Below are 55,803 nucleotides of genomic sequence, written 5' to 3'. Positions count from 1 at the left end.
CAGGACGTGGAGCGCACCCTGGAGTTCTACTGCGGACTGCTCGGTCTCGAGCCCGTACGTGTGGACGAGTGGCGGGCCGGCAAGGCGCCGTTCCCCTCCGTGCGGATCACCCCGACCACGATCATCGACTTCGTCAGCCGGCCCCGCGGCGAGTCCAACGTCGACCACATCTGCCTGGTCGTCGACCCACTGGACTGGCAGGAGGTCATCGACTCGGGGACCTTCACCGTCCTGGAGGGGCCGGTCGACCGTTACGGCGCCCGCGGAAACGCCCAGTCGATCTACGTGCAGGACCCCGACGGCAACACCGTCGAGCTGCGCTGGTACCCGCAGGACGTCGACAAGTAGTCCCTGCAGCGGCCGGGACCACTCGCACCCGCCCGAGTCCCGAGCCGCCCCTCCCCGAGCGCCGCGCTCATCCCGCCCGACAGCGCAGGCGGGCCGCCGCCCAGTCGGCGTGGTCGTGCGCGGTGCCGTCGCCGCCGCCCGTCACCCGCAGACGCAGCCGCTGCGCACCGGCGACGGACGCCTGCACGTGCACGGCCGCACTTCCGCCCCTGAGCACGTCGGTCACATGGACGCGCCTCGTGTCGGCGTACACCTCGAACACGACACTGCCGCGCCCGCCCGTCTCGTCGTCCACACCGACATCGGCGGTGAACGTCGAACAGTTGCCGCCCAGATGGACCTCCACCGTCGACAACGCGTGCACCCCCAGGCCGCGCTCGTACGTTGTGCCGCCGACGGAGAGCCGGCCGCCGTCACCGGGGAGCGACTCGCCGTTGGCGGTGTCCCGTTCGACCGGACCCCAGCCGTTGTCCTCCGCGACGAAGTCCAGCGCCGACACCGGCACGTCGTCGGTCGGGCGGGGCGGGGTGCCCTCGAGTTCGGCCACGCCCTCGCCGCCGACCCTCGCACCGTCCACGGAGGTGGCGGACACCTGTGCAACGACCGGCCGTCTGCCGTCGGAGCTGCCCGCACGCCGCGTGATCACAGTGCCCGCCGACACGGCCCCGCCCGGCTCGACATCGCCGAGCCTCAACGACCGGTCCGCCGCGGACCATCCGCCGGGCAGATCGAGCGCCGCGGCGACGGCCCGCAGAGGGGTGTCACACCTGTTGGTGACCGTCAGTGTCGCCCGGGTCGATTCGCCCGTCGCCAGCCCGGATCGCGCCGCCGCCAGTGCCACGTCCGGCGTGCACACCACCGGCCCGCGCGGGATGCCCCTCCGCGCCTCCGCGCCGGTCAGGGGGCGCAGCCGAAGCGTGTAGGCGTACTCCCGGTCGGGCTCCACCTGGTACTCGGGCAGCACCGTGTGGAACGTCTCGCTCACGCCGCTCACCGCGTGATCCAGGTGCAGGGTGTTGCCCTCCGGATCCTTCTGCAGAGCGAACGGATACGCGGCACGGTCGATATCGGTGTAGGGCGTCACGCTCGCCGAGAAGTCCCCGGCCACCAGCAGACCGCTCCGGCCGTCCGACAGCGACGCCCAGCGGACGTCTTCGTGGTTCCCGTAGTCCTGCGGCTGGTGGTAGGCGGTGAACTGCTCGTCCACGTCGGTCGCGTACACGCCGACGGGAGCGCCGTCCACGCGGTCGTTGTAGTTCTCCTGCGGCCCGCGCCCGTACCAGGTGAAGGTGTCGAAGCCGTCCGGCATCCGGAGGGACAGCCCGATCCGCGGCAGGTAGGGCACCTTGCGGGCCCGGCCCCGCGCCTCCACCCGGTGGTCGATCCGCAACTCCCCACTGCCGGTGACGGTGTACCGCAGGCCCTGCCGGAACGACGAGTCCTTGACACCGGGGGCAGCGACCGCGCCGGGGGCCGTGACGGTGACCGCTCCCTCCTCCACCGCGATGTGTGCCTTCCCCGGCACCGTCCTCAGCCGGTCCAGGCCGGCCGCGCGCCACGGCCGGTCCTCCGAAGCCACCTCGTTGCTGACCGGCGGCCGCCACACATCCAACCGCGGCCCGGCGCTGAGCAGTTCACGTCCACCGGACTTCATGGAGACCAGCTCGCCGCTGTCCCGCCGGAAGGCGTAGGAGAAACCGTCGCCCGATACCGTGAGCAGGTCGCCGTCCCCGCCCGTGCGCAGAGGGCCGGGCGCGCCGGCCCGCACGACCCCCGCGAGCCGGCGGCCGCCGATGCCGAACTGCTCGACGGCGACCACGTGCCCGGCCTCCGCCCAGGGGGTGTCGACCGCCTGCACCGCCTCGACGGTCAGCCTCCGGTCGGCGCCCTTCGGATTGGCCGGCGGCGTCGGCAGCCGGACCTGCGCCGTCTCCCCGGGGGCGACCTGGAAGCTCCTGGTGCCTCTGGCGAGCGTCCTCGCCCCCTCGATGATCCTCCACCGCAGCCGCAGGTCCTCGGTACCGGTGAAGGCACGCTCGTTGAGGACGCCGATCCTGCCCTGCTCGGCGCCGGCGTCCGAGAAGCGGACGGGCGCGTGGACTGCCGCCATCGCCCGTGCTTCCGGCTGCACGGTCCGGTCCGCGGAGACGACACCGTCGACGCCGCTGGTGCCCGCGCCGTAGGAGTAGTACTCGCCCTTGCTGGTGAGCTCGTCGAAGTCCAGGGCGAGGACCGCCTCCGCCGCCGGGTCGTCGGCCAGGCGGCGCGGTGTGAGGGCCTGGTGGTAGACACGGACCTGGTCGATCGTGCCGTGAGCCATGCGGCCCCGGGTGTGCTCCTGGTCGCTCTCCGGGTCACGGCCGATGTTCACCGGCTGGGCGGAGTAGGTGACCATCCCCTTCCACCTGGTCTCCGCCGCGTGCTCGCTGTCGATGAACAGCCGGACCGCGGAGCCGTCGAACGTGCCGGAGACGCGGTGCCAGTTGCCGTACCAGTCGCGGGGGACGTCCGCCGCCGCGATGTGCCGTGAGCCGCCGCCGTGGACGACGAACTCCAGCGTGTCCCGGTCCCTCATCTGCAACGCGTAGCTGTGGCTGCCCTTGGCGACGATCGTGAAGTCGCCGGTCCAGTCGGCCGGTTCGACCCAGGCGTCCACCGTGAGGGCGTCCGCGACCCGGTCGAGCTCGGGAGCCCGGTGAACCTCCACGAAGTCGTCGAGTCCGGAGAGTGCGAGGGCCTTGCCGCGGTACCCGGCGACATGGTCCGGCATTCCGGTCAGGAAGGTCAGGATGCCGTTGCCGGAGGAGTCGGGCGTGGTGATCAGCGGCTGCTCGATGTTCTGCTCCGCCCAGTCCCAGATGTAGCCGCCCTGGACCTGTGGATAAGCGCGCACGACGTTCCAGAACTCGCGGAAGTTCCCGAGCGAGTTGCCCATGGCGTGCGCGTACTCGCCCATGATGACGGGCTTCTCGGTGACCTTCGCCTTCGCCTCCAGGCTCGCCGGCGAGGGATAGCGCGGACCCCACACATCAGCGAACGGGGCGTCCCCGTCAGGGGTGTTGGGCTGGTGATAGACCGGACGCGACGGGTCGTTCCGCTCGAGGAACGCGGCCATCGCGTCATGCGCCCTGCCCAGCCCGGCTTCGTTGCCGGTGTCCCACATGAAGACGCTCGGATGGTTCTTGTCCCGCTCGTACATGCCGGTGAGCCGGTCCATGAAGGCGGCCTGCCACTCGGGGAGATCGGCAAGGCAGTCGTGGGGGCAGCGGTCGTGGTGATGGGTCTCGACCTCCACCTCGTCGTCGATCCACAGCCCCTGCTCGTCGGCGAGCTCGTACAGGTAGGGGTCGGACGGGTAGTGGGCGGTGCGCACGGAGTTGATGTTGAGCCGCTTCATCAGGGCCACGTCGGACTCGGTGCGTCGGCGCGTCGAATGGCGCCCGGTCCGCGGGTCGGTCTCGGCGCGGTTGACGCCCTTGACGAGGATGCGTTCGCCGTTGACGAGGAGCTGCCTGTCCCTGATCTCGATCTCGCGGAATCCGACCGGCTGGACGGTGGTGTGCGTCACCCTGCCGTCCGGGCCGTGGAGTTGCACCACGAGCCGGTGCAGGTTCGGCGTCTCGTCGGTCCACTTCGCGGGATCGTCCACGTCGGCCGTGAGGGTGACCGAAGCGGAGCCCTTGCCCGGGCCCACCGAGCCCGACAACGTGGTCACCCGGCGGCCGCTGTGGTCGTGGAGTGTCGCGGTGACCCGACGCGTGCCCGTGGCCACCGCCTCACCCTTCTCTCCCTTGGCGGCGACTTCGATCTCGGCGGTCAGCCGCGCGTCACGGTGGGCGGAGTCCAGATCCGTCCTCAGCGTGATGTCGCGCAGATAGGTCGCAGGGGTGGAGTACAGACCGACCGAGCGGAAGACACCGGCGAATCGCCACTGGTCGTAGTCCTCGAGATGGGATCCCGCGCTCCAGCGGTGCACCTGCAGTGCGACGGTGTTCCTGCCCGGCCGCAGATGCTCGCTGATGTCGAATTCCGCGGGGGTGTAGCCGCCTTGGTCGTAGCCGGCGTACGCGCCGTTCACCCACACCAGAAAGCCGCTGGTGACGCCGTCGAAGCGCAGAAACGTACGCCGCCGCTCCCAGCTCGTGGGGAGATCGAAGGTGCGGACGTAGGCGCCCGTGGGGTTGACGTCATGCGGCACCTTCGGAGGGGCGTCGGGATACATCTCGGTGGGGATGTTGCGGAACACCGGATGATCGAGGCCGTCCGTCTGCCAGGTGTGCGGCACCTTCACACTGCGCCAGCCGCTACCGCCGGTGTCATATCCCCCCGTGGCGAAGCCCTCGGGGACGTCCTCCGGGCGCTCTGACATGTGCAGCTTCCATGTGCCGTCGAGTGACGCCGTCCACACGGTGCCATTCTCGCCGCCGTCCTCGCCGTCCCCGCCGTCCAGTGCGTCGCGGGCATCGGCGTACGGAATCAGCGGGGCGTGCGGCGGCTCCTGGCCGACGCCGGTCACTCGCGGATCTTCCAGCAGCCGGTACACGTCCGCAGGCGGTTCCTGGCCGGACCCGGCGGCGAGAGGCGCGGGCGCGGCCGCCGCGATCGCGACGGCTAGGACGGAAAGTCCACGCAGAACGCGGCTGAATCGGGGAACGCGGCTGAATCGGGGCACCTGCTGCTCCACCTCTTCCAAAGGCGCGAACCGCTCCGGAGATCAACAGGTCGGGACAGTAGCGAACGCCGACGGCGTGGCCCGGGCGGGTGGGTGGCAGGCGCGCGAGATTGGCTCGTACGGCCCTGCCTGCCCCGTTCCCGGCCCCGGCCGGGAACGGGGCAGGCAGGGCCACCCCGAGCCGCCCGGCCGGGCCCGCGTGCACACGACCCCGGCCGCGGGAATCCGCGACCGGGGTCGTGTGGGGGACCGGGCCTTCCCGGCCCGGAAATGACCGAGCGGGGCGCGACTCGGGCCGGGGGAAGGATCAGTAGGCGGAGTCGACGTTGTCGATCGAGCCGTACTTGTCGGCCGCGTAGTTGGCGGCCGCGGTGATGTTGGCGACCGGGTCGGTCAGGTCATGCGGGGTGCCGGGCACGTGGTAGGCGTCGAACGTCGGCTGGATGACCTGGAGCAGGCCCTTCGACGGCGTGCCGTTCTGCGCGTTCACATCCCAGTTGTTCTGGGCGTTCGGGTTGCCGGACGACTCACGCATGATGTTGCGGTGCAGGCCCTCGTAGCTGCCGGGGATGTCCTTGGACTTCATGATGTCCAGGGATTCCTTGATCCAGCCGTCGAGGTTGTCGGCGTACTGCTTCTTCGCCTTCTTCGCCGGAGCGTCCGCCGCCGACACCTGGGCCGCCGCGACGTTCGCCGACACCGGTGCAGCCTGGGCGGCCGACGGCGCCAGGGTGAGGGCCGCTGCTGCGGCACCCGCCGTGGCTATGCCCGCGACGGAGAGCTTGCGGAATCGGGCGATGCGGCTGCTGGTGTTCTTGGTGGTGGCGGTCATACGGGGGTAACTCCATCTGAAGACAACGTGGGGATGCCGACCGAATGCGGTGATGCGGTGCGGCACAGGCGGAGGAGATCTCCACCTGGCGGCCGGAGCGGTCGAGCGGACACGTTCTGCTGTCCGGCCCTGCGCCGGGCTCCCCGGAACGACAGCCATGGTTAGGGGCGCTTCGAACGGAGCGCAAGGATGTGACGTACTACCCGACTACAGAGCAAATGTCCGAAATGGTTTGGCCCGCGCGCCCTGGTGCCGGATCCAGGGCCGGTTGGTCCACTACCTCCCTTAGGACGTGACGTGGGCCCTATGCGGGGCATCACAGCCGCGGCGTCCTTCCGGGGCGTCCGCATGACTCACGGTCGACGAATCTCACGCTCCGTGCCCATGTGCGCGAAAGTGCGGCGTCCGTCGGCAGCCCAGTGGCATGATCCGGCCGTGGACACACGCACGAAGGCAGACGCGATACAGACGGAGCGGCCCCTGGAATGGGTCACGAGGCCCGCTGGGACGGCAGACGTCGAGGCGATTGCGGAGCTGCGGGCCGTGGTGATGCGCCCGGACCTGGAACGGCTGTGTCGGTTCGACGAGCATCGGGTCCGGCAGCGGCTGCGCGACTCCTTCTCCCCGCAGCACACGTCGGTCGTCCTGGTCGCCGGCGCCTTCGCGGGCTGCGTCACACTGCGTCCGGCCGATGGCGGGCAGTGGCTGGAGCACTTCTATCTCGCCCCGGAAGTCCAGGGTCGGGGGCTCGGTTCGGCTGTCCTGCGAACACTGCTGGACCGGACCGATGCCGACGGCTCGTTCGCCCGCCTGAACGTTCTGCAGGGCAGCGCCGCCCGACGGCTGTACGAGCGCCACGGATTCACTGTGGAGATTCAGGACCCGATTGACGTCTACATGGTGCGACGGCCGGGCGCGGTACCCCTCGGAACGTGACCCTTTGCCGAAAGCGGAAGGCGGGGCGGCGGAACCTCCAAGAGGTCCCGCCGCCCCGCCGCCCCGCCGAGCGCTTGCTCTCGCCGCGTCAGGGGCGCTTCTGGGGCATGTCGCTCCGAGAGCCCTGCTGGGCGGGCAGGCCGTCGAGGGTGGCGAGCGTCCCGACGTCGGGGACCGCCCGCTGCGCGGGGCCCCACGTCTCGCGCGTCACGAGCACGCCCACGAGGCCGATGACGGCCACGCCGACGTAGAAGCCGGCGGGACCCCACCACCCGAAGGAGTCGGCGAGCAGCACGGCGATGAACGGTGCGAAGCCTGCCACCGATGCTGCGGTCTGGTATCCCAGGGAGGCTCCCGAGGTGCGGGTGCCGGTGCGGAACAGCTCGGCGAACCAAGCCGCCTGAGTACCCGTCAGCGCAGCGTGGATGACACCGATGGCGATGAGGAAGACGAGCACGATCAGAGCCGGGGCGCCGGTGTTGGCCATCATGTACATCGGGATGCCGAAGGCCACCGCGAGCAGGCAACCGACGAGATAGACCGGCCGACGCCCGACACGGTCGGTCAGGGCGCCGGACAGGACCGTTGTGGCGACGGCCAGCAGGCTCGCGATGACAACGCCGGCGAGTGCGACGCTGCGGTCGTCGGGGTCGCGGTCCGTGATGTACGACAGCAGGTACGTAGCGGTGAGGTAGTAGGCGCAGGACTCGACCACACGCAGGGCGATGATGCGGAGGATGTTGCGCCAGTCGTCGCGGAGCACGGCGGCGAGCGGGTTGCGCACCGTGCCGCCCTCGGCCTTGGCCGTCTCGAACTCCGGTGACTCGCTGAGCTTCATCCGGACGACGAGCCCGACGACGATCAGCAGGGAGCTGGCCAGGAACGGCAGGCGCCACGCCCAGTCGCCGTCGAGGGAGGCGGACAGCAGAAAGGCGATGTTGGCCAGCGCGATGCCGAGCGGGTTGCCGGCCTGGGGTATCGCCGCGTACAGACCGCGCCGCCTGCGGGGCGCGTGCTCGTACGTCATCATCACGGCTCCGCCCCACTCGGCGCCGAACGCGAGGCCCTGCACACAGCGGATCGCGACGAGCAGGACCGGGGCGACCACGCCGACCTGCTGGTAGGTGGGGAGCAGCCCGATCAGGACGGTGGCGACGCCCATGGTGAGCAGCGCGCCGACGAGTACGGGCTTACGTCCGTACCGGTCGCCGAGATAGCCGCCGAGGGCTCCGCCGATGGGTCGCATGAGGAAGCCGACGCCGAGGGTGACGAAGGCCAGGAGGGTGCCGACCACGGGATCGGAGTCGGGGAAGAACGCGTCGCCGAAGTAGAGGGCGGCCGCGGTTCCGTACGCGACGAAGTCGTAGTTCTCCACACAGGTGCCTGCTGCCGAGGCGAGTGCGGTCTTGATGCGGCCGGGTCGGGCGTCCGGCGCGGGGGATGTGCTGAGCGCGCTCATGCCGGGATCTCCTTTGATGGCGGTATGCGCGGGGGACGGTTCAGCTCGCCGGCCATGGGAGGGGCCGGTTGTCGTGGAGGGGAGGGGAGGGGAGGGGAGGGGAGGGGAGGGGACGGGAGGGGAGGGGACGGGGGCGCTTTCGCGGGAGGGAACGGGGACTGCGTTGCGGGCCGGCTCGGGAACGGCGGACCGCCGGCAGGGATGCGTGCGGTGGGAGGAACGGGCCGCCCAGAGGATGGGGCGCGGGCGGTCAGAGCCGGTCGGCGAGCTCGCGCGCGGACCGCAGTTCCAGCTCGTGCAGCTTGGCGACGCGCCGCACGGTGTCGTCGTCGTTGTCGAACGTCGCCCCGAGGAACGCCTCCAGCACTTCGGTCGCCGTCCCGGGGCCGATCAGCCAGGCGCCCATGGCGAGGGCGTTGGCGTCGTCGTGTTCGACAGCCTGGTGGGCGGAGTAGACGTCGTGGCCCAGGCCGCACCGGATACCGGCGATCTTGTTGGCCGCCATCAGGGCGCCTGCGCCGGTGCCGCACACCAGCACTGCCCGGTCCGCCTCGCCCTTGCGTACGGCGTCGCAGGTGGCGAACGTGACGTCCGGGAAGTCGACGGGCGTATCGGTGCCCACGCCCCGGTCGAGCACCTCGTGCCCGAGGCGGAGCAGCTCTTGGTGCACATGATCCTTGAGCCCGAGGCCCGCGTGGTCGTTGCCGAGTGCGATACGCATGGCAGGTCCTTTCTGACGAGGTGTGAGGCGGTGGGGATCCCCGGGCCTCCGGGGACGGGAAGGTCAGTCGGCGGGCCGCCCGGTCGAGGACTCCCGCACCACGAGCCGCATCGGGAGCACCACGGACTCACCCGTGCCGCCCTCGATGACCTCCAGCAGGAGCCGCATCGCCCGTTCTCCGAGGGCGCGTGCGTCGTGGGCCACCACGGTCAGGGGCGGATCGATCTCCCCGAACCACTCGATGTCGTCGAAAGCGACCAGAGCCAGATCCGTTCCGATGCGCAGGCCCCTGCGCCGTACCTCGCCCAGGGCGCCGACCGCCATCAGACTGTCGGCGGCCAGCAGGGCTGTCGGGGGACGGTCCGCCGCGAGCAGCGCCGCGGCCGACGCGCTGCCGCTCGCGCTGCGGAAGTCGCCGACGGCGATGAGCTCCGGATCCTGGTCGAGCCCGTGCCGTGCCACGGCGGCGAGGAACGCGTCGTGCCGCGCGCGTCCGGTCGACACCGACGGAGGCCCTCCGATGTATCCGACTCGGGTGTGCCCCTGGGCGGCCAGGTGGGCGACCGCAAGGTCGACCCCCTCCGCGTTGTCCGCCGTCACGCTGGGCACCTCGAACCCCTCGACGGTCCGGTCGACGAACACGAGCGGGGTACGGCCCCGTTCGAGCGCCCGCAGGTTCCCGCTGCCTTCACCTTGCGGGGCGATGATGATGCCGTCGACCCGCTGGGTGAGGAACGCCTCCAGGTAGGTGTCCTGCTGTGCCGTGTCCTCGTTGGCGTTGGCGAGCAGGGTCACGTACGAGGAGGCGAGCGCCGCTTGTTCGGCTCCGTGGGCGACGTCGGCGAAGAAGGGATTGCGCACGTCGGAGACGAGCAGCCCGACGGCATGGCTGCGGGCCGACCGCAGGCCGCGCGCACGGGCGTCGGGACGGTAACCGAGCTCCGTGGCGGCCTGGTTGACCCGCTCGCGAGCCGAGGCGGAGGTTGCCGGATTGCCGGAGAGCACACGCGACGCGGTACCCACGGACACACCCGCTCGCGCTGCCACGTCCTTGATGGTCACACTCGTGTCCATGGGTGCCTTTCGGGCACGGCGCCGCTCAGAGGCCGGCCGGGCGGGGTGTTGGGAGAGTGGGCGGAAACGATTCCATGGAATCGTTTCCAGCGGGATCATGGATGACGTCCGTCCCATGCGTCAAGGGTTGTGACGGACGCACGTGAGCGCACGCGATCCCAGGTCTCGCAGCAGTGACGCCGGCTCAGCAGTCGCTGGACGCGCACTCCGTCGGGCCGGCCGAAGGCCCGGCAGGAGCGTGGTCCAGGGCCCGGCGTTCTAGAGTCGGAACGCCCCGCACCGCCCCCGTGACCGGAGGCCCACTTGTCCCAGCACCTCACCATCGTCACCGGCGGCAGCCGCGGCATCGGCGCCGCGGTCTGCACCCGCCTCGCAGCCGACGGCCACGACGTCGTGGTCGGCTACCGGTCCGACGCGTCCGCCGCGCACGACGTGGCCGAGGCCGTGCGCGCGGCCGGGCGCCGGTCCCTCGCCGTCCAGGTCGACACCGCCGACGAGGCCTCCGTCGACCGCCTCTTCGACAGTGCCGCAGAACTCGGCGTTGTGACCGGACTGGTGAACAACGCGGGTATCAGCGGCCCCAACGGCCGCCTCGCCGACGCCGACGCCGGCGGGATGCGCCGCGCCCTGGAGGTCAACGTCTGGGGCTACCTGCTCTGCGCCCGCCGTGCGGTGCGCGACATGACCCGGTCCGGCGGCGGTGCCATCGTCAACGTCTCCTCCGCCGCGGCGACCCTCGGCAGCCCCGGCCAGTACGTCCACTACGCGGCCACCAAGGCCGCCGTAGACGCCATGACGATCGGCCTGTCCAAGGAGGTCGCCGCCGACGGTGTCCGCGTCAACTGCGTTGCGCCCGGCACCATTTGGACCGATTTCCACGAGGACCCGGAGCGTCCCTCGAAGGTCGCCGTCAACGTCCCGATGGGCCGCGCCGGAGAGCCGCAGGAAATCGCGGGAGCAGTCGCATGGCTGCTCTCCGACGACGCGTCGTACGCGACCGGCGCGATCCTTCGCGTGGCGGGCGGAATGTAGCCGGCGCCGACCGCACCCCGGATGGCTCCGCCCCGGTCTGCGTCATCCACCGGGATGGGGGTACTCATGCTGCTTTCGGCCGGTCGCGGCAGAAGAATCGGCCGGGTATGCCCGAGGTGGAGGCGCCCCTTCCGGCGTCTGCCGCCCGAATCCGTGGAGGACGCATGAACCGGAACGACTCCGGCCCCGAAGACGGCATCCCCGGCGGGCCGGCGCCGCAGTCGCCGGCCTTCGAGGAGCCGACCGAACCACGCGAACCGCTGCCGCCGAAGCCGGACCAGAGCGGGCCTGCGACCGTGAGCCCGACGGGCCAGGAAACCGGAGCCGATCCGGCGGCCCTCGCCCAGGGCGGCGCGTATCTCACGAACGCGCAGGGCACGCGGCTTCCCGACAGCGACCACTCCCTGAAGGCCGGCAGTCGTGGGCCGGTTCTGCTGCAGGACCACCATCTGCGCGAGAAGATCACGCATTTCGACCACGAGCGCATTCCTGAGCGGGTCGTCCACGCGCGCGGAGCCGCCGCACACGGTGTCTTCAAGGGCTATGGCAGCGCCGCGCAGATCACCAAGGCGGCATTTCTGCGCAAGGACGTGGAGACTCCGGTCTTCGTGCGCTTCTCGACCGTGCTCGGCTCGCGCGGTTCAGCGGACACCGTCCGCGACACCCGAGGATTCGCGACCAAGTTCTACACGAGCGAGGGCACGTTCGATCTCGTCGGCAACAACATCCCGGTGTTCTTCATCCAGGACGCGATCAAGTTCCCGGACATCATCCACGCGGGCAAACCGCACCCGGACCGTGAGATCCCGCAGGCACAGAGTGCTCATGACACCTTCTGGGACTTCGTCACCCTCCACACGGAAGCCACTCACCACACGCTGTGGAACATGTCCGACCGCGGCATTCCCCGCTCGTTCCGGATGATGGAGGGATTTGGTGTCCACACCTTCCGGCTGGTCAACGCGGAGGGGGCCACCACTCTGGTCAAGTTCCACTGGAAGCCGAAGCTCGGCGTCCACTCCCTCGTGTGGGAGGAGGCCCAGATCACGAGCGGCATGGACCCTGACTTCCACCGCCGCGACCTCGCCGACGCGATCGAGGCGGGCGCCTACCCGCAGTGGGAACTGGGCGTTCAGACCTTCTCCGACAACGCCGAGCAGATGTTCGAGGGTATCGACCTCCTCGACCCGACGAACATCGTCCCCGAGGAAATGGCCCCGGTGCAGCCGATCGGCCTGTTGACGCTGAACGCCAACCCGTCGAACTTCTTCGCCGAGACCGAGCAGGTGGCCTTCCACCCCGGCCATCTCGTCCCGGGCATCGACATCACGGACGACCCTCTGCTGGCCGGCCGGCTCTTCTCGTACCTCGACACCCAGATCAGCCGGCTCGGCGGCCCGAACTTCGCCCAGATCCCCGTCAACCGCACCCACGCGCCCGTCAACGACATGCTGCGCGACGGTATGCACCAGACGGCCGTGCACCGCGGCACCGCCCCGTACCGGCCCAACTCCCTCGACGGAGGCTGCCCCTTCCAGGCCGGCGCGGACACGGGCGCGTACATCGAGGTGCCCCGCGAGATCCCGGCGGCCAAGAAGGTCCGCGAGGCGCCGGACTCCTTCGCCGACCACTTCAGCCAGCCCCGGCGCTTCTGGCTCAGCATGTCCCCCGTGGAGCGCGAGCACATCATCGCCGCCTACTCCTTCGAGTTGGGCAAGTGCTACGAGCAGGCCATCAAGGAACGAGGGCTGCGCGTCCTCGCCGACATCGACCCCGAGCTGTGCGCCGGGGTCGCCGCCGGCCTCGGCCTGCCCGCGCCCGAGGCGACGGAACCGCTCGCGAACGTCGAACCGAGCCCGGCTCTGTCGCAGATCGGACGGGAGTGGCCGCTGGACGGCCGCGTCATCGGCATCGTCGCCGACGCGGGCTGCGACCTCGACGGCGTCCGTGCCGTGCGCCGCGCCGTGCTCGAGGCGGGCATGGTCCCGCTGGTGGTCGCGCCCGCCGGAGGGGAACTCGGGGCCGGGGGCGAGCCGGTCACGGTGCAGCGCACCTTCGCCACCGCCCGCTCGATCGAGTTCGACGCCCTCCTGCTCGCCGGGGCGCCGGGCCCGGCGGCCGATGCGCTCGGCGCCCGGGACGCCAAAGCGGGGGACCCGGCAGGGCGGAACGCGGGGGTGGACCCCAGGGTGCTGCTGATGCTGTCCGAGGCATTCCGGCACGGCAAAGCCATCGGAGGCTGGGCCGGCGCCGACCGGGTCCTCGAAGCGGCAGGCGTACCGGCCGACGCGCCCGGGGTGGTGAGCGGCGACAGCGGCGACAGCACGCTGCAGGTGATCACCCGGCTGCTCGGCAGGCACCGGGTCTGGGACCGATTCGACGCGGGCTGACCGGACTCGCCGACGCCACCGGCAGGGGCGCCCCACGGGCCCGGCCGGTGGCGTCGCCCGGGCGTATGCGCATCGGCGGCTCTACGGCCCCTCGGGGCTCTACCGCTCGGACACGTCCCGCAGCACGCCGATCTTGTCGATGCGGTGCTCGGGATTGCCCTTGGCGTCGCGCCAGAAGTTGCCGGCCGCGTCGTCCTCCGGCGTCGCGCAGGTCGAGATCGTGATCATCGCCTTGGTGGGCCGCTCCCCGGGATGGCCGGGCACCGGCGCCCGCTGCTCCGCGAGCGAGCGCTCGGAACGGAAGGACGTCTGCCGGGTCTCCGTGATCACGTACTCGTACACCGAACCACCGGCGGCGACGAACACGGAGTCGCCCCTGTCGACGGACGGCAGGTCCCGCAGTGGCCCTCCGGCCGACAGACGATGGGCGGTGACCAGGTAGTTGCCGATCTCGCCCGGTCCGACACCGCCTCGGTCGCCGTACGGGCTGGCAGCCACGCCGCGGTTCTGGATTCGTGTTCCCGGCCAGTCGTCCGTCGTGCCCTCGTACGGGACGACACGCAGGTCGGTGAGACCGATCGACGGTATGGACAGCACAGCGGTCTCGGTCCGGGGGTCGGCCTTGTGCGCCGCGGGCTCGGAGGACCTGGCGGGCACCGAGGGCGCGCCGGCGCCGGGCCCGGAGGCGCCGGCGGCGGTCGGCGACGCCGCGGCGGCCGGGTCCGTGGTGAGCGGAAGGGCCGGCGCGGGGGCGGGCGATGCGGCGGGAACGGCGGCGGACCCCTCGGCGGGGGCGCCGGTGCAGCCCGCGAGGACGGCGCCGAGGATGCCCGCGAGAGCGGGGAGAACCACACGGGAAGGGATCATGAGCAGCCGGAATCCGTAGCCAGGACTTCGGCCGTGGACGAGTCGACTCGATCACGACCAGGAGGCGATGAAAACAGCATAATCCGAGCAGATGTTCCTATCCTGGTCAATCCCCGCCCGCTCCCGCGCCGCCTCGGATCGTGGTCACCCCGCTGTCAGTGCCCCGTGCCAGCATGGGAACGTGACGAACCTGGCCCATCTCCGGCACATGCGACTGGCCAAGGACGCGATGGACCGCGACTGGGCCGAGCCGCTCGACCTCGCCGCGATCGCCGCCCACGCCGGATACTCCCGCTATCACTTCGTGCGGGCGTTCAAGGCGGTGTACGGGCAGACGCCCGGCCGGTACCTCTCGCGGCGCAGGGTCGAGCGGGCCGAGGAGATGCTGCGCACCGCCAATCTGTCCGTCACCGAGATCTGCACCCTCGTCGGGTTCAGCAGCCTGGGGACCTTTTCCGCACGCTTCAAGAAGCAGACCGGTCTGTCGCCGAGCGAGTACCGCGCCAAGCACGTCGGCGGCGGCGCCGGGCTCATCCCCGGGTGTTACGCGATGCTCTGGGCCGGCGGCTTCTCACCTGCGCGTCCGTTGGCCGGGCAGGACGTGAGTTCTGCAGAGCCCCGCAATTCTGAAGAAGCATGCTGAGGCAGCCGCTGCCTACGGTGGCAGAGCCGGAGAACATCACACCTTCCAGGAGCACGACATGATCAAGGGCCTCGCCATTTCCACCGTCTGGGTGCTGGACCAGGACCGGGCCAAGGAGTTCTACACCGAGAAGCTCGGCCTCGAGGTGCGCACGGACATGACGATGGGCGAGGGCGGCATGCGCTGGCTGACCGTGGGCGCCAAGGATCAGCCCGATGTCGAGCTGACGTTGATGGTGCCGGGCGCTCCTTCGATGGACCCCGAGTCGGCCGAAGCCATGAAGACTCTCGTCTCCAAGGGCATTCTCGGCGCGGGCGTCCTGACCACGGACGACATCCACGGCGACTACGAGAAGCTCAAGGCTCGCGGCGTCGAGTTCCTGCAGGAGCCGCAGGAACGCCCCTACGGCACTGAGGCGATCTTCCGCGACGACTCGGGCAACTGGTTCTCGTTCACCCAGCCGCGACAGGGTGACCTCGATCTCGACAAGGACTGGGCCTGCTGACGCTCCTCACGCCGGGTGGGCCCCGTCACGCCGGGTGGGCCGCGCCGCGCCCGGCATCGAGGTCCCGCCCCGCATCGAGGACGTAGAGCAGCTGTTGCGTCTGCGCCGCCAGCCCGCCCACCGCTGTCGCGATCTCACGATCGTGATCGTGGTCCAGCATCTGGGCCTTGAGCCGGCGATGGGTCTCCCAGGCCCGCTCCATCGCTTGGCCCCGTGCATCGCCGTCGGGCCGGGACGCGGTGACCGCGGCCCGGTCCGCCTCGCACACGTCCGCCATCGCGCGGAACAGCTCCGGCAGGCAGCCGAGCACCTGTTCCGGCGGTGCGGCGAGTTTGCGCCAGTCGCCGGCCGTGTCGACCAGCATCCCGGTGACCGACTCGAGATGGTCGGTCACCCGGTACCAGTAGGAGTCCCATTCGCGCGGCGGCGGTTGCGGCCGACGCCGCAGCCGGCGCCCCGGGTTGAAGCGGTAGCTCTCGTCCGTCCACATGCGTGCGTCGCGCAGGCCCTGGAGCGGGCCGGCGAGCCGCCAGGCACGCTCGTACCACTGCTCGGCGCTCGCCCGGGTGTAGCCGTTCTCCACGTCCTGCGCCATGTCGCGCAGCAGCGCCGCGCTGTCACGGCCGAGCCGGTCCAGGCCGGCGCTCACGTTGCGGAGATGGACGGGCGGCAGGATCAGCGCGTTCACGCCGATTCCGATCACCGCCCCCACCAGCGCCTCGAAAAGTCGGTGGAAGACGGCGGTACCGGAGAACGAACTGTAGGCCAGGACGAACACGGCCGTCGTGGGGGCGTAGATGCCCTGGTCACCGAAGCGGGGGTAGTTCCCTAGCAGCACGGTCAGCGGCAGGGCGAGTGCCATCGCCGCCATCGTGTTGCCGGTCAGCGCGGCGGCACCGGCCGCGAGCACAGTGCCGACGCCGATGACGACGAGCTGCTGGACTCCGGCGCGCAGCGAGCGGTAGACGGTGCTCTGCACGAGGACCACGGCCGTCCAGGGCGCCATCAGTGCCATCGGCGCCTGCCACCACCACCCCACGAGCGCCCACGCGAGGATCGCGGCTCCGGCGGCCTTCAGCGACTGGACAGCCAGGTCGCGTTCGGACCCCGATGTCGTCAGGGCCCGGCGTACGGACGCCCCGACCGCCGACAGTTCCCACCCGACGCGCCGCCACCACGCCACGGCCACCTGCAACCTCCCGATCATCCGCCGTACCGACCGCCCGTCGGGTCGGTCGGTACGGCGGGTGCCCCGGTGCCGGCGCACAACGCATGGTGAGTTGTGAACGGGAGACGAATCGTCGGAACCGGTCAGGTGCGGGGAGCCGGGCCGGCGGCAGCGGCGCTGTTCCGGCCTGTCAGCAGATCACGTTGAGCGCACCGGGTTGGACCCGCGCCGTCACCGGGAGCGACGCGTCGACCTCGCCGTCCGCGCCGTAGGGGACGGGACGGTCCGCTTCGATGCGTACCTCCTTGCCGCGCAGGATCTCCACCTCGGGCCGTTCGAGGTGAGCGCCCGTCTTGAGCTCGTTCATCATCGTGAAGAACAGCCGCTTGGGGGCGTGCCGTATGACAACGACGTCCAGGAGTCCGTCGTCGACCCGCGCGCCCGGCGCGATGTTGCGGCCGAACCCGTAGAAGCCGGAGTTGGCCGCCACGACCGTGTAGCCGCGCCGTTCGTACTCGGCCCCGTCGATGGTGATGCGGTACGCGGCGGGCCGCCACGCCACCACGGCACGCAGACCGCCCGCGTAGTACGAGGCGGCTCCACGCAGCAGCCGGGAGGTGTTGGCGTGCCGGTTGGCGACCGCGTCCACTCCCGCGTACACGCTGCCGAGCACGGACGTCGCGTCGTGGACGGCGGAGGTCACCTCGATGGTGTCGACCGGCCGCGGGGAGCCGTTGAGCAGCAGCTCGGCGAGGGCTTCGGGCTGGGACGGCAGGCCGAGTGCCCGGGCGAAGTCGTTACCCCGCCCGGCGGGTACCAGGCCGAAGACGGCGTCGGTGCCGCTGAGGGCCCCGCCCACGCAGCCGGCTATGCCGTCGCCGCCGACGGCGAGCACGACATGGCCCTGCCCGCCCGCCTGCCGGGCCACCTCCCGCGCGTGTTCCAGGCTGCGGCTGTACTGCGTGTCGAGCCGCGCCCCGGCCTCCCTCAGCAGGCGGGCCAGCGGAAGCAGGGCCGCCGTGCCGCTCGACCCGCCCGCGGCGGGGTTGACGACGGCGGTGAACTGTCGCATGAATGCGCCTCCGGAAGGCTGGGGCCGGTCAGCGGACGGGGATGAGGACGCCGGGGTTGAGTACCCCGGCGGGGTCGAGCTCGGCCTTGAGAGCCTGCAGGATACGGACCCCGACGGGGCCGATCTCCTCGGCGTACCAGTCACGGTGGTCCGTGCCGACGCCGTGATGGTGGCTGATGGTGCCGCCCGAGGCCAGGATCGCGTCGTTGGCGGCTCGCTTGGCGGGTGCCCAGTGGGCGACCGGGTCGTCGCCCTGGGCCGAGACCACCGTGAAGTACAGCGACGCGCCGTTCTCGTACACGTGGGAGATGTGGCACATCACCAGGGGCGGCGTGCCGGCCTCGGTCAGTGTGGTCGTGAGCGCCTGCCGCACGGCGTCGTAGAGGCCCGGCAGGGCCGACCAGAAGGCGGCCGTCTCCAGGGTCTCGGCGAACGCGCCGGCGTCGAGCAACGCGTCGCGCAGATAGGGGGCGTTGTAGCGGCCGTGCGCCCAGCGGTCGCCGGGCTCCTCGCCGACGTACTCACCGCCGCAGGCGAGCAGCACCTCTCGGGCCCGCGCTCGACGGTCGGCGGTGTCCTCCTCGGTGCCCTCGTAACCGGCGATCGCCATGCAGCCGGCGGGCGGCTGTGCCTGCGAACTGCCGATCCGGTCCGGCTGCGCCAGGCCGATGAAGGTCTCGGTCTCGTCCGACAGGCGCAGCACGGTCGGCCGCGGGCCGTCCTGCGCGAGCCTGCGCAGGGCGTCGGCCCCGGCCTCGAAGGACGGGAAGCGCCAGCCCTCGTAGACCTTGGTCGCCGGCCGCGGCCTGATCCGTACGGTGACGGAGGTGATCACACCGAGGGCGCCCTCCGAGCCGAGGATCAGCTGCCGCAGATCGGGGCCTGCCGCAGAGCGCGGAGCACGGCCGAGCTCCAGCGTCCCCTCGGGCGTGGCGACGGTGAGGCCGAGCACCATCTCGTCGAAGCGGCCGTAGCCGGCCGAGGCCTGGCCGCTGGAGCGGGCGGCGGCGAAACCGCCGACCGACGCCCACTCGTACGACTGCGGGAAGTGCCCCAGGGTGAAGCCCTGCTCGTCGAGCAGCCGCTCGCACTCGGGCGCACGCAGACCGGGCTGCAGGGTCGCCGTCCGGGAGACCTCGTCGAGGGCGAGCAGGGCGTCCAGCCTGCGCAGGTCGAGGGCGATGAAGCAGCGCTTGCCCTCGGGTGCCAGGCCGCCGACGACGGACGTACCGCCGCCGAAGGGGACGGCGGCGACCCCGTGTTCCGCGCAAACGCGCAGCACGGCCACCACCTCGTCGTGGCCGGCGGGCAGCACGACGGCCGCGGGGACGTCGGAGACCTCGCCGGCCCGGATGCGCAGCAGGTCGGGCGTCGACTTGCCACGGGTGTGGCGGATACGGCTCTCCGCGTCGGTGCGCACATGGGCCGCGTCGCCCACGCACTCGGCGAGCGCCGCGCGTACCGCGTCGGTCAGATCGGAGGCGGGGACGTCGATCGCGTCGAGCGAGGCCGGTGCGCCGGCGCGCGGCGTCACGCCGAGCAGATCGCGCAGCAGGCCGATCACCGTGTCCGGCAGCGGGGCCGCCTTGGCCGGGTCGCCCCAGCCGCTCCACAACATGTCCACTTGGGCTGTTTCCTCACGGTCGGTTCGCGGGGCGCACTGCCGCGCGGCCTGCACTGGCATTACACTGTGACAGATGACGCCCATTCGTCACAACCATTCGGACGGAGACACCGTCCTCGACGCCGCACGCGACTGCGTCCTGGCCGTCGGCGTACGCAGGACGACCCTCACCGACATCGCCCGGCGCGCCGGGGTCTCCCGTATGACGCTGTACCGCCGCTGGCCCGATGTGCGCACCCTGGTCGGCGACCTGATGACGCGGGAGTGGATCGCCCTCGCCGTCGGCGCCATGCCCGACCACGATCCCTGCACCCTCGCCCGGACGCGGCTCGTCGACGGACTGGTCGCGGGAGTCGCCGCCTTCCGGGCCCACCCGCTCTTCCACAAGATCATCGACGTGGACCCCGAACTGCTGCTGCCCTACGTCCTCGACCGCCGGGGCGCCAGCCAGGACGCGCTGCTGGGACTCATCACCGGCGGACTGGAGGAGGGGCACGCCGACGGGTCCGTCCGGCGCATCCACACCGACCGCCAGGCCCGCTCGCTGCTGCTCGTGGTGCAGTCCTTCACACTCTCGCTGCGCACGATGACCGACGAGGCCGACCCCGGACTCACCGAAGCCGCCTTCCTCGACGAACTGCGGATCATCCTGGAGAGGACCCTCGCACCATGAGCAGCCCGGACAGGCCCGCCGCCACTCCCGCCACCCCCGCCGCCTCCTCGCTGAACGCGGCACGCCGTAGCCGGGAGCTCGCCGAACTCGCCGACGGAACCGAGGTCGACGTCCTCGTCGTAGGCCTCGGGGCCACCGGCGCGGGCGCAGCCCTCGACGCCGCCTCGCGCGGACTCACCGTCGCCGCGATCGACGCACATGACCTGGCCTTCGGCACCTCCCGGTGGAGCTCCAAGCTCATCCACGGCGGACTGCGCTACCTCGCGACCGGTCACCTGGACGTCGCGCACGAGAGCGCCGTCGAACGGGGCATCCTCATGCAGCGCACCGCGCCCCATCTGGTGCGGGCCCAGCCCTTCGTCCTCCCGCTCACCCCCCTGGTCTCCCGCGGGCAGGCCGCACTGGCCTGGGCGGGCTTCCGGGCCGGCGACGTGCTGCGCGCCTGTGCCCGCACCTCGCGCACAGCGCTGCCGGCGCCCCGCACGCTCTCCGCCGTGGAGACCCGGCACATGGCCCCGGTGCTGCGGCCGACCGGGCTGCGCGGCGGGCTGCTCTCCTGGGACGGCCAACTCACCGACGACGCCCGCCTGGTGACCGCCGTCGCACGGACCGCCGCGGCCCACGGGGCCCGGATCCTCACCCGTACCCGCGCACTCGCCCTGAGCAGCGCCGGCGCCCGGGTCCGCGACGAGGTGACGGGCGACGAGCTGGACATCCGGGCGCGCACCGTCATCAACGCCGCCGGGGTGTGGGCGGGCGGGCTGGTCGACGACATCCGCCTGCGCCCCTCCCGCGGAACCCATCTCGTCCTGGGTTCGCAGGATTTGGGCAGCCTCACCGCCGGCATGCACATCCCCATCCCCGGAGAGTCCAACCGGTTCGTCCTCGTCCTGCCGCAGGGCGACGGCCGGGTCTACGTGGGACTCACCGACGAGCCGGTCGAGGGCGAGGTCCCCGACGTGCCCGAGGTGCCGGAGACGGACATCGGCTTCCTCCTCGACGTCCTCGGCTCCGCCCTCGACCTGCCCCTGGGCCGCCAGGACGTGGTCGGCGCCTTCGCCGGACTCCGGCCTCTCCTGGACACCCGCGCGGCGGGTCCGGACGGCGCCGCCGGCCAGGGACGTACGGCCGACATCTCCCGCAGGCACGCGGTGCTCACCTCACCGGAAGGGGTGGTCACCGTCGTCGGCGGCAAGCTCACCACGTACCGGCGGATGGCCGAGGACGCCGTCGACGCGGCTCTCGTGTCCGGCCGCCTGACCGCCGGCCCCTGCCGTACGGCCGCCGTACCCCTGATCGGCGCCGCCTCCACGGGTACGCTCGCGCGGCTGGACGCGCCCCGGCGCCTGGTCCGCCGCTACGGGGCCGAAGCCCCGGCCGTCCACGCCCTCGGCCTCGCCGACCCCGCCCTGAACCGGCCGGTCGTCGAGGGCCACCCTGTCACCGGGGCCGAACTGGTGTGGGCAGTTCGGCATGAGGGCGCCCTCGACGAGTCGGACGTCCTGGACCGACGCACGCGCATCGGCCTCGTCGACGAGGACCGCCGGGCGGCCCACTCGGCGGCCCGCGAGGCGCTGGGCCGCTGCACCGTCTGACGCCACACCTCCCGCGTGGCGCTCGGCCCGCGACGCCCTCGACCCTGAGCCGTACCTGCATGGCGCTCCGGTCGAGGGCATCGTGCACGAGCCCGATGCTGTGCTCCTTGTCGAAGAACGGCAGACGCAGGGTCGCCTCGCTGTTACCGGCGCCGACTCCGGGCGCAACTCCCCTCGTTCCGCGTCGACGCGCCCGCCAGGCCTACCCGCTCACCGTGATGTCCCGTAATCCTGCGGTTTGGAGTGTCGTCTGGGTCACGTTAAGGCCAAAGGTTGAAACCCCTAGGGCTGATAGTGCGTCTGTCTTGACGGCGCCGGAAGGCAGCGGAGAACAGTGTCGAGGAGCTGTTCTCCGACCCGCCTTCCATCGGGGGAGCCGTTGTCAACAGCATTCACATGGTCACGGTACGTGCTGAAACCACTACGTCGTAGCCACGTACTGTCACATGAGAAGCCCGGGCAGGCCCGCACGGGCAGGGGAGGAACTGACATGAAACCTTTCGCGTGGAACTACGCTCGCCCTGCCGATGCGGCGGCGGACATCGCCCCCTATGCGTACGACGCCACGCTGCAGTTGAACGTTCTGGCCGACGGCCGCCCCGCCATCATGGACAGGGCGCTGCTCGCCGCGGCCGGCACGACGACGTCGAAGGCCGGCTCCGCCACCCACTTCGACGACTGACCGGCTGTGCGACGTGACGGTGCTGGTACTCACATGCGAAGGCGATGTCACCGCCGACATGGTGGTGGCCGAGCTTCACGAACAGGGCGTCCCGCTGGTGCGGTTCGACCCTGCTGAACTCCCCGGCGGCGGGGCCATGTCGGCGGAGTACGTACGGGGGGAGTTCCGCGGCTATCTGTCGAGCGGCGGCCGTGTGGCGAGCATGGAGGGCCTGCGGTCCGTCTGGATCCGCAGGCCCGGGGAGCCTGCGGCCCACGCCGCGGAACCGTCCGACTGGCTGACCGTCGAAAGCTCCCACGCCCTGTACGGAATGCTCGACAGCACGAGTGCGCGATGGATGAACCACCCCAGCGCGGCCGCCAAGGCGCGCCGCAAGCCCTGGCAGTTGCGCATCGCGCACCTCAGCGGCTTCGCGGTGCCCGCCACCCTGGTCACCACTCATCCGACGATGGCCCGTCAGTTCGCCGAGCAGTACCGGCATGTTGTCGTGAAGTCGGTCTCCGGCAAGTCGCCGGGCAACCCACCGATGGCACTGCCCACCACGCTCGTCCCCCCGGACGCGGACTTCTCCGGTGTCGCCGCAGCACCCACGCTGCTGCAGCGCTACATAGCCAAGCGCGCCGACATCCGGCTGACCAGCGTCGGTGACCAGCACTTCGCGGCACGCAAGGCGGCGGAACCGGGGCAGGTCGACGGCCGTTACGGGGACACCGGCCACGAGTGGCAGCCCGTGGAGACGCCCCCGCAGATCGCCCGGGCCGTCGAGACCTACATGAAGCACGCCGAACTCGCTTACGGCGCTTTCGACTTCGCGGAGGACTCCACGGGGACGTGGTGGTTCCTGGAGTGCAACCAGGGCGGTCAGTTCGGTTTCGTGGAACTGGAGACCGGCCTCCCGATCGCCCGGGCGGTCGCGTCCTGGCTGGGCACGGAAGCGGTGTGAAGAGGCCGGCCGCGAGGACCGTCCTTTCGGTCGACTCCCGTCAGGCCGTGGCGTGACGGTCCGTGACGAGCCGCATCACCTTGCCGCTGACGGGTTCCTCGAGCTCGCCGCGCACGTCGAGCAGACGGACGACGGTGTTGTCCCGCTGGAAAATCGTGCTGGCGGCCACAAGGCTGTCCGGCCGGTCGGCCTCCGCCTCGTCGGCCTCGGCCAGCGCACGGGCCGCGCCCATTCCCTGTCCCGGCTCGACCTGGTGGATCACCGCCATCCGTCGGATGCCTGCCTCGTCCGGTCGGTCGGCCATGACGTGATGCACGGTCGGCAGTGCGGCGCGCATGAAGAACATGCGAGCGGACTCGGGGTCGTCGAGATCCCGCTCGACCTCCAGATACGGGTTGATGGCATCCTCCACGGCCCGTACCTCCGGCTGCCGCGCGACGTGATGCAGGGCCGCCATGAGGTCGCCCCGGACCTCGATGGTCCGTACGACACGGTTTCCGTGCATGAAGAGCGAGGTGCGGTGCAGTCGGGTGTGCGCGTCCACGCGCGCCTGCGGTGACGCGTAGTCCGCCAGGATGCCTGCGACGGCCTGCTCGCTGCCGGGCTTCACCGTGAAGGTGAGCGCTGACCGGACCAGGCCGTCGCTCACGCGCGGCGCCGTCTGGAGCCTGCCCATCCGCCGCGGAGCGGCGTGGACCGTTCCGGTTTCCCGCAGGACGCTGTACCGGAAGGATCTTGTGCTGCGGGCGCAGACGCTCAGCGGTTTGACCATCTCGAGGTGCTCGTCGCTGTTCACCCAGGACAGGAAGGGCACAGCGCTCTGCCATTCGCTGGTGATGAGCCACTGCGAGGGATTCTCGATCGACTGGCACAACTGGTCGCTGATGTGGCCCGGTACGGACGCCACCTGGTCGCACAGCTGGTCGTACGCTGCGAGAAACTGCGGCTCGGTACCTTCGTGCAGATCCATCAGGAGTACGACCCTGAGCATGGCACCGTCGAACGACGAAATCGACACGCGGTCAGAGGCTGCGATAGTCATGCGCTCCTGCCTTCATCCATTCCGATGGTTCCGCTGGGCACAGGAAACGCCGACCTGCCGCCTTTCGGCCCGTTGCGGAAGAAAGTGAGGGTGCACCCGATTCTTGTCGGGCCATATCGATGATGCGAGGGGGAGTGATCCATCCGAGGGAGCACCCGCGCACGGAAGCCGAGCACCCCGCGGTGCGGCGCAACGGACCCTGACTGTCGGCGCAGAGGGCGCCGTAGTTAGGGTGATCTGCATGGAGCCCCGTTTTTCCACAGGTCAGGTCATCGTCAGGCGCGAGGTGCTCGACGGCCGTGAATGGCTGGTCCATCCGCTGCGCGTGGTCTTTGACGACGGCTGCACCCTCGCCGCGTATCTGGCCCGGGGGACACCGCTGACTTTCGGGCTCGGTGAATTCAAATGGGGGCTGCATCCATGGATCGAATTCGACCACTCATGGCAGTCCACGGGCGTTCTCCAGTTGCAACGCGCCCAGGACGGCTATGCGGTCTGGGCTCGTTGGCAGGGTGCTGAACTGAAGGACTGGTACATCAATTTCCAAAGGCCCATGCGTCGTACGGAGCGCGGCTTCGACACCCTGGACCAGGAACTCGACCTGGTGATCCCGGCCGACGGGTCGGGCTACGCATGGAAGGACGTCGACCACTTCGAGGAGCGGGTGCGCGCAGGCGGCTTCGAACCCGGTGAAGCGGAGGCCGTGCGCGCCTCGGCGGCCGAGGTCGTGGACCTGATCGAGCGCGGGGACTGCTGGTGGGAGCAGTGGCACGACTGGCAACCGCCGACCGACGCCACCGTGCCCGGGCGCGTCCCCCTGGAGGACAACGTGACGCTGGGTGGCGGGGCCTGACCGATCCCGACGAGGCGGCCCGCGTCCGCGGCGGCCGTTCCGCGGCATCCGGTCGACGCATCGTCGCTCATGGGTGCGGCACACACGACACTCTGGCCATGGGGTGCCGGCGCGGGCATGCCCTAGCGTCGGCTCATGACCGAGTTCAGCAGCTTCGCCGTGCACGTCCCCGACGCGGACCTCGAGCCCGATCCGCTCGATCCGGCGCAGATCGTGGAGGGCACCCCCGAGGTGTCGGGGAAGGTGCTGTGGGAGTCCCCGGACGGCACGCAGATCCGCGGCATCTGGCAGATCACTCCGGGGGTGGTCACCGACACCGAGGCGAACGAGCTCTTCGTCGTGGTCAGCGGCCGCGCCACGATCGCTGTCGAGGGCGGCGCCACCTTCGAGGTCGGGCCGGGGGATGCCTGCGTGCTCCGCGCCGGGGACCGGACGGTGTGGAGGGTCCATGAGACGTTGCGCAAGGCGTACCACATCAGCCTGAGCTGAGTCCGGCTCTCACCCGCCGGGCCGCCGTGCGAACCTTGTGACCTCCCGGTCATGTCAGCGAGCGTCACGGTCGACGAGCAACTGCTCCACGCGGTCGAAGCGTTCGTGCAGCGCCCGTACGTCCGCGTGCATCTCGGCCTCCCCGGCCTCGGCGTACCGGTGCGCCGCCGAACCCAGGGCCCGGGCGTCCTGCTGGGCCCTGCCGACGAACCAAGTGGCGAGGGCTGCGGTGATCATTCCGAAGGTAGTGATGCCGGCCAGCATGACCACGGCGGCGATGACGCGGCCCCACGCGGTCACCGGGTAGAGGTCGCCGTACCCGACGGTCGTCGCGGTCTCGACGGACCACCAGAGGGCCCGCGGGAAGGAGGTGATGGTGGCTTCGGGCGCGTCCCGCTCGGCCGACACCATCAGCGCCGAACCGGCCAGCAGCACGACGGCCGTCACAAGTGAGACGCACAAGGCCGCCCGCACATGGAAGGCGCGCCACCATCGGTTGCCCAACAGGCGGCTGAGGAAGAGCGCGAGGAACGGCTGCTGCACGGGCAGACCCTCCGGGCCACGGTGGGCGGGGACATCGTGGGGAGGCTACCGTCGCGTCGCGTATGCCGGCCGGTACGACACACGCCCGCGGACGGAGGCAAATGCACAAGCCGTGCCGAGCGCGGCGGACGGGGCTTTCGGGGCGTGGCCCCCCGGGCCCCCGGGTAGCTCGGTAGCGTGCGCGGATGTGTTGTCCACGACCCTGTCCCGCGCATGCGCGGTGCGAGGGTCGGGGGCGCGAGACGCGGGGGATTCTGTGAGGTGTCAGCGGAACTTCAGGACCGGTCCCGTCCTGGCGATGCTCGCCGCCTGCCTGGTCGGGCTGGTCGCCTGCACCGGCGATGAGGAGCCGCCTCCGGCATCCGGGAAAGCCTCGGTGTCCGCCACTCCCGGCAGCTCCCCGCCGCCGACACCGCCCTCCCAGCCTCCTCGCGACGACTACGACGCGTGCGGCGGATGGGACGGCACCGAGCGGCCGCTCGCCTTACGGCCTGACGGCCCGGCGTACGCCGGGCCGGGGCCCCACCCGATCATGTCGTTCGCCGATTCCGTCCACGGGGAACTGCCCGCCGAATGGGATCCGCTCGCCGCCGGCCCGGTTCAGCTGGTGCTCTGCGAGGATCCCGACGAGAGCTTCAAGAGCGTGAAGATCGGCACCTGTGCGTACGACGACGGAGCGACGATCGCCGACGTGGAGTCGGCTCGCTACATCTACCGGGTGTACGAGGCCAGGACAGCCGAACTGGTCGACACGTTCACGCTGCAGGGATCCACCAGCGTTCGGGAAAGCTGCCCGTACAGTGCCCTGAACCCGAGCCTGTTCTACCAACTGGTCCAGAGCAAGGATCTGGCCGACAAGCTGCGCCCCCTGGTCGAGGGCGCCCGACCTCGTTGACGACAGGGGCCGCTCGTTGAGGCCTGCGGTCGGGCATTGGCCCATGACGGTGGTCCTGCCATGTTCCAGACACGCTCCCTCCGGCGTTTGCGCATGTCGGGTTCCGCCGCCGCCTCGCCTGGGCCATCATGAGCCGCCATCGGCCGACAGCAGTCTGCGAAGAGGTGGACCATGGCAGGACTCCAGATGGGAAAGGGCGTACTGCGCCGCAAGCCCATCGAGCAGATCGAAGAGGGCGCCCCGAGTGAACAGCTCACCAGAACACTCGGCCTGACGCAGCTGACGGCCATCGGTGTCGGCGGCATCATCGGCGCCGGCATCTTCGCGCTCGCCGGGGCGGTCGCCAACGGCACCGCCGGGCCCGCCGTGCTCGTCTCGTTCCTGATCGCAGGCGTGGCGAGCGCGGCCGCGGCCTTCTCCTACGCAGAGTTCGCGGGCATGATCCCGAAGGCAGGATCGGCGTACACCTACGGCTATGCGGTGCTCGGTGAACTGGCGGGCTGGTTCATCGGATGGGACCTGCTGCTGGAGTACACGGCGATCGTCGCGGTGGTCGCCATCGGCATCTCCGGCTACTTCGGCTTCCTGCTCGGTGCGATGGGCGTCGACCTGCCCGCATGGATGCTCGGCGCGCCGGGCACCGGCGAGGGGCGCGAGGTCGACCTGTTCGCCATGATCCTTTGCCTGTTCACCGCTTACCTGCTCACGCTCGGCATCAAGAACGCGGCCCGGTTCGAGACGGTCGTCGTGGTGCTGAAGGTCCTGGTCGTCCTCCTGGTGATCGTCATCGGCTTCTTCCACATCGACACGTCGAACTACAACCCGTTCTTCCCGTACGGCGTCGGCGGGGCGTTCACCGGTGCGGCGACCGTGTTCTTCGCCGTGTTCGGATACGACGCCATGTCGACAGCGGCCGAGGAGTCCAAGGACGCGCAGCGGCACATGCCGAAGGCGATCATGTACTCGCTCGCGATCTCGATGGTGCTGTACGTGCTTGCCTGCCTGGTGCTGACGGGCATGCAGAACTACACGGAGATCGACCCGGAGAGCGGATTCTCGACGGCCTTCGAGTCGGTGGGGCTGGGAGGTCTCGCGAACCTCATCGCGGTCGGCGCGATCATCGGCATTCTCACGGTGATGTTCACCTTCATGCTGGGTGTGACCCGGGTGTGGTTCTCGATGAGCCGCGACGGGCTGCTGCCGCACTGGTTTGCGAAGACGCACCCGACGCGGCACGTTCCGGTGCGGGTGACGTGGATCGTCGGGGTGGCGTCGGCGCTGATCGCCGGGTTCCTGCCGATCGGCGAGGCGGCGGAGCTCACCAACATCGGCATTCTGCTCGCGTTCGTCGTGGTGTGCATCGCGGTGATCGTGCTGCGTCGCCGCCAGCCGGACCTGCCGCGGAGCTTCCGCTGCCCTGGCGTGCCGTTCGTCCCGGCGATCGGTGTGGTGTTCTCGCTCTGGCTGATCACCTTCCTGGCCTGGCAGACCTGGCTTCGGTTCCTGGTGTGGCTGCTGATCGGCTTTGTCATCTATTTCGCGTACTCGTACCGCAAGTCGAATCTGGCCAAGGGGGAGAGCGGGGCCGCGCCGAAGCAGCCATGACGCGACCGACGACCTCCCCCGTCCCGGCCGGGCGCCTCGAACCGGACGGGCGGCCGAGTCACCGAACACGAGCCTCCTGCACGGCGGTTGGGTGTCCTGGCCTGCCTGCCTGCCTCAGGAACTCGTGAGGACCACGAGTTGCTGGGTAGCCCGGGTCATCGCGACATAGCGGTCGACCGCTCCCTCGGTACCCTCGCCGAGCGCCTCCGGGTCGACGAGCACGACCAGGTCGAACTCGAGTCCCTTCGACAGCTCCGGTGTCAGCGACCGGACGCGGGACGTCGCCCGGAACGTCGGATCGCCGATGACGCAGGCGATCCCGTCGTCGTGCGACGCGAGCCAGGTGTCGAGGACGGAGTCCAGATCGGAAACAGATCCGTGCACGACGGGCAAGCCGCTGCTGCGGATCGAGGTCGGCACGTTGGCGTCCGGGAGCACGGCTCGGATGACCGGCTCGGCTTCCGTCATGACCTCTTCGGGAGTCCGGTAGTTGACGCTCAGGGAGGCCACGTCGATCCGGTCGAGCCCGACCCGCTCGAGCCGCTCCCGCCACGACTCCGTGAACCCGTGCCGGGCCTGGGCGCGGTCCCCGACAATGGTGAAGCTCCGGGACGGGCAGCGAAGCAGCAGCATCTGCCACTCCGCGTCGGTCAGTTCCTGCGCCTCGTCCACGACGATGTGCGCGAAGGGCCCGGCGAGAGGTTCCGGGTCGGTGCCGGGCAGTGCGGTCTCGTCGATCAGGCTGTCCTGCAGGTCCTGTCCGCGCAGCATCGTCACCGCACCCTCACCGTCGTCGTCGGCCGCGAGCACGTTGTCGATGACGCCGGCCAGGCGCTCGCGTTCGGCGGCGACAGAGTCCTCGTGCCGGCGCTTGCGCAGGGACGCCTCCGGGTCACCGAGCCGCTGCCGTGCAGCGTCCAGGAGCGGCAGGTCGGACACCGTCCAGGCCTGGGGGTCCTCGCGCTGCAGGGTGCGGACATCGTCGCGGCCGAACCAAGGAGCGCACATGCGCAGGTAGGCGGGTACCGACCACAGGTCGCCGACGAGGTCGGCCGCTTCGAGCAGCGGCCACGCGCGGTGGAGGGTGCCGACCAGTTCCTTGTCGTTCAGCAGCGACCTCCGGAACTGCTCGGGCGGGACGTCGCCGTCGTGCTTGTCCATGAGGATCGTGACCAGCTCTTCCCAGATAAGGTCGCGTGCCTCGTTGTGCGGGGTGCTCGGTCCCGCTGCTTCGAACGCCTCGGCCCAGTCCTCCGCGCTCAACCAGACGTCGGACCAGGGCGTCGTGACCGTCATCCCCTGGGCCGGCGGCTCCTCGTAGAATCTGACGGCCTTCTCGATCGCCTTCACCATGTGGGCGGACGACTTCAGACGGACCACGTTCGGATCGGGCTCCGCCTTCGCCGCGGCTCCTTGGGGGAGGAGGTCCCGCAGGGTGCACGTCTGCACGCCCTCCTCTCCAAGGCTGGGGAGGACATCGGCGACGTAGGCCAGGTAAGGCTGGTGCGGACCGACGAACAGCACGCCGCCCCGACGGTGACCGAGGCGAGGGTCGGAGTAGAGAAGGTGGGCGGAGCGGTGCAGAGCGACGACGGTCTTCCCGGTACCCGGACCGCCGTCGACGACCAGAGCGCCGCGGGAGCCGGCCCGGATGATGGCGTCCTGGTCGGCCTGGATGGTGGCGAGCACGTCTCGCATCCGCGCGGACCGGTTGCCGCCCAGGCCGGCGATGAAGGCGGACTGGTCGTCGAGCGCGGCGTGCCCTTCTAGCCCGTCGGCGGAGAACACCTCGTCCCAGTAGTCGCTGATCCGGCCGCGGGTCCAGCGGTACCTGCGCCGGCTCGCCAGCCCCATCGGGTTGGCGTGGGTCGCCGCGAAGAACGGCTCGGCCGCGGGGGAGCGCCAGTCGATGAGCAGCCGGCGACCCGTGCTCTCGGTGAGACCGAGGCGACCGATGTACACGGGCTCGGCATTGTCCTCACCGACGATGCGTCCAAGGCACAGGTCCAGTCCGAAGCGGCGCAAGGCACGCAGCCGACCGGTCAGCCGGTGGACCTCCATGTCCCGCTCCATCGCCTCCCTGCCGACGCCCCCGGGTGCCCTGAGCTCGGCATCGAGGCGGTCGGACAGTTCGGCGATCGTCTCCTCGAGGCTCTCGGCGATGGCCGCGAAGTGCTGCTCGTCGCCGGCGATCAACATCGGGTCGGCCTTGGGGGAGAGGTGGCCGGGAAGGTCGAACGCAGTGATGGTCAAGGGGCTCATGTCACCAGCTCCGATCCGAGGTCGCTCCCGCGAAGTCCGGCTGCGCGCGCACCGGCACCCGGCCGGGAGCCCGCGACCGCAGCGCGAGTCCCACCACCGGCTCGACTCCACCGCGCGACCGGTGGGCCGACAAGAGTTCATGCACTTCGTAAGTCTCCTATTTCCGCAGGATCCTGGGCTCGGCCGGCGATTCTGCCCCACCACCGGGGCCTTGCAGCAAGGCCCCCCATGCGCTATATGTTGAGAGTGGAAAGGAGTGGGTACTCCCCTTTCCCTTGATCGTCCGCCGTCGACGGACAACATCCTCGCCGTACGCAGCGTGCCGCGTACGGCGATTTCGTCGGCTCAGGAGGGATCTCCGACGGGCCTGCAAGCAGCGGCGGAACGAGACGTTCGCACCCTCTTTCACCGAAGGCGGTCGGCTTCGTCGAAGCGGCCGAGCAGAAGGCTGGAGGGCCGGAGAAGGGTGCCGGTGATGGCACCCACAACGCCTTCGCTTGTGCTGCGGGAACGTACCTTCAGCCACCCACGCTGTCCCGCACGGTAGGGCTGGCCCAGCGGCTTGGCGACCACGCCCTCGATACCGGCGACCGCCCACTGTGTCATCCACTCATCGGCCTGGGCACGGTCGAGGGTTATCGGGCACAGCGTCCAGGGCGGACCCAACTCGAGCTCACTGAACATCTCCTCCAGACGGCGACGGCGCTGTTGGTACGGGAGCGTGGTGAGGTCGCGGCCGAAGGCCAGCAGGTCGAAACCCACGAAGTGGGCGGGCGACTCGGCGATCTCGCGTGTCACCGTTCCGGCCCCGCGGTTCATGCGGCGCTGCAGCCGGTCGAACGCCAGCTTGCCTTCGCGCGGTCGACGCCGCCGCTGGCCTGCCCGTCGGCAGCACCTCGTACTACTTCCGCACCCGCAGCGCCCTCATCAGCGCCTGCTACCTCCGGCTGGCTGAACTCTCGGTCTCCGACGTCGACCACTGGGAAGCGACCCACGGCCCCCTGGCCACTCGGGGCGACGGCCGCCCGGATCTGGATTCCGCCGCTGCCGCACTGGCCGCACTGCTCCACCACTGGCTTACGGCGGCCCGCGACCGTCAGCTCGCGCGCTTTGAACTCACCCTTGAGGCAACGCGCCGCCCGGAACTCCGTGCCGACCTGCACACCGCGCACGTCTCGCCGCACGGTCCAAGGCCGCCGCCTTGCTGGCGGCCCTCGGCGCTCCCCACCCCGCCGAGACGGCCGACCTGTTCGTCGCCTGGACGGACGGCCTGCTGTACGACAGGCTCGCCGGCGCCCTGGAGGAGACGAACCCGCTGCCCGACATGGCCGAACTGACCACGGTCACCCGGCGGATGCTCCTGGCGGCGCTCTCCACCTGACCGGACCCGAAGCGCGCCGGCCCGCCGGCTTCACCGTGCTCGACTTCCCCGTAGACGATCCCCCGGTGAGGGGAGCACAGCTCGGCTCGGGAGGCGAACGCATCCCTCCCGAGCCTCAGGTGAGCCGGTCTGTGCCGGAGGGCCGGCCGCGCGGCTCAGCGGGGAACACGCTCAGCTTGCTCTTATCTACCGTCTGCGTCATAGGGCGTGGATGGACGGTTCCAGACGGCGTCTGACCGGCTGACAACCTTTTGAAGTTCGCGGGCACTTCGGGGTGATATGGCCTGCATCACGGTGTCGAGGAGGTCTCGAGCTTCGAGGGGGTTGCCGCAGCAGTACCAGTGCACGTTGCCCCACTCGTAGTCGTGCCACAGATCCCGCTCGGGCTGGTGGACGTAGTTCTTCCACAGCCCCACAGCCGTGCTGACATCGCCTGGCTGCAGATAGTTGCGGGTGTGTTCGAGACGGGTGATCTCGGACAGTGCACGCGAAGACAGGCCGTCGATGACTGGCCTTGCACCCGTTGTCAGGTGGCTGCCCGGGGCGCCAGCACGGATCTGTCCGGGCCGTTTACGCGGCATGGACCTTTCGGTTCGTCGTCATGCGGTACATGGTGCCACGGTCTCGAACGGATTCGCTCGCATGGGGATTCACCGGACGTGGGGGCGGCCTTCGTCTGATCATGTGCTCCGACCAAGGTGCACGTGACCACGACGACGCGGCCCCGCGCCGCTCGATGGTGGCTGCGCGACGGTCGAAGCGCTTTACACCGTTCTACGCTCACCCGGCTGAGGCGTGCGCGCGTCCATCGACGATCCTCGCCTGCGCCTCGGACCCTAGGGGGCCAGCGGACACGAGGGGTCAAAGGTCTCGCGGAGGGAGACGGTCAAGGCCCGTGTCTCGCATGACGTGGTCGACCGTTTCGTTCAACGAGCTGTCCGCAGGGATCACGGTCTCCACCTCACCGGAGAGTAGATCGCGTTCGCGATACCAGTCCCTGAGTTCCCGCTCGGTTACGTGCGCGAGGTACTCGGCATCTTGCTTCGTTGTATGCCGAACAAGCGTCTCAGGGAACGGGACATCCAGGTAGTAGTGGCGGGAGATGCCACGGTGGTCACCGGCGAGGGTCTCCAACATTTCCCCGTAGCGGTCGGCGTACAGGATCCCCTCGACAACCACGTGGTACCCGGCATCAAGGGCGTAGCGGGCGACCGTGTCGATCAGCCCGATGTTGGAAGCACCGGGCCGATCCCGCTCGCGCAGTACGACCCGCCGGAGGTTGTCCTGACCCACGAGGGCGAGACCGCGACCGAACCGGTCGCGAAGGCCGGCTGCCACGGAGGACTTCCCCGACGCTGAGTTTCCCCGGATGACCACGAGTCGGCTCTCTTCGCTTCCCACGTTCACCGTGGCTCACCGCCCTTGGCACCGAGCGACTCGGTACAGCAGTCAGACGCGGCCCTGGCACGGCTGGCGAACGGGTAGAAGGTGGCCACTGGGTGGTTGATCGCGAGTGCCGGCCGCCAGGCGGTAAGGCACTGGGCGCTGGGGATGAAGAGACCGTTCGGGAGCCGGTCGAGATGGTGCCAGCGCCAGTCGCCCACGCTCTCGTTCGGCTGCGTTGCCGGATCACCTTCCCACTGGGTCACGACCGCGGGCACCGTTGTGCGTACGACGGGGCCGACCTGGTCCACGAGTACGCCGAGCAGGTCGACGTCCTCCACGCGGGCACGGCAGCCGGTCTCTTCGTAGAGCTCGCGGATGACCGCGTGTTCCAGGGATTCGCCGGGCTCCACGGTCCCGGCCGGGAGCTCGATGGTCCCGCGGCGGTGGACTCCCAGCAGGAGTCCGCGGGGTCCGTGCAGGATCGCGCCGACCCCGAGCGCGGCGTTGGGCTCCGGCGGGCGGGTCGTGCGCGGTCGGCTGCTGGCGGAGGCGTGGCTGTGCGCGCGGTAGAAGCGGACGGAGACCGGATTGTCGTCCTCGGGCGCGTCGAGTACGTCGATCCCGTCGAGGAGGAGGCCGTTGTCGACGCAGAGGTCCTCCCACAGCTTCGGGGTGAGCACCCACATCTCGACAGTCTGGTCCTGGCCGCCGGCGAGCGGCAGGATCTCCGCGCGCGGCCTGACGCTCGAAGAGGGCCCGTGCCCGTGGGAGTTGGTGTGCAAGACGGAGAAGGCGAGGCGCCCGCCGGGCTTCAGGGCCGGCCGGAGGGCGGGCAGCAGGCGATGAGGGTCGATGTAGCCGAAGCCGTGGATGGAGTAGATCACGTCGTAGGGCTCGGCCTGGTGCAGGTGGTCGACGGCGTCGGCGTGGATGAGGGTGAGACCCGGGAGGTCGCCGTAGCGGGCGAGGGCGCGTGCGTGCTGGCTGGCGGATGCTTCGACGGTGTCGACCGTGGCTCCGTGCTCGCGCACCAGGTGGGCGGCGTGTTTGCCCAGGCCGGAGCACAGGTCCAGGACGCGCAGGCCGGTCAGGTCGCCAAGGACTTCGGCGCCGGGGCCGGTCGGCCAGAATCCCCAGGAGATGCGGTCGACTTCCGGGATGTCGGTGCCTCGTTGCAGATGGTGGATGCCGTACGTGGTCCATGCGCGGGCGTTGACGGCTTCGGGCTCGGTGCTGTGCATGGCGCTCCTTGGCGTCGGGGGAGTGGCGGGGCCGCGCCGGCTGCACGGCCCCGCGTGGACCTCTGCTGGGGCCGCGGGTCAGCGGTCCTGGGCGAGGGCGTACAGCTCGCCGAGCAAACTCCCCTCGGTCGCAACGAGTTCGTCGAAGGAGCCTTGCTCCCGGACGGTTCCCTGGTCGAGGACGATCACTCGGTCGGCCATCCTCACGTTGTCGAGGCGGTGGGTGACCACCACGGTGATCCGGTCCGAGGCCATGGCCCGCAGCTCCCTGAAGATCTGGTGCTCTCCTCGGGCGTCCATCTCGCTGGTCGGCTCGTCCAGGACGAGCACGGCCGGCTCCCTGTACATCGCTCGCGCGCAGGCCAGCCTCTGCCACTGCCCTCCGGACAGCTCGTGGCCGCCCCACACCGACCGGGCGAGCAGCGTCTCCAGTTCCTTGGGGAGATCACGCAGGGCCTTGGTCATGCCGACGCGTTCGGCCGCGTCCCAGATCCGCTCGTCGCCGTGCTCGCGGGGCTGGCCCAGGGTGATGTTCTCCCGGGCGGCGAGCGGCCAGTGCCCGTTCTTCTGCGGCACCAGGCCCACGTGCCGCCACACCGACTCCGCGTCGGCGCCGGCCAAGTTGGTGCTGTCCCACAGGACCTTGCCCTCGGTCGGAACGGTCAGTCCGGTGATCATGCGGATCAGCGTGGACTTGCCGGCGCCGTTCTCCCCGACGAGGGCGACGACTTCGCCGCGGTTCAGGGTGAGGGTGATCGGCTGGACGGCCGCGGCCTCCTTGCTCGGGTAGGTGTAGGAGGCGCCTTCCAGGCGGATCTGCCGCGGGGGCGTGGCCCGCGCGGTTCCACGGGCCGTGGTCATGGCGCGGACCTCGTCGATGAACTCGTAGTAGTCGGAGAGGTAGAGCCCGTGGTGGAACATGACCGTCGAGTACCGGATGATCGAGTTCAGGGCACGGCCGGCGGTCTGCGAGGCGACAACCGCGGTGCCCGCGATCGCTGTCGTCATGGCCCCGGCGAGGACCAGGCCGGCGAGCGAGGCCCACATGCCGAGGGTGAACAGGCCGCCGAGCGAGGCGGCCAGCAGCGTGATCCGCAGATACGGGCGCGCCCCGGCGACCTCCCTCAACTCGACCCGGTCACACATGGACCGGTACCAGAAGTGCAGATAGCCGCGCATGGTGTTGGCCCGCAGCTCGTCGGCGAGCTCGGCCGTCGTCAACCACCAGCGCATCATGCCGCGGACATTGCGGGCGGAGATGGTCTGATCGTGGACGCGGTAGTCGACCCGGGCGGCGATCACGCCGCCGAGACCGCGGGGGACGACGGACAGCAGCAGCACACCGAGCAGCAGCGGGTGCAAGGTGGTGAGTACCACGGCCGCGGAGGCGAGCTGGACGAGTCCGTTGGTGAGGGTCTTGGCGTCGTCGGCGAGGTCGACGGCGCGCAGCGCGCCGATCTCCGCCGCCTGGCTCCGGTCGCCGAACCCCTCCGCGTCGTAGGCGGCGAGTTCGGCCCGCATGTGGAGATCCACGAGCTGCAGGTCCGCGGCCGAGGCGATCTGCGGATTCAGGCGCCGCGTCGCCCAGTCCGCGAGGATCCACATGGAAGCGCCAGTGGCCATCGCGACGACGGCGACGGTCAGCGCCGGCCACGCATGGGCCAGACCCTGGCGGGGGTCGTCGACCATCAGCTGCGGCAAGGCCTTCGCGATGGCGGTCAGCATCACCGCCGTGCCAATGCCGGACAGCAGCTGGCATACGACGATCGTCAAGGCCATGCGCCGGTCGACGCTCCAGGCCAGGCGGGCCGTCTGGATCAGGGCCGCGGGGATGCGGCGGGCCATGTCCCACAAGGTGGCGTCGTCCATTGCCCGCCGGTGTTTGCGCCCGTTGTAGTCGAGCTCCGGCGGTGCCGAGGGCTGCGGAGCGCCCGTCCGCGCGGCCGGGAGGGACACCGCCTCGCCGCGCGGGTTCGCTGCGCCAGCGGCCGGGGAGTCGGTCCGGTGGTGCGGTGCGGTCATGCGAACACCCCCGCCATCAGCCGGTCCAGGGTGCGCCGTCCGCGTGCGGTGAGGTGGGGGTCATTGAGCTTCGGTCCCCAGACCAGGCAGCTCACCGCGTCGAGCGCCGCCAGGCACTTCAAGGCGTGCTGCTCCTCGACGGTGAGGTTGCGGCCGTAGCCCTGAAGGCACGCGGCGCGCAGGTCGGGCCGATCGGTCCAGGTGGAGCAGGCCATCAGCACGAAGTCCTGCACGGCGGTCGCGGCCCGGGATCGCCCGAAGTCGATCCACCCGGCCTGCTGCCGGGCGGTCGACCACATGAGGTTGCGCTCCCACGCGTCCCCGTGGAGGTACGCGAGCGGCAGCGGCGGAAGAGCCCGCAGCTCCTCGGCCAGCTGGCGCACGAGCTTCTGCTCCGCCGCGGTCAGCCGGTCCCCGGCCGCCGCCAGGTGCCCCTCGGCGCCGTCGGCCGCGGCCTGCAGAGCCTGATCCGCCTCGGCCCGTCGAGGACCGGACAGATCACCGGCCGCGTGAAGGCGAGCCAGCAGGGCGCCGCCGTGCCGGTGCGCGCGGGCTCCTTCCACGGGCGAGAGCTCCAGCTGCTTGAGCGGCCGTCCTGGGACGGCGGTCAGTAGCAGTGCCAGATCCTCCGCGCTCGAGGCGCGCAGCTGCGGCGCACCGCCGGCGCCGAGGGCCGGTGCGGCACTTCGCAGCGCGAGCGTCTCGCGCTCGTACATCACGGCCTCGGGGGAGATCTTCAGGTAGAAGCGGGCGGCCCCGGGCAGGCCGAGCTGCCAGACGCGCGAGTTTTCGCGCGGATGGCTGACGTCCTTGACGGCGGGACGGGCGGCGAGTTCCCGGCTGGCCCACGCGAGCAGGGCGGGAGGCGGAGTGGTCGGGTTGGTCATGCCCCCCACCCCGATGACGGTCGTGATGCTGCGGCGAACAGGACGCGGCGGACGTCGACGGGCCGCCGGTGCGCGAGAGCTTCGGCGGCCGCAGCAGGAGGGTTCTCGAGAACAGGGTGAAGGGTGACCAAGCGGACGGGATTCACGGTTTCTCCTCGGGTCGGAACGGGGGCAGAGCACCCGGACAACGGACCTGATCGCAGGGCCGCTACGGGCAGCCGCGGGCGACGAGTCGAGTGAAGGTTCGACGCCGGGACGCGGGCGGCAAGCGCCGTCTGCGTGGGCGGCTCTTCTCGCTTCGTTCGATTCACACGTACGGGGAGGGTGGTGGGACGGTCGCCCGAGCGGCGGATTGCACGACGCGTCGACAGCACTCGTCTCCTTCGGTGTGGTGTGGCTGTGCTCTGCGGACGGACCCTCGCCCACGCCACTGACAATCCGCGGCCACCAGCACTGTGATCCGGTCATCTCCGGCCTCCCCTGCCGCCAGCCGCCACCCGCGAAAAGGAGGGTTCTGACCTGGGGTGATGTCAGGTGAAAGGATTCTTGAACTCTCGGGTCCGGCCCGGAATCCGGTGCCCGCGAGAGTGGCTCGATCTGGTTCGAGGCCGGGTGAGCACCCGGAGCGTCATGCCCTTGGACGGCTCCGAGGGCGGCTAGCATCGGCACCTTCGACGCGGCTGGCACACGCTCGGGTGGTGTTCTCGCGATCCGTGCCCGCGCTCGCAGACCGGCCGTTATGTTCGAACGCGCCGTCCCCCGCTGCACCCCCTGTGGAGTTGCGCCGCGCACGAGGTCGCCAGGAGAGCCATGCCCATCCCCGCCCAGCACCTCCAGGACCTCGTTGCCGACTACCTGCGCAGGCACCCCGACGAGCAGCCGGTGCTTCGGCCACTCGTGGACCGTCTCGCCGCCGGCGCCAACGTGAAGGCCGGGCGCTCGCCTTCGTCGACCCACGATGCCTGGGGAACCGCCCGATGAGCCCGCTCGCCCGGTACGCCGCCCTGCGCGGTGTCGCCGCCGAGCTCGAAGACCAGGCCCACCGCGACGGCATCCACACCCTCGTCGCCGGCGGCCCGATCGTGCACGACGAGCGCCTCTTGGTCGTCCGCCGCAACCCGGACGACTACCTCGGCGGCACTTGGGAGACCCCGGCCGACCGGCTTGAGCGAGGCGAGTCGATCATTGACGCCCTCCCACGTGAGATCACGGAGGAGACCGGCCTCACCATCACCATCGACCGCTCTGCGGGCCACTTCGACTACACCAACTCCCGCGGCCGCACCAGCCGCCAGTCCGTCTTCGCCTGCACGCCGCAGAAGCCGGATCCGGTCGCCTTGTTCGAGCACGATCGCCACCAGTGGGTGCGCGCCCTGGACGCGCTCCCGCCGACCACCCCGGAGCTCCGGCGCTCTCTGGAGCAGCAGTGGCCGGCACGGCGGTGACCCGCCGACCGGTAGGAGCCGCGCACCGGCACGGCGCTGTGTACCCCGGCCGGGCGGTGCGCTGGTGATCGTTCTCCCGGAGGCGTTCGTGCGGGTCACCGTGGACCGCGAGGGCCCGGCCGGCTCGGCATGGCTGGCTACCCTCCCGGCCACGGTGAGGGAGCTGGCCGAGCGCTGGGACTGCACGTGGGACGGTGACCCGCTGTACGGGGGCGTCGGCATCGTTGTCCCGGTGCTGCGCAAGACGACCGAGCCTGCCGTGCTGAAGGCGTCCTTTCCTCATCCCGAGAACAGGTCCGAGCCGGACGCGCTCTCGGTCTGGGGCGGGCGGGGCGCGGTCCTGCTGGACGAGCGGGACGACGACCGGTTCGCCATGCTCCTGGAGCGGGCGCACCCCACGACGCTGGCCCAGGCCGCCCAGGCCGCCCAGGCCGCCCAGGCCGCGCAGGGCGACGAGGTGGCGGCGATCGGCGGGAGCGTCAGCCGTCGCCTCGCCGTCCCCGCGCCCGCCGGACTGCCCCGGCTTCAAGACCGGGCCGCCGGGTGGGAAGAGCAACTGCGCCGGGACGCCCGGGACTTCCCGGACGCCCTGCCGCCCCGGACGGTGCAAGCCGCGACGGCGACGGTGCTCGAGCTCGCGCACCACCAGCCGGACACCTTCATCCACGGCGACCTGAACGCGCGGAACATCCTGGCGGGCACCCGAGAGCCCTGGCTGGCCGTCGACCCGAAGGGCTGGGTGGGCGACCGGGCGTACGACTGCGGCACGCTCACCAAGTCCCGGTCGGTCGTCCTCGCCGAGCAGGGAGACCTGGCCAGGGGGATCCGCCGCACCCTCGACGCCTTCACCAGCGCCTCCGAGCTCGATCGGGAGCACGCACGTCGGTGGGCGCAGCTCAGTGCGGTCCAGGCGGCCTACGGCGGCCGCCGGCGAGGGTTCCGCCGGGGCCGCCATGGAGCCGAACGCGATCGACTCGTCGCGCTCGTTGACGAGTTGGCGCGCATCCTCACCGGTCGGTGACCTCACCAGCACCGCAGCTCACCGGCGGGACGGATTCGATGCCGGTTACGCCGGCCATGAGGGTCAGAGAAGAGCGTCGCGCAGGGCCTCCCCTAAGACAGGTAGCTGGTCCAGCAGCATCAGATCGGCCTCGTGCCGCGCCCTGCCGTAGGACTCAAGTGCGGCGTCGACGATGTGCGGACGCTTCACTGGTGCCGAGAACGGAAACGTCGAGCAGAGCACGGCTGCACAGCCCACACGGAGCGAGGACACGAGGTCGTTCGCGGACGCCTTGGGGTTGGCGTCCCGGTAGGCCAGGGTGAGATCGGTGTATCCGGTGAGCCAGCCGTCCACACCGTTGGCCAGCACGCTGCTGGGGTCACAGCCCAGACGCGCGATTTCCCAGGCGACGTACCGGGGTGTGGGCGGTCGGAAGTCCACGAACGCGGCGGCATCGTCGTCCTTCAACAAGACGTTGGGGCCGGACAGGTCGCCGTGCAGGATCTGAACCGTCAGCGGTGGAAGCGAAGCAAGGATGCCCTCGACGCCACGCAAGAGAGCTTGCCGTTCACGCGTCGCCTGCAGCGACCATGCCTCGAACTCCCCAAGCCTGGGCCTCTGCTCATACGCGAGAATCAGACCCTCATAGCGGTCTCGTGCGGTAGCCACGTCACACACCGCGGAGCCAGGTTTCAGGGTGGGTGAGGCGGCGGGGTGAGCGGCGAGCCGACTGTGGAGGCGGCCCATCGCTGTGCCGACGGCTGCCCACCGTGCACCCCTCAGGCCGCCTTCGCCGGTCGCGGTGTGCGGCACGCACGACCACAGGGACATCGGCAGGGGGCCGCGGGTTGCGATGAGGTCGTGCTCGCGCGTGCGGGTTGCCCGCGCGGTCGCGACACCTCCGTCGGCGCAGTACTCGGACAGTTCGACCGACGCCCGCTCCAGATCCAAGTGTTCCCGAGTCCGGTAGACCTTGGCGAAGTGCCGCCGGCCCGCCTGGTCCACGACGGCGTAGTTGTCCGTCGCGGTGCCCTCCGGGATACGTGTGATGCCTGCCGGATGCATCCTGTACGCGAGCACCAGCGTGTCGGCGACCGCCTTGACCTGCTCCCCCTCCGCGGTGCGGCCGGGTGTGGAAGGCGCGGCGACAGGGTTGGTGGCGGGCTGGTGAGATGCGGTGGACATGGTCTCCTCGTCGAAGCGCAGTGACGTGCTCAGATGCTGAGCGGGCGGCAGGCGGTCGGTTCGATCAGGACGCGGGCATGAACCGCGGCCGCCAGCTGCGGCGGGCCGCGCCGGATGCAGCACGGGGCCGCAAGGTCGCTGGCGGACAACGCTCCGTCAATGCGGTCATCTGCTTGCGCCACCCTCGTTCGGGTTGTGGCAGTACCCGAGCCCGAACCGGCACCACCAGCTGCCGGCGGGGGACCGGCCGACCGAGCCGACACCGCGGCGCCCTGCCGTGTGAATCGGCTGATCGAGGCGTTGAACGCGGCAACCGACACCGGCTTTTCGTGGCGAGGGTGACCGGTTCGGCATCGCATAGGCGGGGCGTAGGGCTGGTCGGCGGGCGGCGCGGCACCACGTAGGGGTGCTCGTCACATAGAGTGCGGGCGCGCGGGTGTCCACGTCGTTCACCAAAAGATGATCTTGGATGCCTTCGTTCTCGTCTCCGCAGGCACCCCTCGGGCCGCACCACCAGGAGGAACCAGTGTCGTCCCCGCAAGTGATCATCCCCGAGGAGAAGCTCGCCGAGGCGAAGAGGCAGCTGGGCTTCCCGCGTATCGTCGCGATCTGCGGCTCCACTCGTTTCATGGCCGAGATGGCTGAGGCCGATGTGCGGGAGACCAAGGCCGGGAGGATTGTCGTCAAGCCGGGTTGCGACCTGAAGTCGCCGCACGAGCTTTGGTCCGATCCTGTCGAGGCTGAGGCGCTTAAGGTTCGACTCGACGAGCTGCACCGGTCGAAGATCCTGCTCGCCGACGAGGTGCTCGTGGTCGGCGACTACATCGGAGACAGCACCCGGGCCGAAATCGCCTACGCCCGGGCGCTGGGCAGGCCTGTGCGGTTCACGCACCCCGAAGTCGATCCCGACGCCTGAGGGCCCACCACCGCGCCCTCCGCGGGCACCCCGTTGGGACTGATCACCCAGCGGGTGGCGTGGTGGTGAAGGCGAGCTTATGCAGCGGCGGAACGCATCGCGGCCGTGATGGCGGCAGTGAGAGGCTGCCGGTGGTCCATCACGTAGAAGTGGTCGCCCTCGTACCTCTCGAGTCCGAGGAAGTGCGTGGTGAACGCTCGCCAGGAGAGCAGGCGGTCCTCGCCGATCAGCTTGTCGCGGCGGCCCCCGAACACCGAGAGCGGAACGGGCAGCGGCTCGGGGTCGTGGGGAGGCGCCCAGGTGTCCAGGAGTTTGAAGTCGCTGCGGAACACAGGGGCGAACGTGGGCCAGACGGCGTCGTTGTCGAGGAGCTGCGGTGTGCTGCCTCCGACGTTTTGCAGCCAGCCGCGCAGTTCGTCTTCGGACATCAGGTGAGGGCGGTCGTCGGTGCCGGCCTCGACTCGCGGGGCGCCATAGGCGGACACACCCAGCCAGGTGGGGAGCGGGTCCCCCTCGTGGTGGAGTCGGCAGGTGAGCTGGTAGGCGACGAGGGCGCCCAGGCTGTGGCCGAAGAACCCGAAGGGCCGGTCGAGCAGGGGAGCGATGGCGTTGTGGAAGTAGTCGACCAGCCGGTCGCAGTCGTCGATCAGCGGGAGTGTCTGCAGGTGGCCTCGGCCGGGGGCTTCCAGGAGGTGATGACGTTGCTTGATGTCTGGGGCAGGCCCAGTGGGCTGAGGCCCCTGACGCCTTCTTTGGCGATCGTGTCGGTGGCTGCGCAGACGCTGTCCGCGTTGCCCAGGTTGGTGCTGACCACGACGGCGGTCGCATCAGCCGCGCCCGTGAAAGTGGCGTCGGCGTCGGTCAGGCTCGCGTTGTGGAGGGCGAACTCGGCGGCTCGTAGGGCGAGCCGGGACGCGCGGTCCTTGTGGCGCAGCTCGCGTCCGCTGAGTCCGGTGGCCGGGTCGAAGCCGCCCTCTCCGGGCAGGGGTCCGAGGAGGTCGCTGTACGTCGCGACACCGGGGAGCGCCAGTCCGATGCCGTGACGACGACCTCCCGGACGTTCGGGTTCCTCATGTGCGGGGTGCTCGTCGTGCTCATCGGGCTGCCTCCACGATCGCGACGGCGTTGATCCCTCCGAAGCCGAACGCGTCTATCTGCGCGATGGCCAGGTCGCCGGAGACGGGGGAGCCCTGCACCAGGCCCAGTCCTGCGGCCTCGGGGATCGGGTCGGCGAGCCCCAGGACCGGGGGTACCGTCCCTTCCTTCATGGCGAGCACCGCCATCACGAGGCTGAGCAGTCCCGAGCCGCCCAGGGTGTGGCCGGTCATCGCCTTGATGGCGGTCATCCGCGGACCGGGTCCGGCGCCGTCGAAGATGCGGCGCAGGACGCTCGACTCCGTCGCGTCGTTGAGGGGGGTGCCGCTGCCGTGCAGCATCACCAGGTCGATGTCCTGCGCCCGCACCCCTGCTCTGCGGTAGGCGTCGAGCACCGCGCGGGTGATGCCGTCGGGATCGGGCGCGGTGGCGTGGTGGGCATCGCAGTTCATGGACACACCGCGCACCCGGGCGTGCACGGGCCGACTCCCGGTGCCGGAGCGCTGGACGACGACGGCCGCCGCGCCCTCACCCATCAGCATGCCCTTGTGCGTGGCGTCGAAGGGGCGCAGCGTGTCGGGGGTGTCGTTCTGCACCCGGTCGAGCGTGCCGAAGCCGCTCTCGGTGGCGGCGTCGCTGCCGGCGACGACGACCGTGTCGGCCATGCCTGCCTCGATCATGTCGGTGGCCATGCCGAGCGCGTACAGCGTGGCGGGGCAGGCGCTGGCGAAGGTGTACGTGGTGGACGCCCCGAAGGCCGCCTTCAGAGCGGTGCCGAAGTGCAGGTCTTCGAGGGCGACTTCCGCGTCGTCACGCCACCACAGTTCGAGGCTGCGCTGCTCGCGCATGGTGGTCCCGACAGCACGGGTACCCGTGACAGGTCCTCGCCCAGGCCCGCGTCAGCGACTGCCTGAAGGACCACGGTGGTGAGCCAGCGGGTGGCGCGCCGCGGTATCTCGCCACCGCCCTCAGGCCGGTCGTCGATCTCGTAGGCGTATTTCGCCCTGTAGTTGTCGGGGTCGAACGCTCGCAGAGGCTTGCGGCTCTCCTGGCCCGCGCACAACGCGGCGAATATCTCGCGGGGGTTGGCACCGATGTTGGCGACGGCGGCCATGCCCGTAATGTCCCAGGTCACGGTTGTGCAGCCGCCTTCCTGAGCTCGAAGGCGGCCAGCTTGCCGGTCGACGTGGTCGGGAGCTCGTCGAGGAACTCCAGACGGGCGGGCCGCTTGTAGGCGGCGAGGCCGCCACGGATCGTGGCGAGCACCGCGCGCCGCACCACGGCCAAGGCGGATCCCGGCTGGGCCACCAGGTACGCCACGGCCTGCTCCAGGCCGTCGGCGTCGCGGCCGCCGACCACCACGCAGTCCTGAACCCCTTCCACGTCGCGCAGGGGTCCGGCATCGCGGAGCATGACCCGGTCCGAGCGCAGCCGCCCCACCAGCTCGACGGGCAGGTCGGCCAGGAGGTAGGCGAGACGGCAGACGTCGTAGCCGGCGTCCGTCACGATCAGGATGTCCGGCATCCAGGGCTGCCAGTGCCCGGCCTGCTGGAGGCGCCCGACGACCTCACGGAGCTGGGCGGCGGTGATCGCGATGGCATCGTCGGACGGGCCGAGCCGGATCGCGTCCAGCACCGCCGTCCAGGATGTCCGTCCGGTCTCCAGGGCGGCGACGATCGAGTACGGCCAGCCCGGGATCATCTGGTCCGCGCTGCGGCCTCGGCCGTATACGTGGCAGAACAACAGGTCCGGACTGGTGGGCGCGTCCGGGCGGAGCCAGTTGCTGACATCGACCGGGAGAACGATCCGCCCGTCGGCCGCCCGGGGAAGCGGAGTCGCGGCCAACTGGCGGCGCAGCCGGGCCATTTCCAGCCAGCCGTTGTTCAGCGCGCCGTACATCGCCCCATGCCCACGCCGGTACTCCGCGGTCATGGTCAGCTCGGGCAGCGAGCTCACCGGCCCATCCGCACACAGCACCGCGTCGGTGAGCTCGAAGAGGGCATCGGCGCGCGTGTAGAGACAGTCGTAGAACTCGACCCGAAAGCGGGACAGCACCTCAAGTGCCTCGACGCCACGGTCCTGGACCGGGAAACTCATCGTCAGCGGCCGCCTCTCCACGCATCGTTACTCGACATCTCGAAGCGTGCGGGGCGGCCGCGTCTGCTGTCCCCGAAACGGACCGATATCAGCAGGTCAGGCGACCTACAAGGTTAAAAATCAAGTTAAGGAGCCGTTGTCCTTTCGATCACGAGGGCGGTTCTGATCGAACAGGATGCCTGGTCGGGTGATCTTGGCTGGGTGGGCGCATGGGAACAGGGCCCTTGGTAGCTCGGGGTTGCGTCACCTACTCGAGCATGAAGGAGACCCTGATGCTGCAGGTCACTGCCGTGCCGTCCAACTCTGAGACGGGGGAGTGCGATTTGCCTCGCTCACCGGTTCGGGAACGCGGCCGAGTTCCACGACCGGCTTCGTGCGGGACCGGGAGGCCGAGGGGCGCCACGCGGAGCCGACGGCGGCGATCACCGACTTGCAGTCGGTCAAGGGCGCCGCCTCGGTGCCCTGCTGTTGAACCGGAACGCGCGCCATAGCGCTCCCACCTGCGAAAACAGGCATCCAAGAGATACGGGTCAGCACAGAATCAGCACGGGTCGAACAGGTCAGCGCCTACACGGCTTGCGCGCAGGTGCCCGCGGCGGCCTCTCCCGACTCCACGTTCCGGCTTCTTCCGCCCGAAGGATGGCCAGCTCCCTGAACCCGGTGCCCCGACTTGTGCCCCGTCCGTTCGGCCTGCGCGCAGCGGCCGACCGCATCCCAACAGGTCCACGCGCGGGGACCTCGCCGATCGAGGCTCACGACGATGTGCGGGTAGGTGACGCGCAGCGCGTACAGCAGGGTTCCGTCGAGGTCGGCGAACAGCTCGGCGAACGGCCCCGCGCCGCTGGTCCCACCTCAGGCCATAGCACCGCGTTCTCCGTGCGGACGCGGACGACGAGCCACGGCGTGTTGGCGATGGTGAAGAGCATGGCGGTAATCCATGCGGTGTGGACGAGGGGCAGGGCGATGCCTTCGAACAGGACGATGAGGTAGTTGGGGTGCCGCATCCAACGGTAGGGCCCGGTGGTGACCAGCGGTAGCCCGGGCACGACGATGACGCGGGTGTTCCATCGGGGGCCGAGCGCCCTCATGCACCATGCGCGGCCTACCTGCACGAGGATGAGGACGGCCAGCGCCGGCCAGCCGATCAAAGGGACGAACGCGCGTCCGGTGAGGGCGACCTCTGCAACGGTGCCAACGAGCAGGCAGACATGAAGGGTGATCATGACGGGGTAGTGGCGTTGCCCGTACTCGACGCCGCCACGGTCGATAGCCCATCGCGCGTTGTGACGGGCGGTTGTCACTTCGACCAGGCGCACGACGGCCACCGCGGTCACGAGAATGAACAGACTTGCGGGGATTGTCACCCAGCCCAGGGACATGTCGGATCGTCTTTCTCACTCACGGACGGCGGAATCTTCGTTTTAAGCGGTCGCGAGTCGGTTGAGGCGTTCGGCCAGGGCGCGGTATCTGCCGGCGCGGTCCGCTGATTCCTCCATGTGTGCGGCGATCTCCTGCTGGGCGTGCTGTCCGACCGGTGTAAGCCCGGTGGCGTCGAGGGCGCCGAGCATGCGGACGAAGGGAAGGGCGATGTCCTTGTAGTAGGTCTCCGGTGAGAGGATGCCCGACCTGGCCAGGGAGCTGATCAGCCGGCCGAAGCCGGGTGCGGCGTGGCCGGGGGGACGGAATGTCTTGAGGACTTTGGCCACAGCCTGAAGCGTTCGGTCGGGGTGCATTCGCATACACGCCTGGAGGGTGGTCCGGTAGAAGAGCATGTGCCGGTTCTCGTCGTGGGCGATGCGCTGCATCAGAGCCCCGCACGCCGGTTCGTCGCACAGTCGGCGGATGCCCTGATAGCTGACGCGGGTGCCGAGTTCCTGGATGGTGACGTAGACCAGAGAGGCGATGAGGTCGCCGCGGTAGTCGATCTCGTAGCCGTGCTGCATATGCGTGGCGCGGGCGTCCTCCAGAAGCACCGGATCGGCACTGCGGGTGACCACGAGGTAGTCACGGATGGCCGTGCCGTGCCTGGCCTCCTCCATGGTCCATCGATTGACCCAGACACCCCAAGGGCCGTCGAGCGACAGCATTTCCCCAATCACCCGGTGGTAACTGGGCAGGTTTTCTTCGGTGAGCAGACTGTAGAGGAGGCCGTCCCGAGCGGCCGCCTTCAGTTTCTGCTGGGAGGGGTCCCAGGGCTCCCCTTCGAGGTGACCGTCGTAGTCACGGCCCTGGCTCCACGGGACGTACTGGTGCGGGTACCAGTCGACGGTAGTCCGCAAGTGCGTGTCGAGAGCGTCGGCGACCACCGGTTCGAGGTCGATCAAGATGCGTACGTCTGCGGGGATGGCGGGCACGGTCCGTGACACCTTTCTTGTCATGCGGTCGGCAGGTTTCGGTGGCGGCGGGCGGCCCTACCAGCGGAGGAGGACCAGTTCGATGGCGAACCCCGGCCCCATGGCGGCGACCAGGCCGGGTGTGTTCGCGGGGGGCGGTGTTTCCATGGCCGCGTGCAGGATGTCCAGTACGGAGACGGACGAGAGGTTGCCCCGCTCGGCCACGGAGCGCCCGGTGAGCTCCAAGGCGCCAGGCTGCAGGTCCAGGGCCTGCTGTACAGCGGTGAAGACCTTCGGTCCGCCACCGTGGATGATCCAGCTCGGGATCTGGTGCGGCGACAGTGCGTGCCGCGAGAGGAGCCCTTGGACGGCCGTGGGCAGGTGCTTCTCCGTGAGCGTCGGGACCTCGGGCGACAGCAGGATCCGGAAGCCGTGGGAGCCGATGTCCCAGCCAAGGACGTCCTCGGTGCCGGGGACCAGCAGGCTGTGAGTGTCCACCAGCTCAGGCCCGGCGGGGCAGCCGTCCCGCTGGGCTCCGAAGGCCACGACGGCGGCCGCGCCGTCCCCGAAGAGGCTGCCGGCGACGATGTTCGCCACGGAGCCGTCCTTGATCTGGTGCGCCAGTGTGCACAGTTCCACGGCGAGCAGGACGGCCACTTGGTCGGGGTGGGCCAGTAGGTAGTCGTGGAGCCGGGCCAGACCTGCGGCGCCTCCGGCGCAGCCGCTGCCGAACAGCGGGATACGTTTGACGTCCTGCCGTAACCCGACCCGGTGGGCGAGCCGAGCCTCCAGCGACGGCACGGCCAGCCCGGTGACGGTGGTGCTGATCACCGCGTCGACCTCCTCCGGCTGGACGCCTGCGGTGCGCAGCGCGCCGATCAGGGCCTGTTCCCCCAGGTCCATGGCGGTGTCGAGCCAGACGCGGTTCTGCTCGGTGAAGTCCTCCCGGCGGGCGAGATCGACGAGCTTGTCCAACGGCAGGGACAGCGAGCGGGTCTCCACACCCGAGTTGGCATGGATCTTACGGAGGACCAGAGCGCCCGTCTCGGACTCCAGCAGCGTCGTGCGGGCCAGGGCGGCCAGGATCTCTTCCTGCCGGTATTGATATGGCGGGAAGGCCGTCTGGATCGCCACCACTTGTGGGCCGGCGGGTCCTGACTGCCGGGTGTGGTCATGTGTCGTCTGACGCATCGGCATCAGTTCCCGCCTTTCTTCGCAGGTGCAGTGATCAACAACGGAGACCTGATGCGGGCCGGGGCCCACCAGTTCGCCGGACCAAGGGCCGCCATGACGGCGGGCACCAGAACTCCCCGCACCAGGACGGCGTCCACGAGCGCGCCGAGTGCGACGCCGATGCCGATGAATTTGAGTAGGGCGACGTGGGAGGTGGCCATGGCCGCGGTCGAAATCGCCACGGCTGCCGCAGCGGACGTCATCAGTCGGCCGGTGCGGGCGACGCCCTCGATGATCGAGGTGCGGTTGTCTCTGCATCGGTCGTATTCCTCCCGGATACGGCCGAGCAGGAAGACCTCGTAGTCCACCGACAGGGCGAGCGCGATGAACAGGACGAACAGCAGTGTCGAGGCGTCCAGCGTTCCCGTCGCCGTGAAGTGGCCGAGTACTGCGCTGCCGTGGCCGTCCTGGAAAAGAACGACGAGCGCGCCGAGGCTTGCCCCGAGGCTGGCGGCGGCCACGATCAAAGCTTTCAGGGGGGCAACTAGGGTACGGGTGAAGGCGCTGAGGAGGGCCAGGAGCCCCGCAGCCAGCAGAAACAGGCACCACGGGAGGGCGCCGAGGACGGCGTCCGCCGTGTCGACGACCTCCGCGGTTCGCCCGCCCACCGCCATGTTTCCCGGGGCGGGGGTTTGCCGTACCTCGCGTACCACGATGTCCGCCTCCGGCGTGCCGGGGGCGGCGGACGTGGCCGCCAGCAGCACGACGGCCTCACCGGACGGAGCCACACGCATCACGCGGACACCAGTGATGCCCGGGACACGGGCGAGTCGGTCGCCGTAAGCCGGTGCACCGTCCGTCGCCCGCGGTCCGGTGACGACCACGGTGAGGAGCCGCTCCGGTGGCGCGGTGAACTCGGCGCGTACACGCTCGGCCGCGGCGGCAGCCGGAGCCGACGAAGGCAGCGTGCGTTCGTCCACAACGCCGAGCTGTGCATGGGTGAAGGGCAGGGCCAGCAGGGCCAGCAGCAGCACCGCCAGGCCGCCCGCCAGGAGGGGCCGTGCGGTGACCGTGGACGTCGTGCGATGCCAGAAGCGGCTTACGTCCCCGGTATGGGCACGCCGCCACCGCGCCATCGGGTCCCACGCCTGGGCCCGGGGGCCGAGCAGCCGCAGACAGGCGGGCAGCACAGTCAGGGCGGCCAGCGCCGCCAGCACGGTGACGATCATGCCCGCCAGGGACAGTGCGCGCAGCATCGGCACCGGCACCAGCAAGGCGCTGGCGAGGCATACGGTGACGGCGGCGGCGGAGAATGCGACCGAACGGCCGCTGGAGCGGCGGGCGGCCGCCAGCGCCGTGTGAAGGTCCGCGCCCCGCGCGGTCTCCTCCCGTACGCGGGCCAGCAGGAAGAGGCTGTAGTCGACGGCCAGGCCGAAACCGATCGCCGAGGCGGCGTTCACCGCGACCCGTGAAACGTCGGTCACCTGCGCCAGCAGGCCCAGAACCGGGATGGTGCAGCCGATGGCCAGCGCAGCCACGACCACGGGCAGCAGCGCGGACACCACGGACCCGTAGACGAAGACCAGGACGACGAAGAGTACCGGCGCGGCCAGCAGTTCGGCCCGGCTCAGATCGCGCTCGATGGTCTCGTCGATCTCCCGGTTGGCCCACACCTCACCGCTGGGCTCCACCCGCATCCCCGGCACGGCCGAGCGGGCCGCCGCCACCACATCGGGCGCCACCTGTTTACGTTCCTTGTCCGTCCCCTTTAGCCGTACGGCGACCAGCTGGGTCCGTCCGTCCTTGGAGCGCAGCCATGTGTCACCGGTGGTCTGTGCCGACCACACGGTCTTGACGTCGCGCTGCCCGGCCAGCTTCTCCACCACCGCTGTGGTGCCGGCCCGGACGCGGGCCTCGCGTTCATCGCCGGTGCGCTGTGAAACGGCCAGAAACAGATCGGGTGAGGGCACGCCGAGCCGCTCTGCCTGCTCTCTGGCACGCGTCGCCTCGGTGTCCGTCGCAACCGCGCCGCCCGTGCTCAGCGCCGAAAAGGCAACCGGGGCCAGCACCCCCGCGCACACCGCCGCCAGCAGGGCACTCACCACCACCCGCCAGGCCCGGCGCCGCAGGCGCATCCGTCCGTGTGTCTCCGTCTTGCATCCGATCCGGACGCTTCGTCTGGCTCCCACTAGGGAGCCGTGAACAGCAAAACGGCGTTCTGGCCGCCGAAGCCGAAGGAGCAGCTGATCCCCGCGTCGCCGCGCGTGGGGCGGGGACGGCCGGCGACGATATCCAGCTTGTGGTCCCCGTCCTGGCCATCGAAGTTCGCCACCGGCGGGACGGCCGCATGGCGCAGCGCGAGAACCGTGTACGCCGCCTGGATCGCCCCGGCCGCCCCCAGCGCGTGCCCGATCACGCCCTTGGACGCGGTGACCGGCGGCCCGTCGTCACCGAAGACGCGGACGAGGGCTCGTGCCTCGGCCGCGTCGTTCAACGGGGTGGAGGTACCGTGCGCGTTGACGTGGCCGACGTTCCCCGGCTCGCACCCGGCGTCCGCGAGAGCGGTGTGGATAGCGCGGACCGCGCCGTCGCCCTGCGGGTGCGGGGCGATGGGATGGTGCGCATCGGCGCCGGCACCGTAACCCCGCAGCAGCGCCAGGACGGGAGCCCGGCGGGCCCGAGCCGCGCAGGCGCGTTCGAGGACGAGGATGCCGGCACCCTCGCCCAGGACGAAGCCGTCACGTCGCGCGTCGAACGGCCGGCTGGCCAGGTCCGGTTCAGCCCTGCGCCGGGACAGCGCCCGCATCCGCGTGAAGCACGTGGCCGTCATGCGCGAGCGAGCCGACTCGCTCCCGCCCGCCAGCACGATGTCACAGGTACCCGACCGCAGCAGGTCCCGGGCCACTCCGATCGCGGTGGCGCCCGACGCGCAGGCGCTGGCGGTGGTGAAGTTGGGGCCACGCGCGCCCAGGTCGATGGCGACCTCGCCCGCGGCCATGCTCGGAACGCTGCGCGGGAGTGCGAGTGGCGAGACCCGCTCCGGCCGCCCGGCGCCGAGGTGACCGAACTCAGTGACGTACGCACTCAAACTGTTCGATCCCACGCCCAGCACGACACCGACCCGCTCCGCTTCCCAGGTACGACGATCGAGGCCCGCGTCCGCGACGGCCCGCCGGGCGGCGACGAGGGCGAACTGGATGAAGCGGTCCACGCGCCGCGCCGACGCCCGGCCGAGCTCCGTCTCGGCGTCGAAGTCCGTCACCCGGCAGGAGAAGTCGACCGGCAGTTCCGCCAGGTCGGGATCCGTCGCGGCCAGCGAGCGCCCCCGGCACAAAGCCGCCCAGTTCGCCTCCACCGTATGCCCGGCCGGAGTCACCAGCCCAAGCCCGGTGACCGCGATCTCAGCGCGCATGCTCGAACGCCCGAGCCGCCTCGCCCAGGGTCGAAGACGGGCGCAGGTCGAGGGCGTTCTCGGGCAGGACGATCCCGTACTCCTCCTCCGCCGCCACCACCAACTCCATCAGCGACAGCGAGTCCAGGCCGAGACTCTCGAACGTCGTCCTGCCGGAGAACTCACCGGCATCCGCCTGCACATTAAGGTGGCCGGTCAGCAGGGCCACCAACTCCTCGGGAAGGGCCGACTCCGCCGCGTCTTCCGCCGCCTGCCTCATGCCTGGGTCTCCTGTTTCCTCGCTGCGAGAGGCCCTGCGGCGCTGCCCGCGTTCATCCGTCTGAAGGCCACTCGCGCGGGAAGCTTGCGTCTCAAGCCACTCCACGTGCTGACCGAGTCAGTCCTGCGGCTGTCGCCCGACCGCCCCCGGCCCGTTCTCCGACATCGCGCCAAGCTCACACAACAACGGCCCTTACGTACTCGCGATGGACATCAAGTTTGAAGATGCCGACCGCCGCGACCCGCGCCGCCCGCGCCTGAACCCCGGGATCCCGGCCCCGGGCATCCGAGCCAGTCACGCGCAGCCGCAAGATGCCACTCCAGGAGCCGCTCGACCGACGGCTCCGGCTCCCGCAGCACGACTTCCGCCATATTGCCGACCACGCCCGCACCTCCCCCTGTCCTGCCCGTCGCCTGTTTATCTGTGCGTCACCGTGTAAACACCAGCGAGGGGTGGAGGGAACGGTCTGTCACTCGTTGGTGTTTGTATGAAGCCGTCGTCTTTCCGATCTTGAGGGGTGTGCGTCGAACGGGAGCCCCGATTGGGTGATCGTGAGGCGCTTGGCGCATACGGACAGGGCCTCCTGAACAGCTCGTTGGTGTCGAATCACCGAGCAGCAGGAGGCCTGATGCAGCAGTCTTCCGTGTTGGCGGTCGGGCAGTCCAGCTCGGTCACCTGGGAGTGTGACTGTCTGGCTCACCGGTTCGGAAACGCCGCCGACAACGGATTGCGGCAGCGGCGCTACCCGACGGACATGACGGACGCGGAGTGGGCGGCCGTCCGGCCGTGGCTCCCGGTACCGGGCTGGATGCGCGGTCGCGGCGGCCGGCCGGAGGCGTACTGCCACCGGGCTGCACTCGATGCGATCCCTACCTCGTGGACAACGGCATCAAGTGGCGGGCGATGCCGGCCGACTTCCCGCCGTGGGACCGGGTATACGCGTTCTTCCGCCGCTGGCGCGACCAAAACCTGGTCAAGGAGTTCCACGACCGGCTGCGTGCGCAAGTCCGCGAGGCGGCGGGCCACGATGCGGAGCCGATGGCCGGTGTGATCGACTCGCAGTCGGTGAAGGCGGACGCGGTTGTCGGTGCGGACAGTCGCGGGTTCGACGGCGGCAAGCTGGTCAACGGGCGCAAGCGGCACGTCGTGGTCGACGCCCTCGGCCTGCTGCTCGGGGTGATGGTCACCGCCGCGGACACCGGTGACCGCGCCGCCGCCCAGGTCCTGTTGCACCAAGTCGCCGACGCGCACCACCGCCTCGCCCGCCGGCACCGCGTCTAGGCCGAACAAGACGGCCATCTCTTGGCAGGTCAGCGGCCCTTGACGGAGGCGATGCCGGTCCGCAAGGGCCTGCAGGATGCGCTGGTAGTCGGTCGACAGTACGGACCGGGCCAGTCCCTCGCGCCACATGGGCACCTGCGACCTCGGCTTCGCGGCCCTCGACGCCGATGATGCCTCCTCGGCCGGTCCCTCGGCTGGCATCGCCCGCTCGGTCCGGGCGTGATCTTCGGTCTCGTCCACCGGCGCCAGCACCTCGCCGACTCGCGAGCGGGCGATGACCCATTCCTTCCATTCCCGCTCGGCCACGGCCAGCTCGGCCTGGACGCGGTCGGCTTCCTCCCGCAGCTCGTCCACACGACGGCGAGCACCCAGCTCACGCTGTTCCAAAATCCCAACCACCGACGGCATCCACGACCTCCCGGGCAACGACAGCACGTCAGGCCACTACTCCCACGGGATCACCGGCCCCACGCCCGACCAGCAGAAACGCAGTCTTCAACTCCGGAAACGCAACGGCTTCTAACGCAACCTTTGATGATCACGTGGTGGCCGCTCCCGAATCGGATTTTTTCGCCAACTGGTGCCAGGCATGACCACATCCGTCGGCGCAGAACCGCTCCCGGCGACGCTCGTCCGCCACCCCCAGTAGCGCAACCAACAGCCGAAATGCCTTCACACGCTCGTCCTGCGGCAAATTAATGATCTTTGCCAGCTGCACGTTCAGCTGCCCACGCGTGATCAAAACCGCCGGGGTATACGTCGGTCGCAGGCCGGCGCGTCGCACGCTCTCGGGACCGTCCTCCTCCATTGCACGGGCCTGCATGCAGTGCCCGCACAGATCCCGCAAAACCTCGAACTGATTATCAGCCGGCAGAGCTTCGAACCACTCGACACCCTGCTCGATCGGCCGCAGCCCCTGCGCGAGCATGTTCAGCATGACCGTGCGCTCGTCCATCCGTCTCCCTCTTCGACTCGGCCGAGGCGACTCGCCCCCCGTGGGCCAGCGAATCAGATCAACACGCAGAACTTGACAGAGAAGTCGTCGCTCACCAGTTCACGGAAGCGGTCGAGCTCGAGGACCTGCGTGTCGGGCCAGGTGCTGGCCAGGGTGGACTTTCCGCTTCCGGAGGCTCCGATCAGGACGATCAGTGCACTGAAGGACGGGGAATTGCATTGAGTGCATGGAAGGTACTGGGCTACTTCGTCCATCTGCAGAGAGCAGGGGCATGAGGTCATGGTGGCTTCACCTTTCTGAGCTGGGCACATAGACACGGGCATGCATCTGATGCAGGATTCGGGCTTCAGGTGCAGGGGGTGTGGGCTTGGTGCGGCGGGGCGATGAGGCTCCCGGGTCGGCGCGGCTGGAGCTCGTCGATGGCGTTCTGTTGCTGCATCCGGAAGATGCAGTCTTGGACGGCATGCTCGACGGCTGGGAGAAGCAGCAGCTCGGTCGGCGGTTGGAACCCGAGACGATCCGTGACCGCGAGTCGGTAGTGCGGCGGTTCGTCGACTTCAGCGGGGAGTATCCATGGAACTGGAGCGCTGGTCATGTCGACGATTGGTCGGCGACATTGATCTCTGAGGGCGGCCGAGCGAAGTCGACAATCCGCGCCTACCAGGGCGCATTGCGGCTGTTCTGTGACTTCATCACTTCGTCGCACTACCGGTGGGTGGAGGTCTGCGAGGAGCGGTTCGGCACGCATCCCGTCCAGGTGTGTCACGAGTGGAACACTGCGTCCCACTTGGATGAGTACGAGGGCGATGC

50 protein-coding genes and 4 pseudogenes (2 of these 54 running past the window's edge) are annotated in these 55,803 nt (G+C 70.2%); 22 read left to right on the top strand and 32 right to left on the bottom strand.

Annotation, left to right across the window (positions count from 1 at the left end; all coding sequences use genetic code 11):
* Window positions 1–348 carry the 3' portion of a VOC family protein gene (locus ACIQ7Q_RS20725; RefSeq protein ID WP_403863867.1) on the top strand. 39 nt of this gene lie to the left of the window's left edge, so 348 of the gene's 387 nt are visible here — the last part of the coding sequence; the start codon falls outside the window, past its left edge; it ends in the stop codon at window positions 346–348.
* 67 nt (window positions 349–415) lie between these two features.
* Here the strand turns inward: ACIQ7Q_RS20725 and ACIQ7Q_RS20720 are convergent, their stop codons facing one another.
* Together ACIQ7Q_RS20720 and ACIQ7Q_RS20715 are read right to left on the bottom strand one after the other, a co-directional pair.
* Window positions 416–5,020 (bottom strand): glycoside hydrolase family 2 TIM barrel-domain containing protein, encoded by a 4,605-nt coding sequence (locus ACIQ7Q_RS20720; protein ID WP_403863864.1) that lies wholly within the window; start codon window positions 5,018–5,020, stop codon window positions 416–418.
* A 307-nt stretch (window positions 5,021–5,327) separates the two neighbouring features.
* The gene (locus ACIQ7Q_RS20715; RefSeq protein WP_403863862.1) at window positions 5,328–5,852 is read right to left on the bottom strand and encodes a transglycosylase SLT domain-containing protein; all 525 of its coding nucleotides are present in this window, start codon (window positions 5,850–5,852) and stop codon (window positions 5,328–5,330) included.
* Window positions 5,853–6,287: 435 nt separating this feature from the next.
* Here ACIQ7Q_RS20715 and ACIQ7Q_RS20710 point away from each other — a divergent pair, with 435 nt between their 5' ends.
* A complete protein-coding gene (locus tag ACIQ7Q_RS20710; protein WP_403863859.1) occupies window positions 6,288–6,788 on the top strand; it encodes a GNAT family N-acetyltransferase in 501 nt (166 codons plus the stop codon).
* 88 nt (window positions 6,789–6,876) lie between these two features.
* Here ACIQ7Q_RS20710 and ACIQ7Q_RS20705 read toward each other — a convergent pair whose 3' ends face one another.
* From ACIQ7Q_RS20705 to ACIQ7Q_RS20695, 3 genes are all read right to left on the bottom strand, one after another.
* On the bottom strand, window positions 6,877–8,247 hold the full coding sequence (locus tag ACIQ7Q_RS20705) for an MFS transporter (RefSeq protein ID WP_403863856.1): 1,371 nt from the start codon (window positions 8,245–8,247) through the stop codon (window positions 6,877–6,879).
* A gap of 250 nt (window positions 8,248–8,497) precedes the next feature.
* Window positions 8,498–8,968, bottom strand: coding sequence for an RpiB/LacA/LacB family sugar-phosphate isomerase (locus tag ACIQ7Q_RS20700; RefSeq protein ID WP_403863853.1), 471 nt, complete (start codon window positions 8,966–8,968; stop codon window positions 8,498–8,500).
* Window positions 8,969–9,031: 63 nt separating this feature from the next.
* On the bottom strand, window positions 9,032–10,042 hold the full coding sequence (locus ACIQ7Q_RS20695; RefSeq protein WP_403863850.1) for a LacI family DNA-binding transcriptional regulator: 1,011 nt from the start codon (window positions 10,040–10,042) through the stop codon (window positions 9,032–9,034).
* A 303-nt stretch (window positions 10,043–10,345) separates the two neighbouring features.
* On the opposite strand from ACIQ7Q_RS20695, the gene ACIQ7Q_RS20690 reads away from it, so the two are divergent.
* On the top strand, window positions 10,346–11,074 hold the full coding sequence (locus ACIQ7Q_RS20690) for an SDR family oxidoreductase (RefSeq protein WP_403863847.1): 729 nt from the start codon (window positions 10,346–10,348) through the stop codon (window positions 11,072–11,074).
* A 164-nt stretch (window positions 11,075–11,238) separates the two neighbouring features.
* Entirely contained in the window at window positions 11,239–13,464 is a 2,226-nt protein-coding gene (locus tag ACIQ7Q_RS20685) for a catalase (protein WP_403863844.1), read from the top strand.
* A 99-nt stretch (window positions 13,465–13,563) separates the two neighbouring features.
* Here ACIQ7Q_RS20685 and ACIQ7Q_RS20680 read toward each other — a convergent pair whose 3' ends face one another.
* Window positions 13,564–14,331: a class E sortase gene (locus ACIQ7Q_RS20680; RefSeq protein ID WP_403863841.1), complete on the bottom strand. Its 768-nt coding sequence runs from the start codon at window positions 14,329–14,331 to the stop codon at window positions 13,564–13,566.
* A 229-nt stretch (window positions 14,332–14,560) separates the two neighbouring features.
* On the opposite strand from ACIQ7Q_RS20680, the gene ACIQ7Q_RS20675 reads away from it, so the two are divergent.
* Together ACIQ7Q_RS20675 and ACIQ7Q_RS20670 are read left to right on the top strand one after the other, a co-directional pair.
* Window positions 14,561–14,974 (top strand): helix-turn-helix transcriptional regulator, encoded by a 414-nt coding sequence (locus ACIQ7Q_RS20675; protein ID WP_403864780.1) that lies wholly within the window; start codon window positions 14,561–14,563, stop codon window positions 14,972–14,974.
* A gap of 58 nt (window positions 14,975–15,032) precedes the next feature.
* On the top strand, window positions 15,033–15,479 hold the full coding sequence (locus ACIQ7Q_RS20670; protein WP_403863838.1) for a VOC family protein: 447 nt from the start codon (window positions 15,033–15,035) through the stop codon (window positions 15,477–15,479).
* Window positions 15,480–15,504: 25 nt separating this feature from the next.
* Here the strand turns inward: ACIQ7Q_RS20670 and ACIQ7Q_RS20665 are convergent, their stop codons facing one another.
* The 3 genes from ACIQ7Q_RS20665 to ACIQ7Q_RS20655 all read right to left on the bottom strand — a co-directional run bounded on the left by ACIQ7Q_RS20665 (window position 15,505) and on the right by ACIQ7Q_RS20655 (window position 19,343).
* The gene (locus ACIQ7Q_RS20665) at window positions 15,505–16,668 is read right to left on the bottom strand and encodes an aromatic acid exporter family protein (RefSeq protein WP_403863835.1); all 1,164 of its coding nucleotides are present in this window, start codon (window positions 16,666–16,668) and stop codon (window positions 15,505–15,507) included.
* Between the two features lie 169 nt (window positions 16,669–16,837).
* Complete coding sequence (locus tag ACIQ7Q_RS20660; RefSeq protein WP_403863832.1) at window positions 16,838–17,719, bottom strand: diacylglycerol/lipid kinase family protein; 882 nt, start codon at window positions 17,717–17,719, stop codon at window positions 16,838–16,840.
* 28 nt (window positions 17,720–17,747) lie between these two features.
* A complete protein-coding gene (locus ACIQ7Q_RS20655) occupies window positions 17,748–19,343 on the bottom strand; it encodes an FAD-binding oxidoreductase (protein WP_403863830.1) in 1,596 nt (531 codons plus the stop codon).
* Window positions 19,344–19,416: 73 nt separating this feature from the next.
* Here ACIQ7Q_RS20655 and ACIQ7Q_RS20650 point away from each other — a divergent pair, with 73 nt between their 5' ends.
* The 4 genes from ACIQ7Q_RS20650 to tgmB all read left to right on the top strand — a co-directional run bounded on the left by ACIQ7Q_RS20650 (window position 19,417) and on the right by tgmB (window position 23,236).
* On the top strand, window positions 19,417–20,016 hold the full coding sequence (locus ACIQ7Q_RS20650; protein WP_403863827.1) for a TetR/AcrR family transcriptional regulator: 600 nt from the start codon (window positions 19,417–19,419) through the stop codon (window positions 20,014–20,016).
* Window positions 20,013–21,611: a glycerol-3-phosphate dehydrogenase/oxidase gene (locus tag ACIQ7Q_RS20645; protein WP_403863824.1), complete on the top strand. Its 1,599-nt coding sequence runs from the start codon at window positions 20,013–20,015 to the stop codon at window positions 21,609–21,611. The genes ACIQ7Q_RS20650 and ACIQ7Q_RS20645 overlap by 4 nt, the downstream gene beginning before the upstream one ends.
* Window positions 21,612–22,101: 490 nt before the next feature.
* Window positions 22,102–22,293 (top strand): putative ATP-grasp-modified RiPP, encoded by a 192-nt coding sequence (gene tgmA, locus ACIQ7Q_RS20640; protein ID WP_403863821.1) that lies wholly within the window; start codon window positions 22,102–22,104, stop codon window positions 22,291–22,293.
* A 13-nt stretch (window positions 22,294–22,306) separates the two neighbouring features.
* Entirely contained in the window at window positions 22,307–23,236 is a 930-nt protein-coding gene (gene tgmB / locus ACIQ7Q_RS20635) for an ATP-grasp ribosomal peptide maturase (protein WP_403863818.1), read from the top strand.
* A gap of 40 nt (window positions 23,237–23,276) precedes the next feature.
* Here the strand turns inward: tgmB and ACIQ7Q_RS20630 are convergent, their stop codons facing one another.
* Window positions 23,277–24,278 (bottom strand): SchA/CurD-like domain-containing protein, encoded by a 1,002-nt coding sequence (locus tag ACIQ7Q_RS20630; RefSeq protein WP_403863815.1) that lies wholly within the window; start codon window positions 24,276–24,278, stop codon window positions 23,277–23,279.
* A gap of 241 nt (window positions 24,279–24,519) precedes the next feature.
* On the opposite strand from ACIQ7Q_RS20630, the gene ACIQ7Q_RS20625 reads away from it, so the two are divergent.
* Both ACIQ7Q_RS20625 and ACIQ7Q_RS20620 read left to right on the top strand, forming a co-directional pair.
* Window positions 24,520–25,131, top strand: a complete 612-nt coding sequence (locus tag ACIQ7Q_RS20625) for a DUF402 domain-containing protein (protein WP_403863812.1) — start codon at window positions 24,520–24,522, stop codon at window positions 25,129–25,131.
* 135 nt (window positions 25,132–25,266) lie between these two features.
* Window positions 25,267–25,620 carry a cupin domain-containing protein gene (locus ACIQ7Q_RS20620; RefSeq protein ID WP_403863809.1) on the top strand — a complete coding sequence of 118 codons (354 nt, stop codon included), beginning with the start codon at window positions 25,267–25,269 and terminating at the stop codon, window positions 25,618–25,620.
* A gap of 54 nt (window positions 25,621–25,674) precedes the next feature.
* On the opposite strand, the gene ACIQ7Q_RS20615 is transcribed toward ACIQ7Q_RS20620, so the two are convergent.
* Complete coding sequence (locus ACIQ7Q_RS20615; protein ID WP_403863807.1) at window positions 25,675–26,163, bottom strand: potassium channel family protein; 489 nt, start codon at window positions 26,161–26,163, stop codon at window positions 25,675–25,677.
* Between the two features lie 376 nt (window positions 26,164–26,539).
* Between ACIQ7Q_RS20615 and ACIQ7Q_RS20610 the strand changes: the two genes are divergently transcribed.
* Together ACIQ7Q_RS20610 and ACIQ7Q_RS20605 are read left to right on the top strand one after the other, a co-directional pair.
* Window positions 26,540–27,058 (top strand): hypothetical protein, encoded by a 519-nt coding sequence (locus tag ACIQ7Q_RS20610; protein ID WP_403863804.1) that lies wholly within the window; start codon window positions 26,540–26,542, stop codon window positions 27,056–27,058.
* Window positions 27,059–27,229: 171 nt separating this feature from the next.
* Window positions 27,230–28,663 (top strand): amino acid permease, encoded by a 1,434-nt coding sequence (locus ACIQ7Q_RS20605; protein ID WP_403863802.1) that lies wholly within the window; start codon window positions 27,230–27,232, stop codon window positions 28,661–28,663.
* A 114-nt stretch (window positions 28,664–28,777) separates the two neighbouring features.
* On the opposite strand, the gene helR is transcribed toward ACIQ7Q_RS20605, so the two are convergent.
* Together helR and ACIQ7Q_RS20595 are read right to left on the bottom strand one after the other, a co-directional pair.
* Window positions 28,778–30,925, bottom strand: a complete 2,148-nt coding sequence (helR, locus tag ACIQ7Q_RS20600; RefSeq protein WP_403863799.1) for an RNA polymerase recycling motor ATPase HelR — start codon at window positions 30,923–30,925, stop codon at window positions 28,778–28,780.
* Between the two features lie 405 nt (window positions 30,926–31,330).
* Complete coding sequence (locus ACIQ7Q_RS20595) at window positions 31,331–31,744, bottom strand: hypothetical protein (protein ID WP_403863796.1); 414 nt, start codon at window positions 31,742–31,744, stop codon at window positions 31,331–31,333.
* Between ACIQ7Q_RS20595 and ACIQ7Q_RS20590 the strand changes: the two are divergent.
* Together ACIQ7Q_RS20590 and ACIQ7Q_RS20585 are read left to right on the top strand one after the other, a co-directional pair.
* Window positions 31,717–32,034 (top strand): annotated as a pseudogene (locus tag ACIQ7Q_RS20590) (hypothetical protein); the annotation flags it as partial. The gene ACIQ7Q_RS20595 and the pseudogene ACIQ7Q_RS20590 overlap by 28 nt on opposite strands.
* Window positions 32,035–32,126: 92 nt before the next feature.
* Entirely contained in the window at window positions 32,127–32,306 is a 180-nt protein-coding gene (locus tag ACIQ7Q_RS20585) for a hypothetical protein (RefSeq protein ID WP_403863793.1), read from the top strand.
* Window positions 32,307–33,167: 861 nt separating this feature from the next.
* Here ACIQ7Q_RS20585 and ACIQ7Q_RS20580 read toward each other — a convergent pair.
* The 4 genes from ACIQ7Q_RS20580 to ACIQ7Q_RS20565 form a co-directional block, all read right to left on the bottom strand.
* Window positions 33,168–33,707 carry an AAA family ATPase gene (locus ACIQ7Q_RS20580; protein ID WP_403864777.1) on the bottom strand — a complete coding sequence of 180 codons (540 nt, stop codon included), beginning with the start codon at window positions 33,705–33,707 and terminating at the stop codon, window positions 33,168–33,170.
* 2 nt (window positions 33,708–33,709) lie between these two features.
* Entirely contained in the window at window positions 33,710–34,933 is a 1,224-nt protein-coding gene (locus ACIQ7Q_RS20575; RefSeq protein WP_403863790.1) for an NUDIX domain-containing protein, read from the bottom strand.
* Between the two features lie 78 nt (window positions 34,934–35,011).
* Complete coding sequence (locus ACIQ7Q_RS20570) at window positions 35,012–36,955, bottom strand: ATP-binding cassette domain-containing protein (RefSeq protein ID WP_403863787.1); 1,944 nt, start codon at window positions 36,953–36,955, stop codon at window positions 35,012–35,014.
* Window positions 36,952–37,842, bottom strand: coding sequence for a phosphotransferase (locus ACIQ7Q_RS20565; protein ID WP_403863784.1), 891 nt, complete (start codon window positions 37,840–37,842; stop codon window positions 36,952–36,954). Before ACIQ7Q_RS20565 ends, ACIQ7Q_RS20570 begins: the two co-directional genes overlap by 4 nt.
* A gap of 810 nt (window positions 37,843–38,652) precedes the next feature.
* On the opposite strand from ACIQ7Q_RS20565, the gene ACIQ7Q_RS20560 reads away from it, so the two are divergent.
* The 3 genes from ACIQ7Q_RS20560 to ACIQ7Q_RS20550 all read left to right on the top strand — a co-directional run bounded on the left by ACIQ7Q_RS20560 (window position 38,653) and on the right by ACIQ7Q_RS20550 (window position 40,308).
* The gene (locus tag ACIQ7Q_RS20560; RefSeq protein WP_403863781.1) at window positions 38,653–38,823 is read left to right on the top strand and encodes a hypothetical protein; all 171 of its coding nucleotides are present in this window, start codon (window positions 38,653–38,655) and stop codon (window positions 38,821–38,823) included.
* Window positions 38,820–39,287, top strand: coding sequence for an NUDIX hydrolase (locus tag ACIQ7Q_RS20555; RefSeq protein ID WP_403863778.1), 468 nt, complete (start codon window positions 38,820–38,822; stop codon window positions 39,285–39,287). Before ACIQ7Q_RS20560 ends, ACIQ7Q_RS20555 begins: the two co-directional genes overlap by 4 nt.
* Before the next feature lie 64 nt (window positions 39,288–39,351).
* A complete protein-coding gene (locus ACIQ7Q_RS20550) occupies window positions 39,352–40,308 on the top strand; it encodes an aminoglycoside phosphotransferase family protein (RefSeq protein ID WP_403863775.1) in 957 nt (318 codons plus the stop codon).
* A 63-nt stretch (window positions 40,309–40,371) separates the two neighbouring features.
* On the opposite strand, the gene ACIQ7Q_RS20545 is transcribed toward ACIQ7Q_RS20550, so the two are convergent.
* Window positions 40,372–41,472, bottom strand: coding sequence for a phosphotransferase (locus ACIQ7Q_RS20545; RefSeq protein ID WP_403863772.1), 1,101 nt, complete (start codon window positions 41,470–41,472; stop codon window positions 40,372–40,374).
* Window positions 41,473–41,998: 526 nt separating this feature from the next.
* Between ACIQ7Q_RS20545 and ACIQ7Q_RS20540 the strand changes: the two genes are divergently transcribed.
* On the top strand, window positions 41,999–42,388 hold the full coding sequence (locus ACIQ7Q_RS20540) for a hypothetical protein (protein ID WP_403863769.1): 390 nt from the start codon (window positions 41,999–42,001) through the stop codon (window positions 42,386–42,388).
* Window positions 42,389–42,465: 77 nt separating this feature from the next.
* Here the strand turns inward: ACIQ7Q_RS20540 and ACIQ7Q_RS20535 are convergent, their stop codons facing one another.
* The 11 genes and pseudogenes from ACIQ7Q_RS20535 to ACIQ7Q_RS20485 form a co-directional block, all read right to left on the bottom strand.
* Window positions 42,466–43,035, bottom strand: a complete 570-nt coding sequence (locus ACIQ7Q_RS20535) for a thioesterase II family protein (protein ID WP_403864774.1) — start codon at window positions 43,033–43,035, stop codon at window positions 42,466–42,468.
* Window positions 43,035–43,202 carry a hypothetical protein gene (locus ACIQ7Q_RS20530; RefSeq protein WP_403863766.1) on the bottom strand — a complete coding sequence of 56 codons (168 nt, stop codon included), beginning with the start codon at window positions 43,200–43,202 and terminating at the stop codon, window positions 43,035–43,037. Before ACIQ7Q_RS20530 ends, ACIQ7Q_RS20535 begins: the two co-directional genes overlap by 1 nt.
* Window positions 43,203–43,482: 280 nt before the next feature.
* A pseudogene (locus ACIQ7Q_RS20525) lies at window positions 43,483–44,618 on the bottom strand (beta-ketoacyl-[acyl-carrier-protein] synthase family protein).
* The gene (locus ACIQ7Q_RS20520; protein WP_403864771.1) at window positions 44,615–44,896 is read right to left on the bottom strand and encodes a hypothetical protein; all 282 of its coding nucleotides are present in this window, start codon (window positions 44,894–44,896) and stop codon (window positions 44,615–44,617) included. The pseudogene ACIQ7Q_RS20525 and the gene ACIQ7Q_RS20520 overlap by 4 nt, the downstream one beginning before the upstream one ends.
* A pseudogene (locus tag ACIQ7Q_RS20515) lies at window positions 44,870–45,580 on the bottom strand (transposase); the annotation flags it as partial. The pseudogene ACIQ7Q_RS20515 and the gene ACIQ7Q_RS20520, both read right to left, overlap by 27 nt.
* A 752-nt stretch (window positions 45,581–46,332) precedes the next feature.
* Entirely contained in the window at window positions 46,333–46,959 is a 627-nt protein-coding gene (locus ACIQ7Q_RS20510; protein WP_403863763.1) for an isoprenylcysteine carboxyl methyltransferase family protein, read from the bottom strand.
* Between the two features lie 42 nt (window positions 46,960–47,001).
* A complete protein-coding gene (locus ACIQ7Q_RS20505; RefSeq protein ID WP_403863760.1) occupies window positions 47,002–47,934 on the bottom strand; it encodes an acyl-ACP desaturase in 933 nt (310 codons plus the stop codon).
* A 57-nt stretch (window positions 47,935–47,991) separates the two neighbouring features.
* Window positions 47,992–49,104, bottom strand: a complete 1,113-nt coding sequence (locus ACIQ7Q_RS20500) for a type III polyketide synthase (protein ID WP_403863757.1) — start codon at window positions 49,102–49,104, stop codon at window positions 47,992–47,994.
* Window positions 49,105–49,109: 5 nt separating this feature from the next.
* Window positions 49,110–51,221, bottom strand: coding sequence for an MMPL family transporter (locus ACIQ7Q_RS20495; protein ID WP_403863754.1), 2,112 nt, complete (start codon window positions 51,219–51,221; stop codon window positions 49,110–49,112).
* Between the two features lie 53 nt (window positions 51,222–51,274).
* Complete coding sequence (locus ACIQ7Q_RS20490) at window positions 51,275–52,498, bottom strand: beta-ketoacyl-[acyl-carrier-protein] synthase family protein (RefSeq protein ID WP_403863751.1); 1,224 nt, start codon at window positions 52,496–52,498, stop codon at window positions 51,275–51,277.
* Window positions 52,488–52,757, bottom strand: coding sequence for an acyl carrier protein (locus tag ACIQ7Q_RS20485; protein ID WP_403863748.1), 270 nt, complete (start codon window positions 52,755–52,757; stop codon window positions 52,488–52,490). Before ACIQ7Q_RS20485 ends, ACIQ7Q_RS20490 begins: the two co-directional genes overlap by 11 nt.
* Window positions 52,758–53,660: 903 nt before the next feature.
* Here ACIQ7Q_RS20485 and ACIQ7Q_RS20480 point away from each other — a divergent pair.
* The gene (locus ACIQ7Q_RS20480; protein WP_403864768.1) at window positions 53,661–54,038 is read left to right on the top strand and encodes a transposase; all 378 of its coding nucleotides are present in this window, start codon (window positions 53,661–53,663) and stop codon (window positions 54,036–54,038) included.
* Here the strand turns inward: ACIQ7Q_RS20480 and ACIQ7Q_RS20475 are convergent.
* From ACIQ7Q_RS20475 to ACIQ7Q_RS20465, 3 genes and pseudogenes are all read right to left on the bottom strand, one after another.
* A pseudogene (locus tag ACIQ7Q_RS20475) lies at window positions 54,003–54,446 on the bottom strand (hypothetical protein); the annotation flags it as partial. The gene ACIQ7Q_RS20480 and the pseudogene ACIQ7Q_RS20475 overlap by 36 nt on opposite strands.
* 130 nt (window positions 54,447–54,576) lie before the next feature.
* Window positions 54,577–54,993 carry a DUF5958 family protein gene (locus ACIQ7Q_RS20470; protein ID WP_403863745.1) on the bottom strand — a complete coding sequence of 139 codons (417 nt, stop codon included), beginning with the start codon at window positions 54,991–54,993 and terminating at the stop codon, window positions 54,577–54,579.
* 53 nt (window positions 54,994–55,046) lie between these two features.
* On the bottom strand, window positions 55,047–55,247 hold the full coding sequence (locus tag ACIQ7Q_RS20465) for a hypothetical protein (RefSeq protein WP_403864828.1): 201 nt from the start codon (window positions 55,245–55,247) through the stop codon (window positions 55,047–55,049).
* A 116-nt stretch (window positions 55,248–55,363) separates the two neighbouring features.
* On the opposite strand from ACIQ7Q_RS20465, the gene ACIQ7Q_RS20460 reads away from it, so the two are divergent.
* Window positions 55,364–55,803, top strand: the start of a protein-coding gene (locus ACIQ7Q_RS20460; RefSeq protein ID WP_403864765.1) for a tyrosine-type recombinase/integrase. 676 nt of this gene lie beyond the right edge of the window; the window shows 440 of its 1,116 coding nt (coding positions 1–440); it begins with the start codon at window positions 55,364–55,366; its stop codon lies beyond the right edge, outside the window.

The sequence above is a fragment of the Streptomyces sp. NPDC096176 genome (assembly GCF_044763255.1).
Classification (GTDB): domain Bacteria; phylum Actinomycetota; class Actinomycetes; order Streptomycetales; family Streptomycetaceae; genus Streptomyces.
The sequence above is the reverse complement of the archived record's forward strand: the minus strand, read 5'-3'. Positions and strand labels throughout refer to the sequence as shown.

Coding starts and splice junctions, on each gene's coding strand:
- ACIQ7Q_RS20715 (WP_403863862.1), bottom strand. CDS start 5,852: ATGACCGCCACCACCAAGAACACCAGCAGCCGCATCGCCCGATTCCGC.
- ACIQ7Q_RS20705 (WP_403863856.1), bottom strand. CDS start 8,247: ATGAGCGCGCTCAGCACATCCCCCGCGCCGGACGCCCGACCCGGCCGC.
- ACIQ7Q_RS20700 (WP_403863853.1), bottom strand. CDS start 8,968: ATGCGTATCGCACTCGGCAACGACCACGCGGGCCTCGGGCTCAAGGAT.
- ACIQ7Q_RS20695 (WP_403863850.1), bottom strand. CDS start 10,042: ATGGACACGAGTGTGACCATCAAGGACGTGGCAGCGCGAGCGGGTGTG.
- ACIQ7Q_RS20685 (WP_403863844.1), top strand. CDS start 11,239: ATGAACCGGAACGACTCCGGCCCCGAAGACGGCATCCCCGGCGGGCCG.
- ACIQ7Q_RS20680 (WP_403863841.1), bottom strand. CDS start 14,331: ATGATCCCTTCCCGTGTGGTTCTCCCCGCTCTCGCGGGCATCCTCGGC.
- ACIQ7Q_RS20675 (WP_403864780.1), top strand. CDS start 14,561: ATGGACCGCGACTGGGCCGAGCCGCTCGACCTCGCCGCGATCGCCGCC.
- ACIQ7Q_RS20670 (WP_403863838.1), top strand. CDS start 15,033: ATGATCAAGGGCCTCGCCATTTCCACCGTCTGGGTGCTGGACCAGGAC.
- ACIQ7Q_RS20660 (WP_403863832.1), bottom strand. CDS start 17,719: ATGCGACAGTTCACCGCCGTCGTCAACCCCGCCGCGGGCGGGTCGAGC.
- ACIQ7Q_RS20650 (WP_403863827.1), top strand. CDS start 19,417: ATGACGCCCATTCGTCACAACCATTCGGACGGAGACACCGTCCTCGAC.
- ACIQ7Q_RS20645 (WP_403863824.1), top strand. CDS start 20,013: ATGAGCAGCCCGGACAGGCCCGCCGCCACTCCCGCCACCCCCGCCGCC.
- tgmA (WP_403863821.1), top strand. CDS start 22,102: ATGAAACCTTTCGCGTGGAACTACGCTCGCCCTGCCGATGCGGCGGCG.
- ACIQ7Q_RS20630 (WP_403863815.1), bottom strand. CDS start 24,278: ATGACTATCGCAGCCTCTGACCGCGTGTCGATTTCGTCGTTCGACGGT.
- ACIQ7Q_RS20625 (WP_403863812.1), top strand. CDS start 24,520: ATGGAGCCCCGTTTTTCCACAGGTCAGGTCATCGTCAGGCGCGAGGTG.
- ACIQ7Q_RS20620 (WP_403863809.1), top strand. CDS start 25,267: ATGACCGAGTTCAGCAGCTTCGCCGTGCACGTCCCCGACGCGGACCTC.
- ACIQ7Q_RS20605 (WP_403863802.1), top strand. CDS start 27,230: ATGGCAGGACTCCAGATGGGAAAGGGCGTACTGCGCCGCAAGCCCATC.
- helR (WP_403863799.1), bottom strand. CDS start 30,925: ATGAGCCCCTTGACCATCACTGCGTTCGACCTTCCCGGCCACCTCTCC.
- ACIQ7Q_RS20595 (WP_403863796.1), bottom strand. CDS start 31,744: ATGAACCGCGGGGCCGGAACGGTGACACGCGAGATCGCCGAGTCGCCC.
- ACIQ7Q_RS20575 (WP_403863790.1), bottom strand. CDS start 34,933: ATGCACAGCACCGAGCCCGAAGCCGTCAACGCCCGCGCATGGACCACG.
- ACIQ7Q_RS20570 (WP_403863787.1), bottom strand. CDS start 36,955: ATGACCGCACCGCACCACCGGACCGACTCCCCGGCCGCTGGCGCAGCG.
- ACIQ7Q_RS20565 (WP_403863784.1), bottom strand. CDS start 37,842: ATGACCAACCCGACCACTCCGCCTCCCGCCCTGCTCGCGTGGGCCAGC.
- ACIQ7Q_RS20560 (WP_403863781.1), top strand. CDS start 38,653: ATGCCCATCCCCGCCCAGCACCTCCAGGACCTCGTTGCCGACTACCTG.
- ACIQ7Q_RS20555 (WP_403863778.1), top strand. CDS start 38,820: ATGAGCCCGCTCGCCCGGTACGCCGCCCTGCGCGGTGTCGCCGCCGAG.
- ACIQ7Q_RS20545 (WP_403863772.1), bottom strand. CDS start 41,472: ATGTCCACCGCATCTCACCAGCCCGCCACCAACCCTGTCGCCGCGCCT.
- ACIQ7Q_RS20520 (WP_403864771.1), bottom strand. CDS start 44,896: ATGCTCCGCGATGCCGGACCCCTGCGCGACGTGGAAGGGGTTCAGGAC.
- ACIQ7Q_RS20510 (WP_403863763.1), bottom strand. CDS start 46,959: ATGTCCCTGGGCTGGGTGACAATCCCCGCAAGTCTGTTCATTCTCGTG.
- ACIQ7Q_RS20500 (WP_403863757.1), bottom strand. CDS start 49,104: ATGCGTCAGACGACACATGACCACACCCGGCAGTCAGGACCCGCCGGC.
- ACIQ7Q_RS20495 (WP_403863754.1), bottom strand. CDS start 51,221: ATGCGCCTGCGGCGCCGGGCCTGGCGGGTGGTGGTGAGTGCCCTGCTG.
- ACIQ7Q_RS20490 (WP_403863751.1), bottom strand. CDS start 52,498: ATGCGCGCTGAGATCGCGGTCACCGGGCTTGGGCTGGTGACTCCGGCC.
- ACIQ7Q_RS20485 (WP_403863748.1), bottom strand. CDS start 52,757: ATGAGGCAGGCGGCGGAAGACGCGGCGGAGTCGGCCCTTCCCGAGGAG.
- ACIQ7Q_RS20480 (WP_403864768.1), top strand. CDS start 53,661: ATGCCGGCCGACTTCCCGCCGTGGGACCGGGTATACGCGTTCTTCCGC.
- ACIQ7Q_RS20470 (WP_403863745.1), bottom strand. CDS start 54,993: ATGGACGAGCGCACGGTCATGCTGAACATGCTCGCGCAGGGGCTGCGG.
- ACIQ7Q_RS20465 (WP_403864828.1), bottom strand. CDS start 55,247: ATGGACGAAGTAGCCCAGTACCTTCCATGCACTCAATGCAATTCCCCG.